At 71.3% G+C, this 55,451-nt stretch carries 54 protein-coding genes and 4 tRNA genes (2 of these 58 cut by a window edge); 39 read left to right on the top strand and 19 right to left on the bottom strand.

Features of this window, described 5'->3' with window-relative positions; all coding sequences use genetic code 11:
* Positions 1-719: the 3' portion of a zinc metalloprotease HtpX gene (htpX, locus tag EXU32_RS12470; RefSeq protein ID WP_130630195.1), read on the top strand. 133 nt of this gene lie to the left of the window's left edge; 719 of the gene's 852 nt are visible here — the last part of the coding sequence; its start codon lies beyond the left edge, outside the window; it ends in the stop codon at positions 717-719.
* Between the two features lie 72 nt (positions 720-791).
* On the opposite strand, the gene EXU32_RS12465 is transcribed toward htpX, so the two are convergent.
* The 3 genes from EXU32_RS12465 to EXU32_RS12455 form a co-directional block, all read right to left on the bottom strand.
* A complete protein-coding gene (locus EXU32_RS12465; protein ID WP_130630194.1) occupies positions 792-1,268 on the bottom strand; it encodes a (2Fe-2S)-binding protein in 477 nt (158 codons plus the stop codon).
* A gap of 10 nt (positions 1,269-1,278) precedes the next feature.
* A complete protein-coding gene (locus EXU32_RS12460) occupies positions 1,279-3,591 on the bottom strand; it encodes a molybdopterin cofactor-binding domain-containing protein (RefSeq protein ID WP_207233791.1) in 2,313 nt (770 codons plus the stop codon).
* 147 nt (positions 3,592-3,738) lie between these two features.
* Positions 3,739-4,983, bottom strand: coding sequence for a PucR family transcriptional regulator (locus EXU32_RS12455; protein ID WP_130630192.1), 1,245 nt, complete (start codon positions 4,981-4,983; stop codon positions 3,739-3,741).
* A 104-nt stretch (positions 4,984-5,087) separates the two neighbouring features.
* Between EXU32_RS12455 and pepN the strand changes: the two genes are divergently transcribed.
* Entirely contained in the window at positions 5,088-7,556 is a 2,469-nt protein-coding gene (gene pepN / locus EXU32_RS12450; protein WP_130630191.1) for an aminopeptidase N, read from the top strand.
* Between the two features lie 284 nt (positions 7,557-7,840).
* Here pepN and EXU32_RS12445 read toward each other — a convergent pair whose 3' ends face one another.
* Positions 7,841-8,836, bottom strand: a complete 996-nt coding sequence (locus EXU32_RS12445) for an NADPH:quinone oxidoreductase family protein (RefSeq protein ID WP_207233790.1) — start codon at positions 8,834-8,836, stop codon at positions 7,841-7,843.
* A gap of 65 nt (positions 8,837-8,901) precedes the next feature.
* On the opposite strand from EXU32_RS12445, the gene EXU32_RS12440 reads away from it, so the two are divergent.
* The 5 genes from EXU32_RS12440 (at position 8,902) to EXU32_RS12420 (ending at position 12,898) form a co-directional block, all read left to right on the top strand.
* A complete protein-coding gene (locus EXU32_RS12440) occupies positions 8,902-9,426 on the top strand; it encodes a methylated-DNA--[protein]-cysteine S-methyltransferase (RefSeq protein WP_207233789.1) in 525 nt (174 codons plus the stop codon).
* Positions 9,413-9,904: an RNA polymerase sigma factor gene (locus EXU32_RS12435; protein ID WP_242612781.1), complete on the top strand. Its 492-nt coding sequence runs from the start codon at positions 9,413-9,415 to the stop codon at positions 9,902-9,904. Before EXU32_RS12440 ends, EXU32_RS12435 begins: the two co-directional genes overlap by 14 nt.
* Complete coding sequence (locus tag EXU32_RS12430; protein WP_130630189.1) at positions 9,901-10,494, top strand: methylated-DNA--[protein]-cysteine S-methyltransferase; 594 nt, start codon at positions 9,901-9,903, stop codon at positions 10,492-10,494. Before EXU32_RS12435 ends, EXU32_RS12430 begins: the two co-directional genes overlap by 4 nt.
* Positions 10,491-11,873, top strand: a complete 1,383-nt coding sequence (locus EXU32_RS12425; RefSeq protein WP_130630188.1) for an MFS transporter — start codon at positions 10,491-10,493, stop codon at positions 11,871-11,873. The genes EXU32_RS12430 and EXU32_RS12425 overlap by 4 nt, the downstream gene beginning before the upstream one ends.
* Positions 11,874-11,935: 62 nt before the next feature.
* Positions 11,936-12,898 carry a phosphotriesterase family protein gene (locus EXU32_RS12420; protein ID WP_130630187.1) on the top strand — a complete coding sequence of 321 codons (963 nt, stop codon included), beginning with the start codon at positions 11,936-11,938 and terminating at the stop codon, positions 12,896-12,898.
* Between the two features lie 36 nt (positions 12,899-12,934).
* On the opposite strand, the gene EXU32_RS12415 is transcribed toward EXU32_RS12420, so the two are convergent.
* The 3 genes from EXU32_RS12415 to EXU32_RS12405 are packed head-to-tail and all read right to left on the bottom strand — an operon-like array spanning position 12,935 to position 15,656.
* A complete protein-coding gene (locus EXU32_RS12415; RefSeq protein ID WP_130630186.1) occupies positions 12,935-13,537 on the bottom strand; it encodes a dienelactone hydrolase family protein in 603 nt (200 codons plus the stop codon).
* Between the two features lie 32 nt (positions 13,538-13,569).
* Positions 13,570-14,379: an enoyl-CoA hydratase-related protein gene (locus tag EXU32_RS12410; RefSeq protein WP_130630185.1), complete on the bottom strand. Its 810-nt coding sequence runs from the start codon at positions 14,377-14,379 to the stop codon at positions 13,570-13,572.
* Complete coding sequence (locus EXU32_RS12405) at positions 14,376-15,656, bottom strand: MFS transporter (protein ID WP_242612780.1); 1,281 nt, start codon at positions 15,654-15,656, stop codon at positions 14,376-14,378. Before EXU32_RS12405 ends, EXU32_RS12410 begins: the two co-directional genes overlap by 4 nt.
* A 176-nt stretch (positions 15,657-15,832) precedes the next feature.
* On the opposite strand from EXU32_RS12405, the gene EXU32_RS12400 reads away from it, so the two are divergent.
* From EXU32_RS12400 to EXU32_RS12385, 4 genes are read left to right on the top strand one after another with little or no spacing between them, the layout of a single operon-like run.
* Positions 15,833-16,510: an HAD family hydrolase gene (locus tag EXU32_RS12400; RefSeq protein ID WP_130630183.1), complete on the top strand. Its 678-nt coding sequence runs from the start codon at positions 15,833-15,835 to the stop codon at positions 16,508-16,510.
* Positions 16,511-16,545: 35 nt separating this feature from the next.
* On the top strand, positions 16,546-17,766 hold the full coding sequence (locus EXU32_RS12395) for an acyl-CoA dehydrogenase family protein (RefSeq protein ID WP_130630182.1): 1,221 nt from the start codon (positions 16,546-16,548) through the stop codon (positions 17,764-17,766).
* A complete protein-coding gene (locus EXU32_RS12390) occupies positions 17,763-18,779 on the top strand; it encodes a phosphotransferase family protein (protein WP_130630181.1) in 1,017 nt (338 codons plus the stop codon). The genes EXU32_RS12395 and EXU32_RS12390 overlap by 4 nt, the downstream gene beginning before the upstream one ends.
* A gap of 10 nt (positions 18,780-18,789) precedes the next feature.
* A complete protein-coding gene (locus tag EXU32_RS12385) occupies positions 18,790-19,470 on the top strand; it encodes a TetR/AcrR family transcriptional regulator (protein WP_242612779.1) in 681 nt (226 codons plus the stop codon).
* Between the two features lie 27 nt (positions 19,471-19,497).
* On the opposite strand, the gene EXU32_RS12380 is transcribed toward EXU32_RS12385, so the two are convergent.
* Both EXU32_RS12380 and EXU32_RS12375 read right to left on the bottom strand, forming a co-directional pair.
* A complete protein-coding gene (locus tag EXU32_RS12380) occupies positions 19,498-20,202 on the bottom strand; it encodes a VOC family protein (RefSeq protein WP_130630179.1) in 705 nt (234 codons plus the stop codon).
* A 53-nt stretch (positions 20,203-20,255) separates the two neighbouring features.
* The gene (locus EXU32_RS12375) at positions 20,256-21,041 is read right to left on the bottom strand and encodes an SDR family oxidoreductase (RefSeq protein WP_130630178.1); all 786 of its coding nucleotides are present in this window, start codon (positions 21,039-21,041) and stop codon (positions 20,256-20,258) included.
* A gap of 132 nt (positions 21,042-21,173) precedes the next feature.
* Here EXU32_RS12375 and EXU32_RS12370 point away from each other — a divergent pair, with 132 nt between their 5' ends.
* The 3 genes from EXU32_RS12370 to EXU32_RS12360 are packed head-to-tail and all read left to right on the top strand — an operon-like array spanning position 21,174 to position 23,652.
* Positions 21,174-22,175, top strand: coding sequence for an NADP-dependent oxidoreductase (locus EXU32_RS12370; protein WP_130630177.1), 1,002 nt, complete (start codon positions 21,174-21,176; stop codon positions 22,173-22,175).
* A gap of 20 nt (positions 22,176-22,195) precedes the next feature.
* Complete coding sequence (locus EXU32_RS12365; protein WP_130630176.1) at positions 22,196-23,149, top strand: NADPH:quinone oxidoreductase family protein; 954 nt, start codon at positions 22,196-22,198, stop codon at positions 23,147-23,149.
* Positions 23,146-23,652: a thioesterase family protein gene (locus EXU32_RS12360; protein ID WP_130630175.1), complete on the top strand. Its 507-nt coding sequence runs from the start codon at positions 23,146-23,148 to the stop codon at positions 23,650-23,652. The genes EXU32_RS12365 and EXU32_RS12360 overlap by 4 nt, the downstream gene beginning before the upstream one ends.
* A 113-nt stretch (positions 23,653-23,765) precedes the next feature.
* Here the strand turns inward: EXU32_RS12360 and EXU32_RS12355 are convergent, their stop codons facing one another.
* The gene (locus EXU32_RS12355) at positions 23,766-24,236 is read right to left on the bottom strand and encodes a MaoC family dehydratase (protein WP_130630174.1); all 471 of its coding nucleotides are present in this window, start codon (positions 24,234-24,236) and stop codon (positions 23,766-23,768) included.
* Between the two features lie 108 nt (positions 24,237-24,344).
* Here EXU32_RS12355 and EXU32_RS12350 point away from each other — a divergent pair, with 108 nt between their 5' ends.
* From EXU32_RS12350 to EXU32_RS12310, 9 genes are read left to right on the top strand one after another with little or no spacing between them, the layout of a single operon-like run.
* Positions 24,345-25,106 (top strand): SDR family oxidoreductase, encoded by a 762-nt coding sequence (locus EXU32_RS12350; protein WP_130630173.1) that lies wholly within the window; start codon positions 24,345-24,347, stop codon positions 25,104-25,106.
* Positions 25,106-25,924: an SDR family oxidoreductase gene (locus EXU32_RS12345; protein WP_242612778.1), complete on the top strand. Its 819-nt coding sequence runs from the start codon at positions 25,106-25,108 to the stop codon at positions 25,922-25,924. Before EXU32_RS12350 ends, EXU32_RS12345 begins: the two co-directional genes overlap by 1 nt.
* Complete coding sequence (locus EXU32_RS12340; RefSeq protein ID WP_130630172.1) at positions 25,921-27,444, top strand: class I adenylate-forming enzyme family protein; 1,524 nt, start codon at positions 25,921-25,923, stop codon at positions 27,442-27,444. Before EXU32_RS12345 ends, EXU32_RS12340 begins: the two co-directional genes overlap by 4 nt.
* 15 nt (positions 27,445-27,459) lie before the next feature.
* Complete coding sequence (locus EXU32_RS12335; RefSeq protein WP_130630171.1) at positions 27,460-28,677, top strand: acyl-CoA dehydrogenase family protein; 1,218 nt, start codon at positions 27,460-27,462, stop codon at positions 28,675-28,677.
* Positions 28,670-29,839, top strand: a complete 1,170-nt coding sequence (locus EXU32_RS12330) for an acyl-CoA dehydrogenase family protein (protein WP_130630170.1) — start codon at positions 28,670-28,672, stop codon at positions 29,837-29,839. Before EXU32_RS12335 ends, EXU32_RS12330 begins: the two co-directional genes overlap by 8 nt.
* Positions 29,836-30,906, top strand: a complete 1,071-nt coding sequence (locus EXU32_RS12325) for an acyl-CoA dehydrogenase family protein (RefSeq protein ID WP_130630169.1) — start codon at positions 29,836-29,838, stop codon at positions 30,904-30,906. Before EXU32_RS12330 ends, EXU32_RS12325 begins: the two co-directional genes overlap by 4 nt.
* Positions 30,907-30,948: 42 nt before the next feature.
* On the top strand, positions 30,949-32,145 hold the full coding sequence (locus EXU32_RS12320) for an acetyl-CoA C-acyltransferase (protein WP_130630168.1): 1,197 nt from the start codon (positions 30,949-30,951) through the stop codon (positions 32,143-32,145).
* A 36-nt stretch (positions 32,146-32,181) separates the two neighbouring features.
* Positions 32,182-35,373, top strand: a complete 3,192-nt coding sequence (locus EXU32_RS12315; protein WP_130630167.1) for a carboxyl transferase domain-containing protein — start codon at positions 32,182-32,184, stop codon at positions 35,371-35,373.
* A 15-nt stretch (positions 35,374-35,388) separates the two neighbouring features.
* Positions 35,389-37,062, top strand: coding sequence for an AMP-binding protein (locus tag EXU32_RS12310; RefSeq protein WP_130630166.1), 1,674 nt, complete (start codon positions 35,389-35,391; stop codon positions 37,060-37,062).
* An 11-nt stretch (positions 37,063-37,073) separates the two neighbouring features.
* Here the strand turns inward: EXU32_RS12310 and EXU32_RS12305 are convergent, their stop codons facing one another.
* Entirely contained in the window at positions 37,074-37,670 is a 597-nt protein-coding gene (locus EXU32_RS12305) for a TetR/AcrR family transcriptional regulator (protein WP_130630165.1), read from the bottom strand.
* A gap of 10 nt (positions 37,671-37,680) precedes the next feature.
* Positions 37,681-39,351 (bottom strand): AMP-dependent synthetase/ligase, encoded by a 1,671-nt coding sequence (locus EXU32_RS12300; protein WP_130630164.1) that lies wholly within the window; start codon positions 39,349-39,351, stop codon positions 37,681-37,683.
* 103 nt (positions 39,352-39,454) lie between these two features.
* On the opposite strand from EXU32_RS12300, the gene EXU32_RS12295 reads away from it, so the two are divergent.
* A complete protein-coding gene (locus EXU32_RS12295; protein ID WP_130630163.1) occupies positions 39,455-40,801 on the top strand; it encodes an MFS transporter in 1,347 nt (448 codons plus the stop codon).
* A gap of 82 nt (positions 40,802-40,883) precedes the next feature.
* Here the strand turns inward: EXU32_RS12295 and EXU32_RS12290 are convergent, their stop codons facing one another.
* Positions 40,884-41,378, bottom strand: coding sequence for a YajQ family cyclic di-GMP-binding protein (locus tag EXU32_RS12290; RefSeq protein WP_130630162.1), 495 nt, complete (start codon positions 41,376-41,378; stop codon positions 40,884-40,886).
* Between the two features lie 80 nt (positions 41,379-41,458).
* Here EXU32_RS12290 and EXU32_RS12285 point away from each other — a divergent pair.
* Positions 41,459-41,541 (top strand) — tRNA-Tyr (locus EXU32_RS12285).
* Positions 41,542-41,627: 86 nt separating this feature from the next.
* Here the strand turns inward: EXU32_RS12285 and EXU32_RS12280 are convergent.
* Entirely contained in the window at positions 41,628-42,287 is a 660-nt protein-coding gene (locus EXU32_RS12280; protein WP_130630161.1) for a hypothetical protein, read from the bottom strand.
* Positions 42,288-42,403: 116 nt separating this feature from the next.
* Positions 42,404-43,156 carry a ParA family protein gene (locus tag EXU32_RS12275; protein WP_207233788.1) on the bottom strand — a complete coding sequence of 251 codons (753 nt, stop codon included), beginning with the start codon at positions 43,154-43,156 and terminating at the stop codon, positions 42,404-42,406.
* A gap of 39 nt (positions 43,157-43,195) precedes the next feature.
* On the opposite strand from EXU32_RS12275, the gene EXU32_RS12270 reads away from it, so the two are divergent.
* The 9 genes from EXU32_RS12270 (at position 43,196) to EXU32_RS12230 (ending at position 48,589) form a co-directional block, all read left to right on the top strand.
* Positions 43,196-43,831, top strand: a complete 636-nt coding sequence (locus tag EXU32_RS12270) for a DNA-3-methyladenine glycosylase I (RefSeq protein ID WP_130630160.1) — start codon at positions 43,196-43,198, stop codon at positions 43,829-43,831.
* Positions 43,824-44,258 carry an acyl-CoA thioesterase gene (locus EXU32_RS12265; protein ID WP_207233787.1) on the top strand — a complete coding sequence of 145 codons (435 nt, stop codon included), beginning with the start codon at positions 43,824-43,826 and terminating at the stop codon, positions 44,256-44,258. The genes EXU32_RS12270 and EXU32_RS12265 overlap by 8 nt, the downstream gene beginning before the upstream one ends.
* A gap of 57 nt (positions 44,259-44,315) precedes the next feature.
* Positions 44,316-45,893, top strand: coding sequence for a choice-of-anchor I family protein (locus tag EXU32_RS12260; protein WP_130630158.1), 1,578 nt, complete (start codon positions 44,316-44,318; stop codon positions 45,891-45,893).
* 130 nt (positions 45,894-46,023) lie between these two features.
* A tRNA-Thr gene (locus EXU32_RS12255) sits at positions 46,024-46,096 on the top strand.
* Positions 46,097-46,133: 37 nt separating this feature from the next.
* Positions 46,134-46,207, top strand: a tRNA-Met gene (locus tag EXU32_RS12250).
* A gap of 166 nt (positions 46,208-46,373) precedes the next feature.
* A complete protein-coding gene (gene rpmG / locus EXU32_RS12245) occupies positions 46,374-46,544 on the top strand; it encodes a 50S ribosomal protein L33 (RefSeq protein WP_130630157.1) in 171 nt (56 codons plus the stop codon).
* An 88-nt stretch (positions 46,545-46,632) separates the two neighbouring features.
* Entirely contained in the window at positions 46,633-47,079 is a 447-nt protein-coding gene (locus tag EXU32_RS12240; RefSeq protein ID WP_130630156.1) for an FAS1-like dehydratase domain-containing protein, read from the top strand.
* A gap of 2 nt (positions 47,080-47,081) precedes the next feature.
* A complete protein-coding gene (locus tag EXU32_RS12235) occupies positions 47,082-47,516 on the top strand; it encodes a MaoC/PaaZ C-terminal domain-containing protein (RefSeq protein WP_130630155.1) in 435 nt (144 codons plus the stop codon).
* Positions 47,516-48,589, top strand: a complete 1,074-nt coding sequence (locus EXU32_RS12230; protein WP_130630154.1) for a UDP-N-acetylmuramate dehydrogenase — start codon at positions 47,516-47,518, stop codon at positions 48,587-48,589. The genes EXU32_RS12235 and EXU32_RS12230 overlap by 1 nt, the downstream gene beginning before the upstream one ends.
* 73 nt (positions 48,590-48,662) lie before the next feature.
* Here EXU32_RS12230 and EXU32_RS12225 read toward each other — a convergent pair whose 3' ends face one another.
* The 4 genes from EXU32_RS12225 to EXU32_RS12210 form a co-directional block, all read right to left on the bottom strand.
* A complete protein-coding gene (locus EXU32_RS12225) occupies positions 48,663-50,156 on the bottom strand; it encodes a S8 family peptidase (RefSeq protein WP_242612777.1) in 1,494 nt (497 codons plus the stop codon).
* 144 nt (positions 50,157-50,300) lie between these two features.
* Entirely contained in the window at positions 50,301-51,329 is a 1,029-nt protein-coding gene (locus EXU32_RS12220) for an adenosine deaminase (protein ID WP_130630153.1), read from the bottom strand.
* A 17-nt stretch (positions 51,330-51,346) separates the two neighbouring features.
* Positions 51,347-51,868, bottom strand: a complete 522-nt coding sequence (locus EXU32_RS12215; RefSeq protein ID WP_130630152.1) for a DUF5709 domain-containing protein — start codon at positions 51,866-51,868, stop codon at positions 51,347-51,349.
* Between the two features lie 2 nt (positions 51,869-51,870).
* Entirely contained in the window at positions 51,871-53,175 is a 1,305-nt protein-coding gene (locus EXU32_RS12210; RefSeq protein ID WP_165399665.1) for an aminotransferase class I/II-fold pyridoxal phosphate-dependent enzyme, read from the bottom strand.
* Between the two features lie 156 nt (positions 53,176-53,331).
* On the opposite strand from EXU32_RS12210, the gene EXU32_RS12205 reads away from it, so the two are divergent.
* The 5 genes from EXU32_RS12205 to rplA all read left to right on the top strand — a co-directional run.
* Positions 53,332-53,404, top strand: a tRNA-Trp gene (locus EXU32_RS12205).
* 38 nt (positions 53,405-53,442) lie between these two features.
* Complete coding sequence (gene secE / locus EXU32_RS12200) at positions 53,443-53,715, top strand: preprotein translocase subunit SecE (protein WP_165399664.1); 273 nt, start codon at positions 53,443-53,445, stop codon at positions 53,713-53,715.
* 70 nt (positions 53,716-53,785) lie between these two features.
* Positions 53,786-54,676, top strand: a complete 891-nt coding sequence (nusG, locus tag EXU32_RS12195) for a transcription termination/antitermination protein NusG (protein ID WP_130630149.1) — start codon at positions 53,786-53,788, stop codon at positions 54,674-54,676.
* 170 nt (positions 54,677-54,846) lie between these two features.
* Positions 54,847-55,284, top strand: coding sequence for a 50S ribosomal protein L11 (gene rplK / locus EXU32_RS12190; RefSeq protein WP_130630148.1), 438 nt, complete (start codon positions 54,847-54,849; stop codon positions 55,282-55,284).
* Between the two features lie 71 nt (positions 55,285-55,355).
* Positions 55,356-55,451, top strand: the 5' end (the start) of a protein-coding gene (rplA, locus tag EXU32_RS12185; protein WP_130630147.1) for a 50S ribosomal protein L1. It continues 645 nt past the right edge of the window; only the first 96 of its 741 coding nucleotides appear in the window; the start codon lies at positions 55,356-55,358; the stop codon falls past the right edge of the window.

Here is a 55,451-nt window from a genome sequence, read left to right as displayed (position 1 = left end):
CGGCCTACGGCTACTGGAACTCCGACAAGCTGGCCATCAAGGCGATGCGCGCCGTGCCGGCCGACCCGCAGCAGTTCCCGCAGATGTACCGGATCGTGCAGGAGCTGAGCCAGAAGGCGGGCCAGCCGATGCCCGCGCTCTTCGTCTCGCCGACCGCAGCACCCAATGCCTTCGCCACGGGCCGCAACCCCGAGCACGCGGCCGTCTGCTGCACCGAGGGCATCCTGCAGCTCCTCGACGAGCGCGAGCTGCGCGGCGTGCTCGGCCACGAGCTCATGCACGTCTACAACCGGGACATCCTCACCGGGTCCGTCGCCGGCGCCATCGCCGGGATCATCTCGTCGGTCGCCTCGATCGCGCTGTGGTTCGGCGGACGGGACCGCAACCCGATCGCGGGCATCGCGGTGGCGCTCCTGGCCCCCTTCGCCGCGATGGTCATCCAGATGGCGATCTCGCGCACCCGCGAGTACGACGCCGACGAGGACGGGGCGTCGCTCACCGGTGACCCGCTGGCGCTCGCCTCGGCGCTGCGCAAGCTCGAGACGGGTGTGCAGAACGCCCCGCTCGAGCCCACGCCGGAGCTGCAGAACGCCAGCCACATGATGATCGCCAACCCCTTCAGGGCGCGCGACGTCTCCAAGCTCTTCTCCACCCACCCGCCGATGGCCGAGCGCATCGCGCGTCTCGAGGGGATGGCCGGGGGACCGCGCCTGTACTGAGGCCACCTCGCGACACACGAAGGGCCCGACACCGCTGGGGTGTCGGGCCCTTCGCTCGTGCTCGGGCGCGGGTCACATGCGCTGCTCGCCCGTACGGATCGCCTGCCGGATACGCGGGTAGGTCCCGCACCGGCACAGGTTCCTGATGCCGTCGAGGTCGGACTCGGCGATGGCGCGACCCTCCGCCTTGACCTTGTTGACCAGGGCCACGGCGGCCATGATCTGACCGGGCTGGCAGTAGCCGCACTGCGCGACATCGTGCTCGATCCAGGCGTCCTGCATCGGGTGCAGATCGGTGTCCACGGTGTCGGCGAGGCCTTCGATCGTGGTGATCTCGTCGTCGGCGGACAGCTCGCTCACCGGTACGGAGCACGGGTTGAAGGCCTTGCCGTTGATGTGCGACGTGCAGGCCTTGCAGACGTTGATCCCGCACCCATACTTGGGGCCGGTGACGCCGAGGACGTCACGCAGCACCCACAGGATGCGCACGCCGGGCTCGACGTCGACGGTGACCTTCTCGCCATTGAGGACAAAGGTGTGACTGGACATGGCGTGCTCCTCAGTAGGTGTGGTCTAGGCCGTCAGTCGGCGACTGGACCACCGAAGGGGTGAAGGGCTTGGGCTCGAAGGCGAGCTCGTCGGCATGGTTGATCGGGAACTCCGTGGGCATCTTCCCGGTGGCCCGTGCATAGGCGCAGGCGATGGCGGCGAAGCTCGCGGCGACCCCTGCCTCACCGGCGCCACCGGGCTGACCGGCGTCCGAGGGCATGATCTCGACGGTGATCTCCGGAGGGACATTCCACTGGCGGGTGTAGAAGTAGTTGTCCCAGCTCGCCTCGAGGAAGTGTCCGTCCTCGAAGTGGCAGCTCGAGGTCAGCGCGAGCGCGATGCCGTCCATGACCCCGCCGAGCATCTGTGCCTCCAACCCCGTGGGGTTGATGACCAGACCGGCGTCGACGGCGAAGAAGGCCTTGGTCACGCGCGGCCCGGTGACGGCGTTGCGCACGTCGCGCTCCACCGTCTGGGGGCGGGTGTCGAGCTCGACGAGGCAGGCGGTGACGCCCTTGTACTCCTTGTGGATCGCCACCCCCTGCACGACCCCGTCGGGGAGCCTGCGTCCCCACTCGCCCAGCTCGGCGACCTTGTCGAGGGCGGCCTTGGCCGCGCTGCTGCGCAGGAACTTGCGGCGGAAGGCCACCGGGTCCTTGCGCATCTTGCGGGCGAGCTCGTCGACGACCAGCTCATTGGCCGTGCGCACGTCGGGGGAGTAGATGTTGCGCATGCTGCCGGTGTTGAAGCGGTCATCGGTCTCGCTGAGCAGCTGGGTGACGGCGCCGAAGTTGTACGGCACCTCTTGGGTCAGCGTGAAGATCGTCTGCGCGAAGGAGAGGTTTCCTGCCACGGGCAGCTTCGCCGCGTGGTTGGTGATGATGTCGCCCAGGCCGTGGCCGAAGTCGGTCTGGACGCTGGTGTGCCGTTGCTCGAAGGAGAGCACCTCGCCCAGCAGGTGGGTGGCCCGCACCCGTGAGGTGGCCAAGGGGTGCAGGCGCCCCTGACGGGGCTCGTCGACCCGGTGCCACATGAGGCGCACCGGCTTGCCCATGGCCTTGGAGATCCGGGCGGCCTCCAGCGCGGCGTCGTGGAAGAGCTTGCGGCCGAAGGACCCGCCGCCCTGGGCCACGTTGACGGTGACCTTGGAGACCGGCAGCCCGAGCTCGCCGGCGATCTCCTCCTGGGCCACGACCGGAGACTTCAGGGAGGCCCAGATCTCGGCGGAGCCGGCACGCACGTCGGCGATGGCGCAGTTGGGCTCGAGGGAGGAGTTGCTGCGGAAGCGGAAGGTGAACTCGGCGTCCACCCGCTGGGTCAGCACCGGCACCTTGGGCACGACCATGGGCAGCTGGGCCTTCTTGACCTTGGCCAGGATGCTCGCGTCCGACTCGCCGGCGAGCTTGCCCCCCTCCCACTCGATGTCCATCTCCCTGATGGCGTCGATGCACTGACCGAAGGTCTTGGCCCGCACCGCGATGCCGGTCGGGACCTGGGCGACGTCGGTGACACCGGGCAGATCGAGCACCGCGGCCTCGTTCTTCAGCCGGACCGGCGTGCCGTTGTGGGTCGGCGGGCGGGCGACCATCGTCGGCAGGGCGTCGGCCACGTCGAGGTCCATGGCGAACTTCTTCTTGCCCGTGACGGCGTCGCGTGCGTCGGTGCGGCCCTGCGGGGTGCCGATGACGGTGTGCTGCGCGCGGGTCTTGAGGGTGACCTGTGCGCGCACGGTGTCGGTCACGGAGGCCCTGACGGCGAGATCGCCGTAGCTGATCTGACCGGACGGACCGGTGATGACGCCGCTCTTGGCGACGAGCGCGTCCACGGTGTCGCCAAGCACGACGGCAGCTGCCCTCAGGAGCTGCTGCTTGGCGAGCGCGGCCGCGACCCGGATCGGGGTGTAGGTCGAGATCGTGGTGTTGGAGCCGCCGGTCAGCTGGTTGAACATCAGCTCGGGGCGGGCCTTGGCCAGGGTCACGTCGATCTTGTCCAGCGGCAGGTCGAGCTCTTCGGCGATCATCATCGTCGACGAGGTGATGATGCCCTGCCCCACCTCGGCGCGGGGGAGGGCGAAGGAGGCGCGGCCGTCGGTGCCGATCTTCACGGTGATCAGGTTGGCGGTGGGCGCGGCGGCCAGGGTGAGCAGGTCGTTGAGGTCGAGGATCTCTGCCGGACCCGGCACCGTCGGGATGACCGCCTCGGCAGGCTCGCTGCCGAGGGTCATCTCCGCACCGGTCGCGAGGGTGGCGCCGGCGATGACGTAGCCCATGAAGCTCCGTCGACTCGGGCCAGAGCGGGAGTCGAGGTGCTCTGTGGGGGGCATATCGGTCATCGTCAGCTCCGGGGTCGACGGCGTTGTCAGGACACGTACATTGGACCTTCCAGCCGACCTCCCGCGCAATGCGAGCCTGCCCACGCTCCGGTACGCGCGGTTGTGCAGCACGCACAGGAGGTGTGTCGGTCGGGTGGATCAGCGCAGGCCGGCCGCGTACGCCTGCAGCGCAAGTGCCAGACCTGTCGGCGGTGGCCCGTCCAGCAGGTGCTGCTGGGTGATCGTCGAGACCCGGACCAGTCGGTTGAGGACCGTGTTGCGGTGGCACGGGATCACCGTGGCGGCACGGCTGGTCGAGCCGCCGGCGGCCACCCATGCGAAGAGCGTGTCGAGCAGCTCCGCGGACTCGGCCTCGGGCAGGGCGAGGAGGGGGCCGAGCCAGTGGTCGACAAGCTGTCGGGAGATCTGGGGAGAGCTGAGGAGCAGGGCCGGGACGAGCCGGTCGTCGTGCGAGCGCAGGCCCGCGCCGTCGAGACCGGCCGCCGCCATCCGTGCCTGTTCGAAGGCCTCGTCCACCTCGGCGAGCCCACCGCAGCGCCCCGAGACGCCGCCACGCAGTCCGGTGCTCTCTGCCGCGTCGACGAGCGCGGCGACCACCCGATGGTGGCCAGCTTCGTCGGGAAGGGCGAGGACGCCGACGACGTCACCGTCGGCACGGGTTTGCCATGCGGTGAGGAGGTGGTGCTCCTCGACGACGTCGGCCAGGGCATCAGCAGCGTCCTCGGGAGTCGTGCAGCGCAGCAGCACGAGCAGCAGTGGTGCGTGGGCCGGCAGGTCCATCGACCGGGAGGCCTCTTGGGCGAAGGCCTCCTCTCGTGCTCGACCGCCGAGCAGGCCCTCCCACAGCGCCGCCATCCGCTGGGTGTCGGCGCGCAGGAGTCGTTGCTCGGTGCGCCGATAGGCGCGGGCGACCTCGGCGGAGGACGTGTCGACGCTGGACCACAGCCAGACGCCGAGGTTGAGGAAGCTCTCCGGGTCGAGCGGTGGATCTGATCGGGTGACGAGGTCCTCCCAGATGAGCCGGCCACCGATGCGGTACGAACGCAGGACGTCGTCGAGGGGCAGGCCCTGCTCGGCGCGACGTCCGCCGGTCGCGCGGGCCGCGTCGAGAAGCTGGTCGAGGTCGTCGACCGGGGAGAGGCTGCCGTCAGGCTGAACGGACAGGACGAGCATCTCGAGCACGCGCTCGACGTTGTCGTGGCAGGAACGCCACAGGTCGTCGCCGGGCACGACGCCCGTGGCGTCGTAGGCATTGTTCTCCCGCGAGATGGAGGCGACGAGTCGTCGCGTGATCGGCTCCACCCGCTGGGCGCGGGCGCGAACCAGCAGCAGGGCCAACAGCCCGGGTTCGCGAGTGGGCAGGTCGCCCGCTCCTCGGCTCATCCCGCTCCGTCCTTCACGTCGTCTTCGTCGCAGCCAATCAGTCTAGGACCCCGAGGCGACCCGTCCCGTCGCGGCTCACGGACTGACGGTGACAGGATGCGGGGGTGCCTTCCCTGACCCGTGACGAAGCCGTTGCCCGCGCCGACCTGCTGTCCGTGACCCGGATGGACGTCGCGCTCGATCTCGATCGTGGGCCGCAGACCTTCCACTCCCTGACCCGCATCCACCTGACCGCGACCGGCGACGGCGACACCTTCGTCGACGTCAAGCCGCGCGAGCTGCACCGGGCGAGCCTCGACGGGGTGGACCTGGACGTAGGCCTGCTGGCCGAAGGGAGGTTGCCGCTGGCGGTGACCGCCGGCGAGCACGTCGTGGAGGTCGAGGCGACGATGGCCTACAGCCACGACGGCGAGGGGCTGCACCGTGCGACCGACCCCGCCGACGGCGAGGACTACGTCTTCAGCCACCTCTTCCTCGACGCCGCACCGGCGGTCTTCGCGTGCATCGACCAGCCGGACGTCAAGGCGCCGTACGCCGTCAGCGTCAAGGCGCCCGCCGACTGGCACGTCATCGGCAACGGCTCGGGCGAGATCGGTGACGGGGGCGTGTGGCAGCTCGCCGAGACCAAGCCGCTGTCGACCTACTTCGTCGCGCTGTGCGCCGGGCCCTACGTCTCGGTGACCGACGAGCACGACGGCATCGCGCTGGGCATGTGGGCCCGCCGCTCGCTCGCCGATCAGCTGCAGGAGCACGCCCCCGAGATGCTCGAGGTGACCAGGCGCAGCTTCGACTACTTCCACTCGATCTTCGGGATCCGCTACCCCTTCGACGACTACGACCAGGTCTTCGTGCCCGAGTTCAACGCCGGTGCGATGGAGAACCCCGGGTGCGTCGTCATCCGTGACTCCTACCTCTTCCGCGGGGCGGTGGGCCGCGACGAGCTGCTCACCCGGGCCAACACGATCAGCCACGAGATGGCGCACATGTGGTTCGGCGACCTGGTCAGCCCGCAGTGGTGGGACGACCTGTGGCTCAACGAGTCCTTCGCGGAGTACATGGCCCACCGCTGCCTCGTCGAGGCCACGGAGTACACCGAGGCCTGGGTCGACTCGACGATGTCGCGCAAGTCGTGGGGCTACGGCGCCGAGCGGGCGCCCTCGACCCACCCTGTTGCCGGCTCGCCCGCGCCGGACGCCAAGTCGGCGCTGGCCAACTTCGACGGGATCTCCTACGCCAAGGGTGCCGCGGTCATTCGCCAGCTCATCGAGTTCATCGGTGACGAGGCCTTCCTCGAGGGCATCCGCCAGTACCTGGGCGACCACTCCTTCGGCAACGGCACGCTGGCCGACTTCCTCGGTGCGATGGAGCGCTCGAGCGGCACGCAGCTGTCCGAGTGGAGCCGGGGCTGGCTCCTGACCGCCGGGGTCGACACGATCGCCGTCGACCGGGCCGGCAGCGTCACGCGAGAGGCGCCGGCGGACCACCCCGCAGACCGCCCCCATGCCTTCGACATCGCGACCTACACCGAGGGGGCGCAGACCTCCCGGCAGGCCCTGACCCTCGACGCGGACTCGGCACCGCTCACCGGCCTGGACCTCGACGCGGCGCTCGTGCTGCCCAACGCCGGTGACCTGACCTGGGCCACGCCGCTGCTCGACGAGGCATCGCTGGCAGCGCTGCCCACCGAGCTGCCGCTCATCACCGACGCGCAGGCGCGCGCGGTCGTCTGGGTCGGCCTGCGCGACGCCGTGGCGCTGGCCCGGGTCGACCCCCGCCTGCTCGTCGACCTCGGCGAGGCGGCCCTGCCGACCGAGACCAACGACTCGATCTTCTCCCGTGCCGGCATGCACCTGACCGGCCGCGTCGTCCGCGTGCTGCTGCCAGAGGATGAGCAGGACGCCGCTCGTGCCCGTCTGACCCGCGTCGGCGAGCAGGTCCTCGCGAGCGCAGAGCCCGGGTCCTCGATGGCCCTGCACGCCGCTCGCCTGGTGGCCCGCACGACCGACGACGTCGAGGGCCGGCTCGTGCCCTGGTCGCAGGGGCGTGACCTGCCGTCCGGCCTCGATGGTGACGCCGACTTCCGCTGGATCCTGCTGGGTCAGCTGACCCGTCGCGGGGTGATCGGTGCCGCCGAGATCGACGAGGCGCTCGCCCGGGACCAGACCATGAGCGGTCAGCTGGGCGCACTCACCGCGAGGGCGGCCATCCCGACGGAGCAGGCCAAGGCTGATGCGTGGGCAGACCTCACGACCAACCGCGAGCGGAGCAACTACGAGCTCATCGCGATCGCGGCCGGCTTCTGGGGGCCACAGGACCTCACGCTCGTCGAGCCCTATGTCGCGAGGTACTTCGGCGACGTGCCCCCGATGACGGCCTGGCTCGGTGAGGACGCCCTGTCACGGGTGGCGTCGATGGCCTACCCCTCGCGCTTCGTCAGCGCCGAGACGCTCGAGCTCTCCCGCGCAGCGCTGGCCGGCGACCTCCAGCAGGGGGTGCGCCGCTCGATCGTCGACCAGCAGTCCGAGCTCGAGGAGGCGCTGGCCTCGCGGCGGGCCTTCCCGCAGGCCGGCTGACCCCCCTTCGCCCGCACGACCTCAAGGAAATGCGCACCCGGACCGCATCTCCTTAAGGTCGTGCGCACCTGGGGCGCATCTCCTTAAGGTCGTGCGCACCTGGGGCGCATCTCCTTAAGGTCGTGCGCACCGAGGGCGCATCTCCTTAAGGTCGTGCGCACCGAGGGCGCATCTCCTTAAGGTCGTGCCCGCCCAGGGCGCATCTCCTTAAGGTCGTGCGCGCCCAGGGCGCATCTCCTTAAGGTCGTGCGCACCTAGGGTGCATCTCCTTGAGGTGGTGCGGTCTAGGCAGAGGCGGTGACGACGATGCGTCCGGTGCTCGAGCCACCGGCGATGCGGGTCAGCGCGGCCGGGACCTCGTCGAAGTCGAACCGCTCCGCCACGAGCGGCTCGATCTGCCCCGCGTCGGCGAGGCGGACGAGGTCGGCATGGCAGGCGCGCATCGACTCCGGCTCATGCTGCTCGTAGAGCCACAGGTGCAGCCCGAGGATCGAGTAGTTCTTCACCATCGCGTGGTTGAGCCGCGGCTCGGGGATGCGCCCACTGGCGAAGCCGACGACGACGATCCGCCCCTCGAAGGCGATGCACTTCGTGCTCGCGGTGTACGACGGCCCGCCGACCGGGTCGTAGACGACATCGGCGCCACGCCCGTCGGTGACCTCCTTCACGCGCGTGATGATGTCCTCGACCTTGCGGTCGATGACGACGTCGCAGCCGAGCCGCTCGGCGATCTCGACCTTGTCGGCGCCGCCGACGACGCCGATGACGCGCGCACCGGCGGCCTTGCCGAGCTGGACGGCAGCCGACCCGACGCCACCGGAGGCGGCGTGGACGAGGAGGGTCTCCCCTTCGCGCAGTGCGGCTCGTCGGTGCAGGCCGAACCACCCGGTCTGGTAGCTGATCATCAGCGCGGCGCTCGCCGCGTCGTCGAGCCCCGTGGGTGCCGGGAAGGTCCTCGCGCCCTCCATGAGGCACTCGCTCGAGTACCCGCCGTGCGGCAGCGCGGTGCCGCCGAGCACCCGGTCGCCGACCGCGACGTGGGTGACGTCCGCACCGACCTCGAGCACGTCACCGCAGACCTCCATGCCGGGGACGAAGGGAGGCTCCGGCCGGACCTGGTACTCGCCCTTGCACAGGAGCGTGTCGGCGAAGTTCACCGCGCTCGCCCGCACGCGCACCCGCACCTGCCCCGGGCCGGGCGTCGGCTCGGGTGCGTCGACGAGGGTGAGGACGTCGGCGGCCTCGCCGAGCTGCTGGACCTGCCATGCGCGGATGCTCATGGAGCAGGACAGTACCGATCTCACACATCCGGGTCCGGACGCGTCTATGAGACATGATCGACATCATGACGACCCGGCACGCGCGGCTCCCGACCCGCCTCGGTGAGCTCACCGCCGTGCTCGACGAGGCATGCACGGGCGAGGGGCCGGTCCTCATCGGTCTCTACTTCCCCGGCCACTGGACGCTGCCGGAGGGCGCCGACCACGGACCCGAGGTCGCCCCGACCGCCGAGCCGGTGCTGGGCAAGCTCGCCGCCCAGCTCGAGGAGTACCTCGCGGGGGAGCGGCGCGACTTCGACATCCCGATCGAGCTGCGCGGCGGCGAGCACCACCAGCACGTCTGGGCGCTGCTCGAGCAGATCCCCCACGGCGAGACGGTCAGCTACGGCGACCTGGCCCGCGAGACCGGGAGCGCCGCCCAGGCCGTGGGCCGCGCGGTCGGTGCAAACCCGATCTCGATCCTCGTGCCCTGCCATCGGGTCATCGGGGCGGACGGCTCGATCACCGGCTACGCCGGCGGGCTCGACCGCAAGCGCGCGCTGCTCGCCCTCGAGGAACCACCCGCAGAGGACCGCGGTGCCCTCTTCTGAGCGGCCCCGGGTGGGCCTGCCTCCCTTCGAGCAGGTGGTGCAGGAGCACGGCCCGCGGGTGCTGGCCCTGTGCCGGGCCCGGGTCGACCCGGCAGATGTCGACGACGCGTGGAGCGAGACCTTCCTCGCCGCGCTGTCGGCCTGGCCGGACCTGTCGACGGACCTCGACGTGACGGCCTGGCTGACCACCGTGGCCCGCCGCAAGTGCATCGACATCCATCGGTCGCGGGCCCGCCGGCGCACCGACCCGGTCGCCGAGGTGCCCGAGGTCGTCGCGGCGGACGCCGAGACCGACGACGAAGGGGTGTGGCGTCACGTCGCCGGCCTGCCCGACAAGCAACGGCAGGTCATCACCTACCGCTACCTCGGGGGGCTGTCCTATGCCCGGATCGTCGGCCTCGTCGGTGGCACCGAGGCGGCCGCCAGGCGCGCTGCCAGCGATGGGCTGAAGTCCCTGCGAGAGAAGGAGATCCGATGACCACAGAGACCGCTGACCTCACCCGACTGCGCGCCGGGCTGGCTGCCCGCGCCGACGACGCCGGGCTGCTGGACATCGCCTACCGGGTCGTCGACTCGCCGCTGGGTGCGCTGCTGCTGGCCGCGACCGAGCAGGGCGTCCTGCGGGTCGCCTTCGCCAGCGAGGGGCACGACGCGGTCCTGACCGACCTCGCCGACCGGGTCAGCCCCCGGGTCCTGGCGGCGCCGCGCCGGCTCGACGAGGCCGCCCGTGAGCTCGACGAGTACTTCGCCGGGCGCCTGCGGGAGATCACGGTCCCGATCGACCTGCGTCTGCTCACCGGATACCGGCGGGAGGTCGTCACCGCCCTGCCTCGGGTCGCCTACGGGCACACCGCGTCCTATGCCCAGCTGGCGGCCCTCACCGGCCGGCCCCGGGCGGTACGGGCCGTCGGCAGCGCCTGCGCCCACAACCCCGTGCCCCTGCTGCTGCCCTGCCACCGGATCGTCCGCAGCGACGGTGGAGCGGGGGACTACCTCGGCGGGCCCGACGCCAAGCGGGCCCTGCTGCGGCTCGAGGGCGCCGGGGCGGGACGTACGGTCGGCCCATGACCAGCAGCCCCTCACGCTCGGACCGCCTCGGCGCGCTGCCCTACACCCGCAGGCACACCAGGCTCCTCGTCGGGTCGGGCGCCGGGTGGGCGCTCGACGCCATGGACGTCGGGCTCATCTCCTTCGTCATCGTCGTCCTGGCGCAGCAGTGGGGGCTGACCACGAGCGAGCGGTCGTGGATCGTCACCATCGGCTTCATCGGCATGGCCGTCGGCGCGACGCTCGGTGGCCGGCTGGCCGACCGCTTCGGTCGCCGGACGGTCTTCGCGGCGACCTTGGTCGTCTACGGTCTCGCCACCGGTGCATCGGCCCTCGTGGGCGGGCTGGCGCTCTTCCTCGTCCTGCGCTTCTTCGTGGGGCTGGGGCTCGGTGCCGAGCTGCCGGTTGCCTCGACGCTCGTCAGCGAGCTGTCCCCGACGCGCATCCGCGGTCGCCTGGTCGTCGTGCTCGAGTCCTTCTGGGCACTGGGCTGGATCCTCGCCGCCGTCATCGGCTTCTACGTCGTCCCGCGTGGCGAGGACGGCTGGCGCTGGGGTCTGGCCCTCGGGCTCGTGCCGGCGGTCTACGCGATCGTCGTCCGGCTCGGTCTGCCCGAGTCCGCGGTCTGGCTCGAGCGGCGTGGGCGGTACGACGAGGCGGAGCAGGTGGTGCGCGGCTTCGAGGAGTCGGCCGGCCGGGCGCCCGCTTCCCCGATGGCGAAGGGGGAGCCCGCTGCGGTCGCAGGGACGCGCGCGATGGTCACGGCCCCGGGCGCGACGGCCACGGCCCCGGGCCCGACGGCCAGGCCGGGACTGTGGTCCGCGGCCCTTCGCCGGCGCACCCTGGGCATCTGGCTGGTGTGGTTCGGGGTCAACTTCGCCTACTACGGCGCCTTCTTGTGGATCCCGTCGCTGCTGGTGGCCCGCGGCCACGACGTCACCACGTCCTTCGGCTACACGCTGATCATCACGCTGGCGCAGCTGCCCGGGTACGCACTGGCCGCAGTCCTCGTCGAGGTGTGGGGCCGACGCTCCACGCTCGCGGTCTTCCTCATCGGCTCGGCGATCGCGGCGTGGTTCTTCGGGCAGTCGGACTCACCGACGTCGATCATCGTCGCGGGCAGCGCGCTGTCCTTCTGCAACCTCGGCGCCTGGGGTGCGCTCTACGCGATCACGCCGGAGATCTACCCGACGACCGTGCGCGGGTCCGGGGCCGGTGCGGCCGCAGGCTTCGGCCGGCTGGCCTCGATCGCCGCGCCGCTCACCGTCCCCGTGCTGCTCGAGCGAGGCGGCGCCGACGGCGATGTCGTCGTCTTCTCCCTCTTCGCCGTGGCCTTCGTCGTGGCTGCGGCGGCCGCCTTCCTCCTGCCCGAGACACGGGGTCGCGAGCTGCCCGACTGACACTTGAGTCTGGGTTCAGGTAGGACTAGGGTCGCAGGCACCGACTCGAAGGAGAGTGCGCCGTGGTGGCTGTACCGACCGTGACCGGGAGTGTCGACTCCGCCGACCTGGGGCGCGTGCTCGCCCACGAGCACATCTTCGTCCTGGGGGAGGAGTACCGGCAGAACTTCCAGGCCGACTGGGACGAGGACGCCAAGGTCGCCGAGGCGGTCGCCGAGCTCGCGGCCCTGCCGGGCCTGGGCATCGACACGATCCTCGACCCGACGGTCCTCGGCCTGGGTCGATACCTCCCGCGGGTGCAGCGCGTCGCCGCGCAGGTCGACCTCAACATCGTCGTCGCGACCGGGGTGTACACGTACAACGAGATCCCCTTCCAGTTCCACTACACCGGCCCCGGCCTGCTCTTCGACGTGCCCGAGCCGCTCACCGAGCTCTTCCTCAAGGACCTCACCGAGGGCATCGCCGACACCGGCGTCCGCGCGGGCTTCCTCAAGTGCGCCATCGAGGAGCAGGGCCTGACCCCCGGGGTCGAGCGGGTGATGCGCGCCGTCGGTGCGGCCAGCGCGCAGAGCGGTGCGCCGATCACGGTGCACACCAACCCGCACACCGGCTCCGGGCTGGTCGCGCAGAAGGTCCTCGCCGAGGAGGGCGCCGACCTGACCAAGGTCGTCATCGGGCACTCCGGCGACACGACCGACGTCGACTACCTGTGCGCGGTCGCCGACGCCGGGTCCCTGCTCGGCATGGACCGATTCGGCCTCGACGTGCTCCTGCCCTTCGAGGACCGGGTCGCGACCGTCCTGGAGCTGCTGCGTCGCGGGTACGCGGAGCGCATGGTGCTCGCCCACGACGCCTCGTGCTTCATCGACTGGTTCGACCCCGAGGCCAAGCGGCAGGTCGTGCCGCGGTGGAACTACCGGCACATCAGCGAGGACGTCCTGCCCGCGCTGCTCGAGGGCGGCGCCACGCAGGACGACATCGACACCATGCTGGTGCACAACCCGCGCACCTATTTCGAGCGGTAGCCAGCCCTCGAGCGCTGCCGACCTCCGAGCGGTGGGTCAGCCCACTGCTGCGACGAACTCGAGCATGCGCCGGGTGAAGATCTGCGCCTCTGCGGGCTGGTACTCGGCCCGCAGGCTCGGGTCGGTGAAGCTGTGCCCGCTGCCCTGGTACTCGACGAAGGTGTACTCGCCGCCGGCCTGCTCGACGTCGTCCTGGAGGTACTCGTCGACCATCGGGTCGAACTGCTTGTCCTCCTCGTGGAAGGGGTCCTCGGAGGTGACATGGACCTGCCCGGGCACGCCGGACGGCCAGGTCGCCTCGATGAAGCGCATCGGGATGCCGCCACCGACCATGACGACCCCACGCGCGGCCTCGGGCAGCTGTGCGGCGACCCACTCGGCCGTGGCCGCACCGACGGAGAAGCCGATGGCGACGAAGGGGGCGTCGACCCCCTGCGCCGCGGCCAGCGCCCGGGCCTGCAGCGCCTCGTCGCCGATCGCCTTGGTGGCGGCCATGCCGCTCGGGTAGTCGTCGAAGGTCTCGCCGTCGAAGGGGTCGAGCGTGGTGACGTCGTGGCCGGCGTCGGTCAGGGCGTCGGCGAGGTCGGTGATGCCCTGACGGACACCGAGGACGGAGGGGAAGAGCAGTACGTGAGCCATGTCACCAACCTACGACCGCACCCCGACAGCCGTCAGCGGGCGAAGACCGGCGGCCGCTTCTCGACGAAGGCGCGCGCGGCCTCGACGTGGTCTGCCGTGAGGCCGCACGCCTTGTGCCGGGGCACCTCGGCGGCCATCGACTCGGACAGCGTCTGGTGGGGCGCCTCGCGCAGGTTGTGCTTGATGCTCGCCAGGGCGAGGGCGGGACCCGCGGCGAGCTGGGCCGCCACCGCGCGGGTGCCGTCCACGAGCTCGTCCTCGGGCACGAGGCGGCTGAGCAGACCGAGGTCGAGGCAGGCCTGCCCGTCGAGGCGGGGGCCCAGCAGCATCAGCTCACGGGCGCGCGCCGGCCCGACGAGCCGGTCGAGCAGCCACGCCACCCCGAAGTCCCCGGACAGGGCGACTGCGGCGAAGGCCGTGGCGACGACGGTGCGCGGCGTGCCGATGCGCAGGTCGGTCGCGAGGGCGAGGCCCAGACCGGCGCCGGCGGCGGCGCCGGGGAGCGCCGCGATCGTCGGCTTGGTGAAGGCGTGCAGGCGGCCCACCGTCAGCTCCTGGTGACGCAGCTGGTCGGCGACGCCAGCGGGGTCGACCTCGGTGGCACCACCCCCTTCGCCGCCGTCGGCGTCGAACTGCTGGACGTCGCCGCCGGAGCAGAAGGCGCGCCCGGCGCCGGTGAGGACGAGGACCCGCACGTCGGGGTCCTCGTCGGTCTGGGCGAGCAGCTCGCCGAGCCGCTCGATCATCGGGACCGACATCGCGTTGCGCCGGTCGGGCCGGTTGAGGGTGATGGTCGCGATGCCGTCGCTGAGGTCGTAGAGGACGTGGTCGGTGTCGGTCACGGGATCTCCTGGGGTTGGGGATGGGGAGCGGGAAGGGGGCGGAGGAAGGCGAGCGCGGCGGTCGCCGGGAGGACCGCGACGACGAGGAGGGCCCGCGGCAGGCCGATGACCTCGCCGAGCCCGCCGACCGCTGCTGCTCCCATGCTGCCGCCGAGGAGGAAGACGAGGGTGAGCAGGCCGAGGGCGCCGCCGCGGGTGTGCGCCGGGACGGAGTCGGCGACGAGCGCCGTCATGGCCGGCTGGCCGAGGCCGAAGGACATCATGAGGATCAGACTCGCCACGACGAGCATGGCCGCGTCGACCCGGGCCGCGCCGAGCGCCGCGAGCGCGACCGCGGCTGCCGTGCCGGTCGTCGCGATGAGCTGGCTGCGGGCAGCGCCGAGGGCGATGAGGGCGGGCCCGGTGACGCGGGGGGCGATGACCCCGAGCGCCGCGCAGGGCAGGAGGAGCATCCCGACCCCGGTGCCGGACCAGCCGCTCTCGGTGAGGACGACCGGGACGGCGACGAGGATCCCGAACCAGGCCGACGGCAGGCTCGCGGCGGTGAGCAGGCTGCGACGGGCGGCCTTGTCCCGCACGAGTGACGCGGGGACGACGCCGTGCGGTCGCCGGCGCGACCGCAGGACCGCCGCCGGGGCGGTCACCACGAGCAGGACGAGCCCGGCGATGGCGGTGGCCCCGCCCAGCGTGGCGGCCTGCAACGAGAGGACGGCACCGATCGCCGCTCCGCCCACGAGCAGGGCGCCGACGGGGTCGAGGGTCGCGCCGGTCTGGCGTCGGGTCGGCAGGTCGCGCCAGACGAGCGGGATCGCCGCCAGCGTGGCCAGCGGGATCGCCACCACCGGACGCCAGCCGAAGGGGTCGACGAGCAGGGCTCCGACGACGGGACCCAGCGCGTTGACCGTCGCGCCCACCCCCGAGTACGTGGCCATGGCCCGCGCGCGGCCGTCCCCGGCGAAGAGGGCCTGGATCGCGGCGAGGGTGAGGGCCGGCACGGCCGCGGCCCCGAGACCCTGCAGCGTGCGCGTGGCGATGAGGGCGGGAAGGGAGTCGACGAGGGCTCCTGCGCAGGCGGCGGTCACCATGACCGAGATCCCGATGAGCAGCGGCAGCCGGATGCCGAAGAGGTCACCCAGCCGCCCGAAGACCGCGCTGCCCACGGCGAGTGCGAGGGAGTAGCAGCTGACGACCAGGGCCGCGCGACCGGTGGTCAGGTCGAGGTCGTCCGCGAGGGCGGGGAGGGCGACGGCGACGGCCGCGCTCCCGAGCCCGGTCACCCCGAAGAGGATCGCGAAGGCGGTCGCGAGCGCCCCGCGGTGCGGTGCCGGTGACAGGGTGGCACTGGAGATGGTGGCTCCTGGGACGTCGTCGTCGCGGATGAGGCACTAGGACTTGAATATGAATCTGAGTTCAAGTATACCTATGGCGAGGCAGAAGACCACAAGGAGTGCCCATGACGACGACGTCACCCGACTCGCCCCAGGCCGACGCCGGCCCCGCGTCGGCCCTGCTGATCGACTTCGGGGGAGTGCTCACGGCCCCGATCAGCGCCGCCTTCGGGGCGCTCGGCGCCGACGCCGGCCTCGCTCCTGACGAGGCCCTGCGGGTCCTCGCCACCCACGAGGGGGCCCGCGCGGCGCTGTCCGAGCACGAGACCGGACGGCTCGACGACGAGGGCTTCGAGGATGCCTTCGCCGCCGCCCTCGTCGAGGCGGGCGGCATCGTCGAGCCCCGTGGCCTGCTCGCTGCCCTGGCCACCCACATGGACCTGGACGAGCCGATGATCGAGCTGGTCCGTCAGGCCCGGGCCGCCGGTGTCCCCGTCGCGCTCGTCTCCAACTCGCTGGGCCGCGACTGCTACGCCCGCGTCGACCTCGACGAGCTCTTCGACGTCACGGTCATCTCCGCGCAGGTCGGCGTGCGCAAGCCCTCCCGCGAGATCTACCGGATCGCCTGCGAGCGACTGGGCGTCGACCCGACCGAGTGCGTGCTCGTCGACGACCTCGAGCACAACCTCGTCGGCGCCGCGCGCCTCGGCATCCGCGGCGTGCTGCACCGCACCGCCGACGAGACCGTGCCCCGCATCCGCGAGGTGCTCTCCCTTCCTGCCCCGACGCCGACCGCGCGTTGACCCCCCTTCCCACCCCACGACCCAAGGACGACACGATGTTCGAACTCAGTGAACGCGGCCAGGACTACCGCGACCGCCTGCTCACCTTCATGGACGAGCACGTCTACCCCGCGGAGAGCGTCTACCGCGAGCAGATGCGTGCCTCCGGCAACCCCAACCACCACCCGCAGGTCCTCGAGGACCTCAAGGCCGAGGCGCGCAGTCAGGGCCTGTGGAACCTCTTCCACCCGCACCCCGAGTGGGGGCCGGGGCTGACCAACCTCGAGTACGCCCACCTCGCGGAGATCACCGGGCGGAGCATCGAGATCGCCCCCGAGGCGATCAACTGCAATGCCCCGGACACCGGCAACATGGAGGTGCTCACCCTCTTCGGCACCGACGAGCACAAGGAGAAGTACCTGAAGCCGCTGCTCGCGGGCGAGATGGCCTCGGCCTTCGCCATGACCGAGCCGGCGGTCGCCAGCTCCGACGCGACCAATGTCGAGACGCGCATGGAGCGTGACGGCGACGAGTACGTCATCAACGGCCGCAAGTGGTGGACCTCCAACGCGCTGCACCAGAACTGCAAGGTCCTCATCGTCATGGGCAAGACCGACCCCGACGCCCCGACCCATCGCCAGCAGTCGATGATGGTCGTGCCGATCGACGCCCCGGGCGTCACGGTCGAGCGCGGCCTGCCGGTCTTCGGCTACATGGACCGCGAGGGCCACGCCGAGGTCAGCTTCACCGACGTGCGGGTGCCCGTCGACGCGCTCCTGGCCGGGGAGGGTGACGGCTTCATGATCAGCCAGGCCCGCCTCGGGCCGGGCCGCATCCACCACTGCATGCGCGCCATCGGTGTCGCCGAGCGTGCGCTCGACCTGATGATCGACCGGGCGCAGTCCCGGGTGACCTTCGGCGAGCCGGTGGCCAACCGGTCCAACATCATGGACTGGGTCGCCGAGGCCCGCATCGAGATCGAGATGGTGCGCCTGCTGACCCTCAAGACCGCGCACATGATGGACACCGTGGGCAACAAGGTCGCGCGCACCGAGATCGCGGCGATCAAGGTCGCCGCCCCGCAGATGGCGCTGAAGATCATCGACCGGGCCATCCAGGTGCACGGCGGCGGTGGCGTGAGCGACGACTTCCCGCTGGCCATGTGGTACGCCCACATGCGCACCCTCCGTCTGGCCGACGGCCCCGACGAGGTGCACAAGATGACGATCGCGCGGCGGGAGTACCGCCGTCGCAGCCCGGAGTGGGGCAAGAAGTGATCGAGGGCGTCGACACGGCCGCGATGACGGCGTGGGTCAGCCCGCGGGTCGACGTCGAGCTACCGCTGGCCTACGAGCGGGTGGGGTTGGGCCAGTCCAACCTCACCTACCTCGTCACCGACGCGAAGGGGGCCCGCCTGGTCCTGCGGCGCCCCCCGATGGGCGAGCTGCTCGCCTCGGCCCACGACGTGGCCCGGGAGCACCGGATACTCTCCGCGCTGCAGGGGAGCGACGTCCCCCTTCCCGTCGTGCACGGGCTGTGCGAGGACCCGGCGGTCGCCGACCGGCCAGTGCTCGTCGTCTCCTTCGTCGACGGGCTCGTCCTCGACGAGCGCGGCGACGCGGAGGGCCTGCCGCCGGCCGCCCGGCATGCGGTCGGCCTCTCCCTCGTCGACACCCTCGCCCGGATCCACGCGGTCGAGCTGGACCGGGTGGGGCTCGACGACCTCGCGAGCCACAAGCCCTACGCCGCCCGGCAGCTCAAGCGGTGGGCGGGGCAGTGGGAGCTGTCGCGCACGCGCGACCTCGGCGAGCTCGACCGGCTCACCGGGCGGCTGCACGAGCGCGAGCCCGGGGCGGGCGAGGTCACCCTCGTCCACGGGGACTGCCACCTGCGCAATGTCATCATCGACCCCGACGACGCGCAGGTGCGGGCGATCCTCGACTGGGAGCTGGCCACGCTCGGCGACCCGCTCGCCGACCTCGGGACCGCGCTCGCCTACTGGCCCCAGGCCGGGGACCCGCCGACGATGCGCTTCGACGCCTCCACGGTGGCGGGCTTCGCCACCCGGACCGAGCTGGTCGAGCACTACGCCGAGGTGTCCGGCAGGGACGTCTCCGCCGTCCCCTTCTGGCACGGGCTGGGGCTGTGGAAGCTCGCGATCATCCTCGAGGGCGTCCGCCGCCGTCAGCTCGACGACCCGCGCAACCTCACCGCCATGGGGTCGATCCCGCCCGACGCGGTCGACCAGCTCGTGGCCGCGGCGCACGTGGTGCTGGACGAAGCGGTTTAGCATGGCGGCCATGCCCAGCGACAGCGAGACCACGAGCGAGGTGCCCGACCTCGTCGACGCCGCCAAGCTCGGCACCCAGCCGCAGACCGCGCGTGGCCAGCGCACCCGTGACGCGCTCATCGCCGCGGCCCGCACCGTCTTCGAGCGGGACGGCTACGTCGACTCCCGCCTCGTCGACATCGCGGCCGAGGCCAAGTGCTCGATCGGCAGCTTCTACACGTGGTTCGACAGCAAGGACGAGGTCTTCGCCGCCGTCCTCCACGAGGCGCAGAGCGACATGCTGCACCCGGGCACCACCTCGATGGAGCGCACCGACGACCCCATCGAGATCATCGCGGCGAGCAACCGGGCCTACTTCGAGGCCTACCGGCGCAATGCCCGGCTCAACCAGCTGCTCCTCCAGGTCGCGGCGGTCGATCCTCGCTTCCGGGAGCTGCGGCAGGCCCGGGCCAATGCCTTCGTCGTCCGCAACGGCCGGGCCATCGCCGACCTGCAGTCCCGCGGCCTCGCCGACCGCGGCATCGACGCGATGACCGCGGCCATGGCGCTCTCGGGCATGGTCTCGCGACTGGCCCAGGACGCCTTCGTCAACGACTTCCTCCTCGTCCCCGTCGACGAGCTCGTCGACGGCGCCACCCGGCTGTGGACCAATGCGCTCGGGCTCACCACGCCTGAGCTGCGGGCGGACTGAGCCGCCTCCCCGGACCGGCGCGGTCGGTCACCCCACCACGCAGAACTCGTTGCCGCCGGGGTCGGCCAGGCCCTCAGCGTCTGCGCAACCGGCCGCGACACGCGAGGCCCCGAGTGCCAGCAGGCGCTCGACCTCGTCGTGGCTGCTCGACCCGTCGCAGGGCGTGAGGTCGAGGTGGAGCCGGTTGCGCCCACCCTTGCGGTGCACGGGTTCGCCGCCCCAGGTGAGCTTGGGACCGCCGGCGGGTGACTGGATGGCGGTCTCGCCGTCCTGGTCCCAGACCACGTCCCAGGCGAGGGCGTCGCGCCAGAAGTGGCCGACCTGCGCGAGACCGTCGCCGGACAACGAGCTGAAGAACGGGCAGCCGGCGAGGAAGCTGCCGCCGGGCTCGAGCACGCACAGCTCGTTGCCGTCGGGATCGGCGAGGACGACGTGGTCGGCGTCCCCCTGGCCGACGTCGAGGTGGCGGGCCCCGAGCCGGAGGGCTCGCTCCACCGCGGACGCCTGCTCGTCGAGCGAGGTCGGCAACAGGTCGGGGTGCATCTGGTTCGGTCCCCACCTCTCGTCAGCCATCGGCACGAACCTGAGGCTGAACCCCACCTCAGGATGCGGCGTCAGCGCTGGTGCGGCGCGCTCGGTCGTGACGGACTGGCCGAGCAACTCACCCCAGAAGAGCGCGGGACGCCGAGGGTCGGGGGTGCCGAAGGTGAGGGCGGTCAACTCGGAAGCCATGACGGCAATCCTCCACCCGCGCGCGCCCCTGTCCAACCGATTTCGCGGCGACGTCAGCGGGCGATGGTGACCCCGCCGTCGACGGTGAGGGTGCTGCCGACGACGTAGTCGCCGGCGTCGGAGGCGAGGTAGACGGCTGCGGCGGCCATGTCCTCGGGGCGGCCGATCCGGCCGGAGGGGATCGCGGCGGAGATCTCGTCGCCGTGGTCGCGCGCCTCCTTGTTCATGTTCGAGGCGAAGGCGCCGGGGGCGATCGCGCTGACGACGATGCCCTCGGGGGCGAGCGTCACCGCCATCCGCTTGGTCAGGTGCACGACGCCCGCCTTGCTCGCGTGGTACGAGTACGTCTCCATCGGGTTGAGCGAGAGCCCGTCGATGGAGGCGATGTTGATGACCTTGGCGAGGTGGCCACCGCGCTCACGGCCGGCGAGCAGCAGGCCCTTGGCGGCCTGGGTGAGGAAGAACGGCGCCTTGACGTTGAGGTCCATGACCTTGTCCCACCCGCTCTCGGGGAAGGTGTCGAAGGGCTCGCCCCAGGCCGCCCCCGCGTTGTTGACGAGGATGTCGAGGTGGCTCTCGTGCTGGCCGAGGTCCTCGAGCAGCGCGGCGATGCCGGCGGTCGTCGAGACGTCGCCGGGCAGCGCGACACAACGCCCTTCGCCGAACTGCTCGGACAGCTCGGCGGCCGTCGCGCGGCAGGCCTCCTCCTTGCGGGCGGTGATGTAGACCGTCGCGCCCTGGTTGAGCAGGCCCTCGGTGATCATCCGGCCGATGCCGCGGGAGCCGCCGGTCACGAGGGCGACGCGTGCGTCCAGGGAGAAGAGGGCAGGGATGTCCATGGTGGTCCTTCGCTCGGTGGGTGTTCCCCTGACGGTAGCCGCACTTGAATCAGGGTTCAAGAGTAGTTGAACCCTGATTCACGTTGTGGGATGGTGGCCACGTCAGCGCCGACCCGAGTACAGGAGCACCCCATGACCCGGACCTCGCAGGAGATCCGCCTCGCCGCCCGCCCGCAGGGCCGCCCCGACGCCAGCACCTGGGAGCTCGCGACGACGGAGGTGCCCGACCCCGCTCCGGGGGAGTTCCTCGTCGAGATGCAGCAGGTCTCCCTCGACCCGGCCATGCGTGGCTGGCTCAACGACGTGCGCTCCTACCTCCCGCCGGTCAAGATCGGCGCCGTCATGCGTGCCTTCGGTGCCGGGACCGTCATCGCCTCGCAGCACGACGACTTCGCCGTCGGTGACGTCGTGAGCGGGACCTTCGGCGTGCGTGAGTACGCCATCTCCAGCGGGAAGGGGGTGGAGCGCCTCGACCTCGACGTCGCCCCGATGAGCACCTGGCTCGGTGCCCTGGGCATGCCGGGCATGACCGCATGGTTCGGCCTCGAGGACGTGGGTCGGGCCAAGGCGGGGGACACCGTGCTCGTCTCGGCCGCTGCCGGCGCCGTCGGCAGCACCGTCGCCCAGCTGGCCAAGGCCAAGGGCTGCCGGGTCATCGGCGTCGCCGGAGGCCCGGACAAGGTCGCCTGGCTGCGCGAGCTCGGCCTCGACGAGGTCATCGACCGTCGCGAGGGCGACCTGCTGCGGCAGGTGCGCAAGGCCGCGCCCGACGGGGTCGACGTGTACTTCGACAATGTCGGCGGCGAGCTGCTCGACGCCGCCCTGGCCAACCTCGCCCACGGCGCCCGGGTCGTCGTCTGCGGCGCCATCTCGACCTACAACGACGAGACGCTCGCCGAGGGCCCGCGTCGGTACATGGCCCTGCTCGTCTTCCGCGCCAGCATGCAAGGCTTCGTCGTCATGGACTACGCCGACCGGTACCCCGAGGCGATCGCCGGTATCTCCGAGCTGATCGGGGACGGCCGCCTCGAGGCCACCGAGACCATCCTCGAGGGCGGCATCGCCGCCTTCCCCGACGCCCTGCTCGGCCTCTTCGACGGGGTCAACACCGGCAAGCTCCTCCTCCAGCTGTGACCCACACGAAGGGAACCACCATGCGCGCCATCCACATCTCCTCCCTCGACGGCCCCGAGGCGGTCGAGGTCGTCGAGATCGCCGACCCCTCCGACGACCGGATGGTGACGATCGACGTCAAGGCCGCCGGGGTCGCCTTCCCCGAGCTGCTGCAGACCCGGGGGCTCTACCAGCTGAAGCCGGACCTCCCCTTCGTCCCGGGGGCCGAGGTCGCCGGTGTCGTCTCCGCCGCCCCCGAGGGCAGCGGTCTGTCCGTCGGTGACCGGGTCGCCGCGCTGAGCCTCCTCGGTGGCTTCGCCGAGAAGGCGCTCGCCCGACCCGACCTGACCTTCGCGCTGCCCGACGAGGTCTCCTTCGAGGAGGCTGCGTCCTTCACCTTCAACTACGCGACCGTCTACTTCGCGCTCGTCGAGCGGGGTGGCCTGGTCGAGGGGGAGACCGTCCTCGTCCACGGCGCTGCCGGTGGCATCGGGACCGCGGCCATCCAGATGGCCAAGGCCTTCGGGGCGAGCAAGGTCATCGGGGTCGTCTCCACCGAGGCGAAGGGGGAGATCGCCCGGGCCGCAGGTGCGGACGAGGTCGTCATGGCCGACGGCTTCCTCGAGGCGGTCGGCAAGGCCAGCGTCGACATCGTCGTCGACCCGGTCGGCGGCGACCGCTTCACCGACTCGCTGCGGACCCTGCGCGAGCACGGCCGGCTGCTCGTCATCGGCTTCACCGCCGGGTCGATCCCGGAGGTCAAGGTCAACCGGCTGCTGCTCAACAACATCTCGGTCGTCGGCGTCGGGTGGGGAGCCTTCGCGATGTCCCGTCCCGGCCACGTGGGCAAGGAGTGGGCGGCCATGCTGCCGCACCTGCGCAGCGGAGCGCTGCGGCCGATCGTCGGCGCCACCCACCGACTCGAGGACGCCGCCACGGCGATCGCCTCGCTCGAGGGGCGCACCGTCACCGGCAAGGTCGTGCTGGTGCCATGAGCGTCGAGCAGCTCCCCGGCGTCGAGGAGATCGCGCAGGTCCCCGCGGCGCTCCAGGTCGTCGCCGGCCCCGAGTGGGAGGACGGCAACGGCCACGTCAACGTCGCCCACTTCTACGGTCTGCACCTGCGCGCGGCCGAGGCGGCGCTGCAGCGGATCGGGGTGGACGACGACTACCGCACGAGCCGTCGCCTGGGTGTCTTCAGCATGGAGCAGCACCTGCGCTTCCTCCACGAGGTGCACATCGGCGAGGAGCTCTCGGCGCACGTGCGGTGGCTGGACCGTGGGGACAAGGTCTTCCACGGCATCTCCGTCGTCGTCAACCGCACGACCGGGCAGATCGCCAACACCCTCGAGGTGCTCGAGGGACACGTCGACCTCGTCGCGCGGCGCGCCACCCCCTTCCCCGCGGACATCGCCGATCGCATCGACGAGGCGGTCGCCGCCCACCGCGGCCTGTCCTGGCAACTGCCGCTGAGCGGCGCGATCGGCGTACGCCGCTGACGCACTGCCCCCCTTCGCGCAGCCGGGGGCATCCCCCGGGACCGGACCCACAAGCATCTGCCCAGGCACCCTCGCTGCGACGCGAGAGTGCCTGGGCAGATCGGTGCCAGGGGTCAGACGCTGAATCGGCCGATCGAGTTGGCCACCACGATCGGCTTGTCGATGCCGTCGGCCTCGACGGTCAGCTTGGTCACGACGTTGACCTGGCCGGGGGAGGTCTCCTCGACCTGCGTGACCTCGGCGCGCATGCGGATCCGTGAGTCGACCGGCAGCGGGTGGATGAAGCGGATGCGGTCGTAGCCGTAGTTGAGCGAGTGGGTGAAGCCGTCGAAGGCCATCAGCTCCTCGAAGAAGGCGGGCGTGCGCGAGAGGCTGTAGAGCCCGTGCGCGATCGTCGAGCCGAAGGGGGAGTCCGCCGCCTTGGCGGGGTCGACGTGGATCCACTGGTGGTCGCCCGTGATGTCGGCGAACCCGTCGATCGCGGCCTGGTCGACGACATGCCACTGCGTGGGTCCGAGCTCGACGCCGACGAGGTCCTTGAGGTCCTGGACGGAGGTGGGGCGGTGCTGTGCGGTCTGGGTCACGATGAGCTCCTTCGGTCATGTGCGGATTGCCTCGAACCTAGTTGAACTTGAAGCCGGGTTCAAGTATGTTCGAAGCGTTCCGGCAGTCGAGATCACAGGAGCTCTCACATGACCACTGACCAGCAGCGCGTCGCCGTCGTCACCGGCGCGGCCCGAGGCATCGGCGCGGGTGTCGCCCGCCGTCTCGCCGCCGACGGGATGGCCGTCGCCGTCCTCGACCTCGACGAGTCGGCCTGTGCGCCGGTCGTCGAGGAGATCACCGCGGCCGGGGGCCGGGCCCTCGCGGTCGGCGCCGACGTGTCCGACGCCGAGCAGGTCGAGGCGGCCGTCCGGCGGATCGCCGACGAGCTCGGCGCGCCGACCGTGCTGGTCAACAACGCCGGCATCATCCGCGACAACCTCATCTTCAAGATGAGCGTCGAGGACTGGGACGCCGTCATGGCGGTGCACCTGCGCGGCGCCTTCCTCATGACCAAGGCCTGCCAGGCATTCATGACCCAGGAGCGGTACGGCCGCATCGTCAACCTGTCGTCGACGTCGGCGCAGGGCAACCGCGGCCAGACCAACTACTCGGCCGCCAAGGCCGGCATGCAGGGCTTCACCAAGACCCTGGCCATCGAGCTCGGCAAGTTCGGCGTGACGGCCAATGCCATCGCCCCCGGGTTCATCGAGACCGAGATGACCGCCGAGACCGCGGCCCGCATCGGCATCAGCTTCGAGGAGCTGAAGTCGGCTGCCTCCGCGCAGGCAGCCGTGGCCCGCACCGGGCGCCCCGAGGACATCGCCCACGCCGTGTCCTTCTTCGTCAGCGAGGGCGCCGGCTTCACGACCGGTCAGGTGCTCTACGTCGCCGGCGGGCCCTGCGACTGATGGCCACCGCGATGCAGGTCAAGGACAAGGTCGCCGTCGTCACCGGCGCTGCCGGCGGCATCGGCGCGGCGCTCGCGGAGGCCCTGCTCGAGGCGGGGGCCCGGGTCGTCGTCTCCGACATCGACGAGCAGCGCCTGACGGCCACCGCCGATCGGATCGGCGCCGTCGCCGTGGCGGGGGATGCCTCGAGCGAGGAGTGCATCGCCGCGATGATCGCGGCCGCCGAGGAGCACTTCGGCCCGGTCGACATCTTCTTCGCCAACGCCGGCGTCGGCGACGGCGCCGGCCTCGCGGCCACCGACGACCAGTGGCAGCTCGCCCTGGACGTCAACCTGCTCGCCCACGTGCGCGCGGCCCGCCAGCTCGTCCCGGGCTGGGTCCAGCGGGGGAGTGGCTACTTCGTCTCCACCGCCTCTGCCGCAGGCCTGCTGACCCAGATCGGCTCGGCCACCTACTCGGTGACCAAGCACGGCGCGGTCGGCTTCGCCGAGTGGCTCGCGGTCACCTACGGCGACGACGGGATCGGGGTCAGCTGCCTGTGCCCGATGGGCGTCGACACCGACATGCTGCGCTCGGGCATGACCTCCGGGGGTGGCGAAGGGGGCAAGGTGGCCGCCGCAGCCGTCACCCAGGCAGGCGAGGTGCTCGCCCCGCGCGATGTCGCCGACCAGGTGCTCGCCGCCGTCGCCGAGGGGACCTTCCTCGTCACGCCGCACACCCACGTGCGCGAGTTCCTGCGCCGCAAGGTCGACGACCAGGACCGCTGGATCCACGGCATGCAGCGCTACCAGCGCCAGCTGAAGGGGGACGTGCGATGACCAACGGCACCAGCCTGATCTGGCGCTGGGCCGACGAGACGCCCGACGCGCTCGCCCTGCGCGAGGGGGAGCGCTCGTGGACCTTCGCGCAGCTGCGCGACGACATCCGCGCCGCTGCCGCGCAGCTGGCGGGCCGCGGCGTGCGTGCGGGCGAGCGCGTCCTCGTCGTCGTGCCGACGAGCGCCGAGTTCGTCCTGACCTACCACGCGGTCCTTGCGCTCGGTGCGACCGCGGTGACGGTCAACCCGCTGTGCACCCGACGCGAGCTCGAGCACTTCGTCCGTGACGCAGGCTGCTCCTTCGCGCTCGGCTGGCACGAGGGCTCCGAGGCCGTCACGGCCACGGCCGCGGCGGAGGGCTTCGACGTGTGGCTCCTCGAGCCCGGCTGCGTCGCGCCCGGTGACGGACCCGAGCCGGTCGCCGTCGACACCGACGATGCGGCCGTGCTGCTCTACACCTCCGGCACCACCGGCGCACCCAAGGGCGCGGTCCTCACCCACGGCAACCTGCTCTCCTGCGGTGAGGCCCTGGCCGAGGCGCTCGACCTGACGCCGCAGGACCGGATGGGCACCGCCCTTCCCCTCTTCCACGTCTTCGGTCAGTCGGCCGTGATGTTCACGGCCTACAGCGCCGGCGGCTCGCTGTCCCTGCTGCGTCCCTTCGACCCGGACGCGCTGCTGCGGATGGCCGCCGAGCAGCAGCTCACCGGGCTCGCGGGCGTGCCGACGATGTGGAACGCCATGCTGCACGCCGACACGGACGTCACCGCGGAGGACCTCTCGCACCTGCGCCTGGCCTGCTCGGGCGGCGCCGCCCTTCCCCTGCAGATCGCCAAGGCCTTCCGCGAGCGCTTCGGCGCCCTCGTCCTCGACGGCTACGGCCTGAGCGAGACGGCGGGCGCGTCGACCTTCAACCGGGCGATCTTCCCCCGCAAGGAGATGAGCGTCGGGCGGGCCCTGCCCGGCAGCAAGCTGGCGATCCTCGACGAGGACCGCGCCCAGCTGCCACCCGGTGAGGTCGGCGAGGTGGCGATCAGCGGCCCCTTCGTCATGCGTGAGTACTGGAGGCGGCCCGAGGCCACCGAGGCCGTGCGCCACGGCGAGTGGTTCCTCACCGGCGACATCGGCCGGATGGACGAGGACGGCGACCTGTGGATCGTCGACCGGATGAAGGACCTCGTCATCCGCGGCGGCTACAACGTCTACCCGCGTGAGATCGAGGAGGTCCTCTACAGCCACCCCGACGTCCGCGAGGTCGCCGTCATCGGCGTCCCCGACGAGCGGCTCGGCGAGGAGATCGCTGCCGTCATCACGCCGCAGCCCGGCACGACCGTCGAGCCGACGGTGCTGCGTGCCTGGCTCGAGGAGCGGCTGGCGGCCTACAAGGTCCCGCGGATCTACCGGCTCATGGAGGAGCTGCCCAAGGGACCGACCGGCAAGATCCTCAAGCGCGGGATCGACCGGAGCGACATCGCGAGCACCGGTGAGCGGCCCACCCGGGCCGCCACCCCCACCACCTGAGCGAAGGGAGCAACCGTGGACTTCACGACGGACGCCAGGACCGCGCAGCTGCAGGAGCAGCTCACCGCCTTCATGGCCGAGCACGTCTACCCCATCGAGGAGCAGTACTGGGCCGAGGTCGAGGCGGCTCCCGACCGCTGGTCCCCGCCGCCGGTCATCGAGCAGGTCAAGGAGGCCGCCCGCAGCCAGGGGCTGTGGAACCTCTTCCTCCCCGGCGAGGACGGCGCCGGCCTGACCAACCTCCAGTACGCCCCGCTCTGCGAGATCCTCGGGCGCAGCCTGCACATCGCGCCGGTCGCGACCAACTGCGCCGCGCCCGACACGGGCAACATGGAGGTGCTGCACATGTTCGGCACCGTCGAGCAGAAGCAGCGGTGGCTCGAGCCCCTGCTCGACGGACGGATCCGCTCGGCCTTCGCCATGACCGAGCCGCGCGTTGCCAGCTCCGACGCGACCAACATCGAGACCTCGATCGTGCGCGACGGTGACGAGTACGTCATCAACGGCCGCAAGTGGTACATCTCGGGCGCGATGAGCCCGCAGGCCGAGGTCCTCATCGTCATGGGCAAGACCGACCCCTCGGCCGATCGCCACAAGCAGCAGTCGATGATCCTCGTGCCGCGGGACACCCCGGGTGTCGACGTGCGTCGGGGGATGAAGGTCCTCGGCTACGACGACCGCGACCACGGTGGCCACGCCGAGATCGACTTCGTCGACGTGCGCGTCCCGGCGAGCAACCTCATCGGCGAGGAGGGTGCCGGCTTCGCCATCGCCCAGGCCCGCCTCGGCCCGGGCCGGATCCACCACTGCATGCGACTCATCGGCATCGCCGAGCGCTCCCTCGAGCTGATGGTCGCGCGCGCGGCCAGCCGGGTGGCCTTCGGCAAGCCGCTGTCGGAGCAGGGCGTCATCCGCGACTGGATCGCCGAGTCCCGGGTGCGGATCGAGCAGCTGCGGCTGCTGACCCTCAAGGCCGCGTGGCTCATGGACACCGTGGGCAACAAGGGCGCGCACACCGAGATCCAGGCGATCAAGATCGCCGCCCCGGCGACTGTGGAGTGGATCGTCGACAAGGCGGTCCAGGTGCACGGCGCCGGCGGCCTGAGCCAGGACTTCCCCGTCGCGGAGTGGTACGCGCAGGTGCGCACGCTGCGCTTCGCCGACGGCCCCGACGAGGTGCACAAGAACGCCCTCGCCCGTCACGAGATCCGGAGGATGACCCAGCATGCCTGAGCTCCAGCAGCGGGTGGAGGAGCTCCTCGCGAGCCACGACCCCGGCACGACGTCCCCGGCGGACTTCCTCGGCGCCCAGTTCGACGCGGGCCTGGCCTGGGTCCACTTCCCGGAGGGGAAGGGGGGACTGGGCATCGCGCGCGGCCGCCAGCTCGAGGTCGACGCGCTGCTCGACGTCGCGGGCGCGCCGCGCCCCGATGTCGGCCGCAACAGCATCGGCCTGGGCATGGCCGCCCCGACGATCCTCGCCTTCGGCAGCGCGGAGATGCAGCAGCGCTACCTGCGGCCGCTCTTCGCGTGCACCGAGATCTGGTGCCAGCTCTTCAGCGAGCCGGGCGCCGGGTCGGACCTCGCGGGTGTCGCCACCCGTGCGGTGCCGGACGGTGACGAGTGGGTCGTCGACGGGCAGAAGGTGTGGACCTCCGGCGCGCACAACGCCGACTTCGCGATCCTCCTGGCCCGCACGGACACCTCGGTGCCCAAGCACGCGGGCATGACCTACTTCGTCGTCGACATGACCGACCCCGGGGTCGAGGTGCGCCCCCTTCGCCAGATCACCGGTGAGGCGGAGTTCAACGAGGTCTTCCTCAGCGGGGTGCGGGTCCACGACCGCAACCGCGTCGGTGCGGTCGGCGAGGGCTGGAAGGTCGCGACGACGACGCTCAACAACGAGCGGGTCGCCATCGGCGCGGGCAACGACCGCGAGGCCGGCCAGATCGGTCTCGTGACCGAGCGGTGGCGCACGGACCCCTCCGTGCGCACCCCCGGGACGCACACCGAGCTGATGCGCTGGTGGGTGGAGACCGAGGTGACCCGGCTCGCCGGCGAGCGCCTGCGCCAAGGGCTCGAGGCCGGCCAGCCCGGCCCCGAGAGCTCGGCGATGAAGCTCGCCTTCGCCCAGCAGGCGCAGCAGGTGAGCGGCTTCGCGCTCGAGCTCGCGCCCGAGGAGGGCCTGACCTACCACGACTGGACGATGGTCCGCCCCGAGGGCGGCTCCTTCCTCGGCCACGGCCCCGGCTACCGCTACCTGCGGGCCAAGGGCAACTCGATCGAGGGGGGCACGAGCGAGATCATGCGCAATGTCATCGCCGAGCGGGTGCTCGGCCTGCCCCCGGACCACCGCCCCGACAAGGGGATCGCCTTCAAGGACGTGCCGCGATGACCGACCTGCTCTACACCGATGTCGAGGAGTCGCTGCGCTCCAGCGTCCGCTCGACACTGCAGCGTGCCCTCGACGACGGGCTCCCCGCCCGCCTCGCCGACGAGCCCGACGCCGACGTCAGCGCCCTGTGGCGCGCGCTCGCCGAGCAGCTCGGCCTGGCCGGGCTGCTCGTCCCCGAGTCCCTCGGCGGCGTCGGCGCGAGCGCCCGGGAGGCGGCCGTGGTCCTCGAGGAGCTCGGCCGTACGGTCGCCCCGACGCCCTTCCTCACGAGCGCCGTCATCGCGACGACCGCACTACTGGCCACTGGCGACGAGCAGCACCTGCCGGCGCTGGCCTCGGGCGAGCGCACGGCCACGCTCGTCCTGCCCTGGACCGCCCGACGCGGCGCCTGGTCGCCGGTGGACGGCAGCGCGGAGCCGGTCGCCGGCGCGTTGGGCGCGGACCTCTTCCTCGTGCCGACCCGGGGCGAAGGGGGAGGGACCTCCCTTCGCGCGTACGGCCGCGACGAGGTCGACCTCGAGCCGATCGTCTCCCTCGACATGACCCGGCCGCTCGCCCGCGTGACCCTGACGGGCGCCGGGAGCGAGATCGCCTCCGGCGCAGCGGCGGACGAGGCCGTCGACGCGGCGCTCGCGTCGGGCGCCGCGCTGCTCGCCTCCGAGCAGCTGGGCCTGGCCCAGTGGTGCCTCGAGACGACGGTGGAGTACGCCAAGACGCGGGTGCAGTTCGCCCGGCCGATCGGCTCCTTCCAGGCGATCAAGCACCGGCTGGCGGACCTCTACCTGCTCCTCGTCAACGCCCAGGCGGCGGCCCGTCACGCGGCCGGCACGCTGGCCGACGGCGACGACGACCAGCTCGTGTCCCAGGCCACCGCCCAGGCCTTCTGCTCCGACGCCGCGGTCCACGCCGCCGAGGAGGCCCTGCAGCTGCACGGCGGCATCGGGATGACCTGGGAGGCACCGGTGCACACCCGCCTCAAGCGGGCCAAGGCCGACCAGCTCGCCCTCGGCACACCCGACCGGCACCGCAGCGACCTCGCGGTCCTCGTGGACCTGCCCGCCAGCTGACCGACAGACTCGACCCACCCCCTTCGACCACCAGGAGTGACCATGCGCGAAGCAGTCATCGTCTCCACCGCCCGCACCCCGATCGGCCGCGCGTACCGCGGCGCCTTCAACGACACCCAGGCCCAGGAGCTCATCGGCCACGCCGTGCGGCACGCCGTCGAGCGTGCCGGCGTCGAGGGCGAGCGCATCGAGGACGTCGTCATCGGCGCCGCCATGCAGCAGGGCTCGACCGCGATGAACATCGGACGCCAGGCCGCGCTGCGCGCCGGCCTGCCGGTGTCGGTCGCCGGCATGTCCGTCGACCGCCAGTGCGCGAGCGGTCTCATGGCCATCGCGACCGCGTCCAAGCAGGTCATCTTCGACGGCATGGACGTCGCCGTCGGCGGTGGCGTCGAGTCGATTTCGTTGGTGCAGAACGAGCACATGAACACCTACCGGGCGCAGGACCCGTGGCTCGTCGAGCACGTGCCGGCGACCTACATGTCGATGCTCGAGACGGCCGAGGTCGTCGCGCAGCGCTACGGCATCTCCCGGGAGCGGCAGGACGAGTACGCCCTCGAGTCGCAGCGCCGCACCGCGGCCGCGCAGGAGGCCGGAGCGCTCGACGACGAGATCGTGCCGCTGACCACGACGATGCTCACCAAGGACAAGGCCACCGGCGAGGTGGGCTCGCAGGAGGTCACCCTCACCAAGGACGAGGGCAACCGTCCGAGCACGACGCTGGAGAGCCTCTCGGGGCTGAACCCCGTGCTCGCCAAGGACGGTACCGAGGGCTTCTCGATCACCGCCGGCAATGCCTCGCAGCTGTCCGACGGCGCCTCGGCCGCGGTCGTCATGGAGGCGTCCGAGGCCTCCCGCCGGGGCCTGACCCCGCTGGGCGCCTTCCGCGGCATGGCCGTCGCCGGCTGCGAGCCGGACGAGATGGGCATCGGCCCGGTCTTCGCCGTGCCGAAGCTGCTGAAGCAGCACGGCCTGAGCGTCGACGACATCGGCCTGTGGGAGCTCAACGAGGCCTTCGCGGTCCAGGCGCTCTACTGCCGCGACACGCTCGGCATCGACCCGGAGCTCTACAACGTCAACGGCGGCGCGATCTCGATCGGGCACCCCTACGGCATGAGCGGTGCGCGGATGGCCGGGCACGTCCTCATCGAGGGCAAGAAGCGCGGCGCGAAGTACGGCGTCGTCACCATGTGCATCGGCGGTGGCCAGGGAGCCGCTGGCCTCTTCGAGATCTTCTGACCCGCCACCCCCGAGCACCAACCACGAGGAGCACCCGTGCCCGAGTCCGTCTTCGTCGCCAACCGTGGTGAGATCGCCGTCCGCATCGTGCGGGCCGCCCGGGAGGCCGGCCTCGACGTCGTCGTCGCCGTGACCCGGGCGGAGGCCGACTCGTCGGCGGCGCGCCTGGCGACCGGCGTCCACGTGCTCCCCGGCGAGGGGGCGGCGGCCTACCTGGACGCCGCCTCCCTCGTCGCGGGGGCGACGGAGCACGGGTGCGGGCTGCTCCACCCGGGCTACGGCTTCCTCAGCGAGAGCCCGGTCCTCGCCCGGGCCTGCGTCGATGCGGGCGTGGTCTTCGTCGGCCCCGACGCCGACCTCCTCGAGCTCTTCGGCGACAAGGGCAGCGCCCGCGCGGCGGCCGAGCGGGCGGGCGTGCCCGTCCTGCCTGCCACGTCCGTCGGCGTCACCGAGGAGGAGGCTGCCGCGTTTGCGAGGGAGCAGCTCCCGGCCGGCGTGATGGTCAAGGCGGCAGCCGGCGGTGGCGGCCGGGGCATGCGCGCGGTGCCGGCCGGCGCCTCGCTCACCGAGCCGTGGGAGCGCGCCCGCTCCGAGGCGGAGCGCAGCTTCGGCTCCGGTGATCTCTTCGCCGAGCTGTACGTCGAGCGGGCCCGGCACGTCGAGGTCCAGGTCGCGGCCGACGCCAGCGGGGCGGTCACCCACCTCGGCGAGCGCGACTGCACCGTCCAGCGGCGCTTCCAGAAGGTCCTCGAGATCGCCCCCGCGCCCGACCTGCCGGAGGCCGTGCGCGCGGACCTGCACACCGCAGCCGTCCGTCTCGTCGCCGGCAGCGGCTATCGCGGGCTCGCCACCGTCGAGTTCCTCCTCGACGCCGACGACCCGACCCGCTGGTGGTTCATCGAGGTCAACCCGCGCCTGCAGGTCGAGCACCCGGTCACCGAGATGGTCACCGGCGTCGACCTCGTCCTCACCCAGCTGCGGATCGCGCAGGGTCACCAGCTCGCGGACCTCGGCCTGGGCACGCCGCCGGCCGTCACCGGCTGCGCCGTCGAGCTGCGCATCGCGGCCGAGCGCCAGGGCAGCAGTGGCGAGGCCCTGCCGGCCCACGGTGTCGTCGCCGGGCTGGCCCTGCCGACCGGCCCCGGGGTCCGCGTCGACACCCATCTCGTCGAGGGCACCCGCGTCGACGGGTCCTTCGACTCGCTCGTCGCCAAGGTGATCACCCACAGCCACGGCGGGCTCACGGCTGCCCTCGACAAGGCTCGCCTCGCCGCCGCCGAGTGCAGCATCGGCGGGGTCGAGACCAACCTGCCCGTGCTGCGGGCAATCCTCGAGCACGAGGACCTCGCGGGCTGGCAGCTCACGACCCGGTGGTTCGACGACGCCGGCCTCACGCAGGCCACGACGCCGACCGACGACCAGGGCGGTGAGGTCCGCGCCGAGATGGCCGGCAGCGTCGTCGCCGTGCTCGTCGAGGAGGGCCAGCAGGTCACCGCCGGCACCCCGCTCGTCGTCGTCGAGGCGATGAAGATGGAGCACCTCGTCCCGGCCCCCGTCTCCGGCACCGTCACGTCCGTGCGGACCCGACCCGGGGCAAGCACCGCGCCGGACGACCTGCTGGTGCGGCTGCTCCCTTCGTCGGAGCAGGAGTGCGCCGGTGCGGTCGACGACGGCCCCGACCTCGACGCGGAGCGCCCCGACCTCACCCGCCTGCTCGAGCGTCGCGATCGCCGGCTCGACGAGGCGCGCCCCGAGGCGGTGGCCAAGCGCCATGACCGCGGGCACCGGACGGCACGGGAAAACATCGCCGACCTCGTCGACGAGGGCAGCTTCGTCGAGTACGGAGGCCTCGCGGTCGCCGCGCAGCGGGCCCGCCGCAGCGAGGAGGAGCTCATCGCCACCACCCCGGCCGACGGCATCGTCACCGGCATCGGGCGGATCACCTCGGTGCCGGCGGAGGACACCCGGTGTGCGGTCCTGGCCTACGACTACACGGTCCTGGCGGGCACGCAGGGCTACCTCAACCACAAGAAGACCGACCGCCTGCTCGAGATCGCCGAGCAGCAGCGCCTGCCCGTGGTCCTCTTCGCCGAAGGGGGTGGAGGTCGCCCCGGCGACACCGACACGACGGTGGCCAGCGGGCTCGACGTGCCGACCTTCGCGACGATGGGCCGGCTCAGCGGGCTGGTGCCGACCGTGGGCATCGCCGCGGGGCGCTGCTTCGCGGGCAACGCGGCGCTGCTCGGCTGCTGCGACGTCATCATCGCCACGCGTGACTCGACGATCGGCATGGGCGGGCCCGCGATGATCGAGGGGGGCGGCCTCGGCGTCTTCGCCCCCGAGGAGGTCGGCCCGATCGACGTCCAAGGGAGCAACGGCGTCGTTGACGTCGTCGTCGACGACGAGGCCGAGGCGGTCGCCGTGGCCAGGCGATACCTCGGCTACTTCCAGGGCGTCCACGACGAGTGGACCGCGGCCGACCAGCGGGCACTGCGCCACGTCGTGCCGGAGAGCAGGGTGCGCGCCTACGACATCCACGCGGCGATCGACACGCTCGCCGACGAGGGCTCGGTGCTCGAGCTGCGCGCGGGCTTCGCGCCCGGCGTCGTCACCGCGCTCGTGCGGGTCGAGGGCCGCCCGATGGGCCTGGTCGCCAACAACCCGCGCCACCTCGGTGGCGCGATCGACGCCCCGGCGGCCGACAAGCTCGCCCGCTTCCTCCAGCTGTGCGACGCCCACGGGCTGCCCGTGGTGTCGCTGTGCGACACCCCGGGGTTCATGGTCGGTCCCGACCACGAGCGCACCGCGACGGTGCGCCACTTCGCCCGGCTCTTCGTCATCGGCGCGCACCTGCAGGTGCCGATCGTCACCGTCGTCCTGCGCAAGGCCTACGGCCTGGGTGCGCAGGCCATGGCGGCGGGCAGCTTCCACCGGCCCGCTGCGACGCTGGCCTGGCCGACCGGTGAGGTGGGCGGCATGGGTCTCGAGGGTGCGGTCCGGCTCGGCTTCCGCCGGGAGCTCGAGGCGGTGGCCGACCCGACGGAGCGTCGTGCGCTCGAGCAGCGGCTGCTCGACGACCTCTACGAGCGGGGCCGCGCGGTCAACGCCGCCGCGGTCGTCGAGCTCGACGACGTCATCGACCCGGTGGACACCCGCCGGTGGATCCTCACGGCCACGGCGGGCACGGCCTCGACCGGGCGACCGGCCCGCTACATCGACACCTGGTGACGCAAGGGAGCGCACATGGACCTGACCCAGCACCTCGACGAGATCCGGCGACGGCAGGAGCGGGTGCGTCCCGCGGGCCTGCCGCGTGACGTCGTCCACCCCCTCGGGGAGCGCGCCGTCCCGGAGTACGTCGACGAGTGGGCGCGGCGGCAGCCCGAGCGTGCGGCCGTGGTCCACGACGACGTCGTCATCGACTACCGCGAGCTCGCCGACCGCCACGCGCGGTGGGCCGGCTGGCTGAGGGCGAAGGGGGTGGCCCCCGGCGAGCGCGTCGGCATCCACCTGGGCAACGTCCCCGAGTTCGTCATCGCCTTCCTCGGCACCCTGCGGGCCGGGTGCGTCCATGTCCCGGTCAACCCGATGTTCCAGCACGCCGAGCTCGTGCACGAGCTCGGCGACAGCGACGCGAGCGTCGTCGTCACGAGCGCCCCTCTGGCGCAACGACTCTGCGATGCGGCGGTGCAGACGCGGGTGCGCACGGTCGTCGTCCTGGGAGGCGAGGGGGACCCCCTTCCCTCCGTCGAGGGGATCGAGGTGGTGCGCTGGTCCGACACGGTGACGGCGCACCCACTCGCCGAGCCGGCCCGTGACCTCGAGGCGCTCGCCGCGCTCAACTACACCGGCGGCACCACCGGTCTGCCCAAGGGCTGCGAGCACACGCAGCGGCACATGGTCTACACGGCGGTCAGCGCCGCGGGGGCCAACGGGCTCGTCGGCGCCGAGATCGTCTCGCTGTGCTTCATCCCGGTCTTCTGGATCGCGGGGGAGGACCTGGGCATCCTGATCCCGCTCGTCATGGGTGGCACGACCGTGCTCCTCGAGCGCTGGGAGGCGGCGACCGTCGTCGACCTCGTCGAGCGCCACCGGGTGACGATGACCGCGGCCACGGTCGAGAGCTACCTCGACATCCTCGCGCTGCCGGGGATCGCCGAGCGCGACCTCTCCTCCTTCACCGCGCCCATGGCGATGTCCTTCGTCCGCAAGCTCACCCCCGACGTGCGGCGTCGCTGGTCGCAGGCCGTCGGTCCGGGGTCGGTCCTGCGTGAGGGCTCCTACGGCATGACCGAGAGCCACACCGTCGACGTCGTGCCGTACGGCTTCCACGACGGCGACCACGACCTGCTCAGCGAGCCCGTCTTCTGCGGCCTGCCGGTGCCCGGCACCGACGTGGTCGTCGTCGACCCGGTGACCGCCGAGCCGATGGGCTTCGGCGAGTCCGGCGAGATCCTCCTGCGCAGCCCGTCGATCATGACGCGTTACTGGCGCAACCCGGCCGCCACCGCCGAGCAGCTGCGCGACGGCTGGCTGCACACCGGTGACACCGGCTACCTCGACGACGACGGGTGCCTGCACTACCTGGCGCGCAGCAAGGACCTGATCAAGGTCAAGGGGATGAGCGTCTTCCCGGCCGAGGTCGAGATGATCCTCGCCGGCCACCCCGACATCGCGTCCGTCGCGGTGGTGCCCGCCGAGGACGAGGACAGCGGGCAGCGACCCGTCGCCTTCGTCAGCCTGGCCGAAGGGGGCGCCACCCCCGCCGACCTCGAGGCCTGGGCCCGCGGGCAGATGGCGGGGTACAAGGTGCCGCTCGTCGAGGTGGTCGAGGACTTCCCGATGACCGACACGGGCAAGATCCGCAAGGCGGAGCTCCTCGGTCGTGCCGGCGAGGTCGTCGCGGCGCGACGCTGACGCGGGCCCGGTCAGACGAGCGAGGCGATGAGCAGGTCGCCGTAGGCGCTCGCGACCTCGTCCGGGGTGCGGGGGCCGTCGTGGGTGAACCACACGGGCAGGTACCCGATGGCGCCCATGAAGTTGAACATCACGAGGTCCACCGACAGGTCCTCGCGCAGCTCGCCGGCGGCGATGCCCTCCCGGACGACGTCCTCGAAGGTGCGCCGGAAGGTGCGTCGCTGCTCGCGGATCGTCGTGCGCGAGGGGGCCCTGAGCAGGTGCATCGAGTTGTGGAAGGCCGTGGCCCGCTCGAGCTCGGCCACGGTGGTGAGCACGAGGTCCTCGGCGATCAGCCGCAGGCGCTCGACGACGGGCAGGTCGCGTCCCGAGATCTCGACGACGTGCTCCAGCTGCCGGTCGAGCAGCTGGCCGTAGCTGGCCGTGAGCAGCTCGTCCTTGGACGAGAAGTAGTGGTACATCGCGCCCTTGGTCACGCCCGCGGCGTCGACGATCTGCTGCACGGAGGTGGCCTCGAAGCCCTGCTCGGCGAAGAGCCGCGTGGCGGCGGCGAGCACGAGGTCCGGGACGGTCGCACCCGAGATGCGGGTCCTCGGCTGCGTGGGCATGGGGTGGAGTCTACGAATCGGTCGTCGCGTAGAGGGCATCGAGGACGTGCGCGTAGCGGGACTCGACGACCGACCGACGCAGCTTGAGGGTCACGGTGAGCTCGCCGGTCTCGGGGGAGAAGTCCGTGGGCAGGACCGCGAAGCGCTTGACCTGCTCGACGCGGGCCAGGTGCGCGTTGGCCGCGTCGACGTCCGCCCGGATGCGCTCCAGCAACCTCGGGTGCTCGCTGAGCGCGGCCGGGTCGTCGGGCAGGCCCTCCTCGCGCGCCCACGGACCCACCTGGTCCTGGTCGAGGGTGATCAGGGCGACGGGGTAGGGGCGCCGGTCGCCGTGCATGACGACGTGCGACACGAAGGGGGACTGCCGCAGCTCGTTCTCGAAGACGGCGGGCGCGATGTTCTTGCCACCCGAGGTGATGATGATGTCCTTGATCCGACCGGTGATCCGCACGTAGCCGTCTGCGTCGATCTCACCGATGTCGCCGGTGCGCAGCCAGCCGTCGTCGGTGAAGGAGGCGGCCGTCGCCTCGGGGTTGCGCCAGTACCCGGCGAAGACGTGCGGCCCGCGCAGCTGCAGCTCGCCGTCGTCGGCGACCCGCACCTCGCCGAAGGGCATGGGACGGCCGATCGTCCCGAGGCGGGTGGCATCCGGCAGGTTCACCGTGCCGAAGGCGGTGGACTCGCTCAGGCCGTAGCCCTCGTACACGGGTACCCCGGCCGCGTGGAAGAACTCGAGGACCTCGCCGGCGATGGGGGCCGCACCCGAGATCGCCACCCGGATCCGGCCGCCGAAGGCGCCGCGCACGCGGGCGAGGACCTCGTCGGTGCGCGGTGCCCCGGCGAAGGCGGCGTGGACCTTCTCGTAGATCCGCGGGACGGAGGGGAAGCAGGTGGGCCGCACCTCGGCGAGGTCCTGCATGACCTGCGCGGGACCGGCGGAGGCGTAGGAGACGCAGCTGCCCAGGGCGTGCGCGGTGACGTTCTGCGTCTGCGCGTAGACGTGCGCCAGCGGCAGGAAGAGATAGGTGGAGTCCTCGCTCGTCACGATGCCGAGCTCCACGCTCTGCCGGGCGCAGGACATGAGGTTGTCGTGGGTGAGCACGCACCCCTTGGGACGGCCCGTCGTGCCCGACGTGTAGATGATGACGGCGACGTCGTCCGGGCTCACGGCATCCGTCCTGGCCTCGCGCTCGGTCGCGGGCACCTCCTGCCCTCGGGCCCGCAGGCCCGCGAGGTCGATCTCGCCGGGGACCGGCTCGATGGTCAGGAGGTGGGTGAGCGCGTCGAGGTCGTGGGCCACTCCCCGCACCTTGGCGATCTGGGCGGCGTCCTCGCAGACGGCGATCCGCACTCCTGCGTCCTCGAGGACCCAGTGGCACTCCTCGGGGCTGTTGGTCGCGTAGATCGGCACGATGATCCCGCCACCGGCGGCGATCGCGTAGGCGACCTGCATCCACTCCGGTCGGGTGTCGGCGAGCACGGCGACCCGGTCGCCGGGGGCCATGCCCAGCCCGACGAGCCCACGGGCCAGCTCGTCGACGACGGTGCCCATCTCGCGGAACGAGACGGTCGGCCAGGTGCCGTCCGCTCGGCGGGAGGCCTGGGCGGGCGCCTCACCGAAGGCGGCGGAGCAGGCGAAGGGCAGTGCGGACAGGGTCCTCGGGGTGGTCGCGTCGGCCATTGGTGCAGGCTACCGACCAACCGGTCGGAATGTGGCCCTTGACACGTATATGAATCCAAGTTCAAATATGACCTGAATCGTCATTCAAATATGGGAGACCCAGATGACCTCACCGACAACGGCGTCGGACCGCCTGCACGCCCGGGCGACGAAGAAGGCCTTCGTGCGCCTCGTGCCACTGCTCATGGCGGCCTACTTCATGGCCTTCGTCGACCGGACCAATGTCGGTCTGGCCAAGACCTCGCTCGAGCTGGATGCCGGCATCGACGCGGCCGCCTACGGGCTCGGGGCAGGTCTGTTCTTCATCACCTACGCCGCGCTGGAGGTGCCGAGCAACCTGGTGCTGCACAAGGTCGGGGCGAAGGTGTGGATCAGCCGCATCGCCGTCACCTGGGGCCTGATCACGATGGCGATGATGTTCGTCTCCAGCCCGACGGTCTTCTACGTCCTGCGCCTGCTCCTCGGCGCGGCCGAGGCAGGCCTCTACCCGGGGATCATGTACCTCATCACGACGTGGTTCGCCCAGAAGGACCGCGCGACGGTCGTCGGCCTCATCCTCACCGCGTCGTCGGTGGCCTTCATCGTCGCCAACCCCATCGGTGGCGCGCTGATGAAGCTGGACGGCATCGGCGGGCTCCACGGCTGGCAGTGGCTCTTCGTCCTCGAGGGCATCCCGACAGTCCTGCTCGGTGTCCTCATCTTCTTCGTGCTGCCCAACTCGCCGGCCAAGGCGACCTGGCTCGACGCCGACGAGGCCGCCGAGCTCACCCGCCGCGCCGTGGGCGAGGAGCCCGAGGAGTCGCGCCCCGGCGCGATCATCCGCAATGCGATGTCCAAGCCCTTCTTGCTGACCATCGCCGCGATCTACTTCATGAACCAGATCGCCACCTACGGCGTCATCTTCTTCGTCCCCTCGATCGTCGAGGCGATGGACGTGACCGACAGCTTCATGATCGGGCTCATCTCGGGCGTCGTCGGCATCGGTGCCGTCGTCGGTGTCCTCGTCGTGCCGCGGATCCTGCGGCGCAGGCCGGGGAGCGAGGTGCCGCTCATCGGCATCACGACGGCAGCGGCCATCGTCTTCGCGCTCGTCTTCATCGCGGTCGACAACCCGGTGGCCAAGATGGTCATCCTCAGCGTGACGATGCTCTTCATCGTCGGGGTGCAGCCGCTCTACTGGTCCGTGCTCATGGCACGCCTCGGTGGTGTGGCGGCCGCGGCCGGGCTGGCCTTCGTCAACACCATCGGGCTGACCGGTGGCTTCGTCGGGCCCTACGCCTTCGGCCTGACGGAGGAGGCGACCGGATCACCCTCGTCCGGGCTGTGGGTCCTCGTGGCCGCCACGACCCTGGGCCTGGTCCTCGTGCCGCTGCTGAGCAAGATGCTCGTCCGGCACGACCGCACGCGCGATGCGGCGGAGCCGGAGGTCGAGGCGGTCTTCGCCGTGTGACGACGGCCTGCTGGCGCGGGGTAGCCGGAACGACGAACCGGCCGTGGTGACCACGAGGTCGCCACGGCCGGTTCGTCGTCGGTCAGCGGTAGTTGACGAACTGCAGCGCCACGTCGAGGTCCTTGCCCTTGAGCAGCGAGATGACCTCCTGGAGCTCGTCGCGCGACTTGCCCGTCACGCGCAGCTCGTCGCCCTGGATCTGGGGCTTGATCCCCTTGGGGCCCTCGTCGCGGATGATCTTGGAGATCTTCTTGGCGTTGTCCTGGTCGATGCCCTCCTTGGTGGGGCCAGAGAGGACGTACTCCTTGCCGGAGACCTGCGGCTCCTTCTCCCCGAAGTCGATGTTCTTCAGCGAGACACCGCGACGGATGAGCTTGGACTCGAAGACGTCGAGCACGGCCAGGACCCGGTCGGCGCTGTTGGCCTTGATGACGACGTTGTCGCCGCTCCACTCGATGGACGCACCGACACCCTTGAAGTCGTAGCGCTGGGTGACCTCCTTGGCGGCCTGGTTGAGCGCGTTGTCGACCTCCTGGCGGTCGACCTTGCTGACGATGTCGAAGCTGCTGCTGGCCATGTGCTGGTGGCTCCTTCGGGGAAGTTGGTGCCGGAATTGCGTTGGAGGGGGATCGGCTTGCTATCCTTCCAGACGCACACGGCAGGTTGTCCGAGCGGCCAATGGAAACGGACTGTAAATCCGTCGGGTTATCCCTACGAAGGTTCGAATCCTTCACCTGCCACCCACGTGCACGAAGGCCCCCGGGTTCACTCCCGGGGGCCTTCGTCATGCGATCTCCGACCGTGGTCGCCGGGGAACGAGGGTGCCTCAGTTGGCGACACCACCGCACAGCACGGGCATGGTCGCCTCGAAGGGGACGCCCGACCCGGGCACGAGGGGAGCCTCGCCCGCACCGGCGAGGTCGTAGGTCCCGCTGCCGTTGACGTCGATGCCGTGGACGACGACCTGCACCGTGTCGGCGTTGGCCAGCGCGGACTCGTTGGTGAAGGTGCGGCTGTACTTCAGGTGGCCGTCGGCGTCAGCGGTTGCGAAGTGGGCCAGGTCCAGGGCGTGGCCGGCATCGGTCGGACCGCTCGTGGTCAGGGAGGCGAGGATGCCGCCGTAGAAGGGCGCCCCCTCGGACACGGAGACGTACCCGTCCCCGTCGGCGTCAGCCGCCGGGCCGGGGCAGGCCATGTCCTTGGCGGGACCGTCGACGCCGTGCAGGTGCATGGCGTGGGGCAGGCCCGGGGCCAGGCCCCAGGCCTCGACCTGGACACGGACCTTGCCGTTGGGCAGGGACGTGATCCGGGTGCTGCCCTCGGCCGCGGAGCCGGGCACGCTGGCGGCCTGGACGGCGGTCAGGCCGTAGGAGTACGAGGCGACCTTCGCGGACGGGTTGGTGTCGTGCGCGGCGACGGCCGCACCCGAGGCGGCGAAGGTCGAGGCGGTGACGATGGCGGCCAGGCCGAGCAGACGGAACTTCATGGCGGACTCCCTTGTCGCTGATCCGTGTGCCGGACCGATGACTGTGGTTCGTCGCCGACGGCGAGGACGGATTGGTCAGGTCACACCCGGGCCGGCTCCGCGGTCATGGCCGAGGGTCACTTCAGGCGCTTGCGCGCCTCGCGCCACAGGTCCTGGTAGGCGATCGCCGCAGCCGAGCGCGGCTGCCACTGGACGATCGGAGCACGGTGCACGCCCATCTGCTCCACCGCGCTCGCCGCCGGGATGAAGGTCTTGGCGACATCAGGGCGTGAGCCGGGGAGCTCGTCGACGAGGTCCTTGTGCAGACGCCGGCGGCGGTCGACCATCGACAGGAAGGCGAGCAGCTTCGGCGACTTGCCCTTGGTGTCGCCGATGAACTCGCGCAGCTGGTCCAGGGTGCGCATCGACAGCGGCGAGGGCATGACCGGGGCGAGGACGAGGTCGGCCGCGCGGACGATGCTCTCCGACACGAGGGAGACGCTCGGGGCGCAGTCGAGGATCACGATGTCGTACTTCTTGGACAGGCCGTCGAGGAGCTGGCCCAGCGTGCGGGTCGGCTTCTTCTCGGCATCGAGCAGCAGGTCGAGGTTGCGGTAGGAGAAGTCGGAGGGCAGCACGTCGAGGTTGTCGAAGTCGCTCGACCTGATCGCGTCGGCCATGTCGAGCTTGCCGGCCACGAGCGCCTCGCCGCCCCCCTTCACCTTGGCCTTGACCTTGAAGAGCCAGGTGGCGCCGCCCTGCGGGTCCAGGTCCCACAGCAGGACGCGTCGTCCGTCCGCGGCAGCGAGCCAGGCGAGGTTGGCCGCGGCGGTGGTCTTACCGACCCCACCCTTGATGCTGTACGAGGCGATGATCTTCATGACCGTCATGCTGTCACCCGAGCCGTCGCAGTGCGGCACGATGCAGGCATGGATGTGGTCATCGGTGAGGACGGGCTGGCCCGGCCGGCATGGGCTGACGGGCGCGGTACCCATGGCGACCTGATGCGCGAGTACTACGACACCGAGTGGGGCATGCCGGTGCGCGACGAGCGAGGTCTCTTCGAGCGGCTGAGCCTCGAGGCCTTCCAGTCCGGGCTGTCGTGGGCGACGATCCTGGCCAAGCGGGAGAACTTCCGGGCGGCCTTCGACGGCTTCGACCCCGACCGGGTCGCTGCCTACGGAGCGCGCGACGTCGAGCGGCTCATGGCCGACGCAGGGATCGTGCGCAACCGGGCCAAGGTCGAGGCGACGATCCGCAATGCGGGCGCGACCATCTCCCTTCGTGACGGTGGTGGGCTGGCGGACCTCGTCTGGTCCTTCCGTCCCGAGCGCACGCCCATGCCACGGGCCGTCGCCGAGGTGCCCACGACCTCGGACGAGTCGAAGGCATTGGCCCGCGAGCTCAAGCGGCGCGGGTTCGCCTTCGTCGGACCGACGACCGCCTTCGCGCTCATGGAGGCGGTCGGCATCGTCGACGCCCACCTGCTCGACAGCCACCGCCGCGGCTCGTCGGGTCTGTGGCGGGCGGACGGGACCCCGGTGGAGGATGGCCCACGTGAGTGAGACCTTCGACCGCGCCCGCTACCCGCACTGGGTGACCGTCCCGACGCGCTGGAGCGACAACGACCAGTTCGGCCACGTCAACAACGCCGTGCACTACTCGGTGATGGACACGACGATCAACAACTGGCTCAAGGCGCACGACTTCGACGTCGCGCAGGGTGGTGACACGATCAACCTCATCCCGGAGACCGGCTGCCGCTACCTCGCCGAGATCAGTTACCCGGACGCCTTCGAGGTCGGCCTGCGGGCCCTGTCGGTCGGCCGGTCGAGCGTGCGCTGGGAGTGCGCGCTCGTGCGGCAGGGCGACGGAGCGCTCGTCGCGCTCGCGACCTCGGCACACGTCTTCGTCGATGCCGTCACCCGGCGCCCCACTGCGGTGCCGGACGCCCTCAGACCATCTCTGGAGGAACTCGTCGCCGACGATTAAGGCGTCGTTCATCCGGACGTCGCCGGGGTGGGCGGGCGCGCTGCCTAGGTTCCGGGCATGCACACCCCTGTCACGCGCCCCCGCCGCGCTGCCCTCACCCTCGCCCTGTCCGCCGCCCTCGTCGCCCCGCTCGGTGCCGGGCTGGCCGCCGCCGCTCCCACGGGCGACGTCACGCTGAGCCCGCTCGGCACCTACGCCGCCGGCGCCTTCGACGAGGGCGCCGCCGAGATCGTCGCCCACGACCCGGGCACCCAGCGCGCCTTCGTCGTCAACGCCCTCGCCGGGACCGTCGACGTGCTCGACATCTCCGACCCGAGCGCGCCGACCAAGGTCGACACCCTCGAGACCCCCGGCGCCAACAGCGTCGCCGTGGCCAAGGGCGTCGTCGCCGTCGCGCAGCAGGCCGACGACAAGCAGCAGCCGGGCTCCGTCTCCTTCTTCGACGCCCGCACCCTCGAGGCGACCCGCACGGTCACCGCGGGTGCGCTGCCCGACATGGTCGCCCTGAGCGACAACGGCCGGTACGCCGTCGTGGCCAACGAGGGGGAGCCGGAGGGCTACGAGGAGGGCCAGGTCGACCCCGAGGGCAGCGTCTCGGTCATCGACGTGAAGAAGGGCACCGTGCGCACCGCGGACTTCACCGCGTGGAACGGCAAGGCCGACGAGCTGCGCGCCGACGGCGTGCGGATCTTCGGCCCCGGTGCCACCGTCGCGCAGGACCTCGAGCCCGAGTACGTGACGATCAGCGGCAACGGCCGCACCGCCTGGGTCACCCTGCAGGAGAACAACGCGATCGCCACCGTCGACCTGGCCAGCGCCACGGTCACCGACATCGACGCCCTGGGCACCAAGGACCACTCCGTGGCGGGCTTCGGGCTGGACGCGTCCAACAAGGACGACGCCGTCAACATCGCCACCTGGCCGGTCAAGGGCGTGTACATGCCCGACGGTGTCCAGTCGTTCCGCGCCGGCGGCAGCGAGTACCTCATCACGGCCAACGAAGGTGACGCCCGTGAGTACGACGGCTTCGAGGAGGAGCTCGAGGTCGGCGACGTCGAGCTCGACCCCGAGGTCTTCCCCAACGCCCAGGAACTGCAGGAGAACGAGAACCTCGGCAAGCTGAAGATCACCTCCACCTCGCCCAAGGGCGAGAACGGCTACACCGAGCTGCACTCCTTCGGCGGGCGCTCGGTCACCATCCGGGACGCCGCCACGGGTGAGCTCGTGTGGGACTCCGGCGACTCCTTCGAGCAGATCGTCGCCGAGCAGGCGCCCGAGCTGTTCAACGCCGACAACGCCGAGAACGGCGCCGACGACCGCAGCGACAACAAGGGCCCGGAGCCCGAGGGGGTCGAGATCGGTCGGGTCGACGGACGCACTCTCGCCTTCGTCGGCCTCGAGCGCACGAGCGGCATCATCACGATCGACGTGACCGACCCGCACGCGCCCACGATCGTCGACTACACCCACAACCGGGTCGTCGACGGTGACCCGGAGGCCGGCACGGCCGGCGACCTGGGTCCGGAGGGCCTGCACTTCGTGTCCAAGGGTGACTCGCCGACCGGCTCCCCGCTGCTCATCGTGGGCAACGAGGTCTCCGGCACGGCGACGATCTGGCAGGTCGGCACGCACTGAGTGACCCGCACCGACGGGTGATCGGGGGCCGGGCCGCGGGCGGTTCGGCCCCCGATTTCATGTCCACGGCATCTGCCGTGTAATCTCTCCCGAGGTTGTCCACCGGATCGCTTCGGTCCGGAGGGTTCCCGCCCCCTTAGCTCAGTCGGCAGAGCGTTTCCATGGTAAGGAAGAGGTCGTCGGTTCGATTCCGACAGGGGGCTCTCGTTCGACCGACGCCTGGCGTGGGTCGTCCGTCACGGCGGGGTAGCTCAGCTGGTTAGAGCGCACGACTCATAATCGTGAGGTCGCGGGATCGAGTCCCGCTCCCGCTACGCAGTCCCGCGGAGTGCCGCCGATTTCCGGTCGAGGCATCCCGTGGACTATTCTTGTGCGTCGCTGTGTTGTGCCCACTGGGCTGCAGCACCACACGCACCTCCCGCCCAGCGCAGACCGGCGCAGGCGAGTACCACCCGAAGTGTCTGAGAGCAGGTTCTTACCGTGGCATCCAAGAGCGCCGACGTCCGCCCCAAGATCACCCTGGCGTGCACGGAGTGCAAGGAGCGGAACTACATCACCAAGAAGAACCGCCGCAACACCCCGGACCGCATCGAGCTGTCGAAGTTCTGCAACCGGTGCCGTGCGCACACCCCGCACCGCGAGACCCGCTGAGTCTCCAGTACCCCAGCACCGCCACGACGCGGCCGCCGAGCATCTGCTCGGCGGCCGCGTCGTCGTCGCGCCTGCCTACACTGGCCCCATGGCCGTGAACGAGGACTTCCAGGGGCGCAGCTACGACCCCACCCCTCCCTTCGACGTCGGGCGTGAGCACATCCGCGACTTCGCCGCCGCGGTGGGTGCCACCGACCCGATCCACCACGACGTCGAGGCCGCCCGTGCGGCCGGCTACGCCGACCTGGTGGCCCCGCCCACCTTTGCGGTGATCCCCGGCCAGCGCACCGACGCCCAGTTCGTCGCGGACCCGCAGGCCGGTGTCGACTACACGCGCGTCGTCCACGGCGAGCAGCGCTTCGTCCACCACCGCCCGATCGTGGCCGGCGACGAGCTGCGTGGCGTGCTGCACATCGATGCGATCCGTGCGGCCGGCGGCCACCAGATGGTGACCATGCGCAGCGAGATCATCGACGCCCAGGACCAGCCGGTCGCGACGAGTCTGTCGACGATCGTCGTGCGAGGAGGGGAGTGAGCATGAGCGAGCAGACCGTGCGTCAGTTTTCACAGGTGAGCGAAGGGGAGACCCTCCCCGAGCGCTCCATCCCCGTCACCCGGGCCCACCTCGTGCACTACGCGGGCGCCTCCGGCGACCGCAACGTCATCCACTGGGACGAGCGCACCGCGCAGGCCGTCGGGCTGCCCGATGTCATCGCCCACGGCATGCTGACCATGGGCGCCGCGGTCCAGGTCGTCACCGACTGGGTCGGCGACGCCGGCCGGGTGATCGACTACGGCACCCGCTTCACCAAGCCGGTCGTCGTCCCGCACGACGGGGGCGCGGTGCTCGATGTCGCGGGCAAGGTCACCACGATCGACCCCGAGAGCAAGCAGGCGACCGTCGAGCTGACCGTGACCTGCGGTGGCGACAAGGTCCTCGGGCGCTGCCGCGCCGTCGTCCAGCTCGATTGATGGCGGCGGTCTCCCACGGTGCCCCGCTGGCACCGCTCACCACCATGCGCGTCGGCGGTCCTGCCGACACCCTCGTGACCGCCGTGACCGCCGACGAGGTCGTGGACGCCGTGCGTGCCGCGGACTCGGCGGGGACCCCCCTTCTCGTCCTGTCGGGCGGCTCCAACCTCGTCATCGCGGACGAGGGCTTCCGCGGGACCGTCGTGCGGATCGCGACGAAGGGGGTGCGCGTCGAGTCCCAGGACGACGAGCGCGTCGTCGTCACGGTCGCGGCCGGCGAGGTGTGGGACGAGGTCGTCGCGCGCGCCGTCGCCAGCGGGTGGTCGGGCATCGAGGCCCTGTCCGGGATCCCCGGGCTCACCGGGGCGACCCCGGTGCAAAATGTCGGCGCCTACGGGCAGGAGGTCGCGCAGACCATCACCCGGGTGCTCGCCTGGGACCGTCAGGAGCACCGGCAGGTCACCTTCGACAACGCGCAGTGCGAGTTCACCTATCGGCACTCGCTCTTCAAGCAGTCAGGGCGCCACGTCGTCCTCGAGGTGACCTTCGAGTTGGGGCGTGGTGGGCTCTCCGCGCCCGTGGCCTACGCGGACCTGGCCCGCCAGCTGGGCGTCGAGCAGGGGGAGCGGGTCCCTCTCGCCGCGGCCCGTGAGGCCGTGCTCGTCCAGCGCGGCAACCGCGGCATGGTCCTCGACGAGGGCGACCACGACACGTGGAGCTGTGGCTCCTTCTTCACCAACCCGATCCTCCCGACCACACAGATGGATGCCCTCGTGGAGCGCGCCGCCCAGCGGCTGGGGCCCGACGGGCCGGTCCCGCCGATCTTCCCCGCGGGCGATGGCAGGTCCAAGACGAGTGCCGCCTGGCTCATCGACAAAGCGGGCTTCGGCAAGGGGCACCGGATGCCCGGGCCGGCTGCGTTGTCGACCAAGCACACGCTCGCGGTGACCAACCGTGGCAGCGCCACGGCCGCCGACGTCGCCGCGCTCGCCCGCGAGGTGCGCGACGGGGTGCGTGAGGCCTTTGGCGTCGCGCTCGTCAACGAGCCCGTCTTCGTCGGTCACGAGCTCTAGCGGTCGGGCGACACGACGACGAGGGCCCACGATCGGCATGATCGTGGGCCCTCGTCGTGCGTGGTGCAGTCGGTCAGCGGACCGCCGCGTAGGCGTCGACGATGCCGTCCCCGTAGTAGGAGTTCTCCTGCGGGGTGCCGACGCACTCGGCGCCGCGGGTGGTCGTCGAGCACGGGGTGTCCGTGGCCTGCGCGCGCAGCTCGCTGATCATCCTGTCCGGGCTCCACGTCGGGTGGGCGGACTTCATCAGTGCCAGCACACCGGCGACGTGCGGCGACGCCATCGAGGTGCCGCTCTTGGTCCCGTAGCCGTTGTCGCGGACGATGGTCGACAGGATCGAGCTGCCGGGTGCCGCCACGTCGATCGAGCCGAGGCCGCGGTTGGAGAAGGACGACAGCTTGCCCGCACGGTCGATCGACGAGACGGTCACGACGCCGTCCAGCTCGGTCGGGATGTCCTTGCACGAGCTGTTGATGACCCGGTCGGTGGGCACCTCCGCGTCGTTGGGGCTCGAGGCGTTGGTCGTCTTGTCCGACAGGTCGTAGGCACTGTTGCCCGCGGCCGCCGCGTGGACGGTGCCCTGGGCAGTCGACCACTCGACGGCGCGACGCACGGCCTCCAGGGCGGGAGCCTGCTCCGGCTGGTCACCGCACCAGAACTCGAAGGGGTCGACGTAGTAGCTGTTGTTGGTGACGTCCATGCCCTTGAGGCCGGCCTCCATGAATCCGCAGACCGCGTACTCGGGGTAGATGAACCCGTCGTCGTTGACCACCTTGACCGAGGCCATCTTGGCCCCGGGTGCGATCCCGACGATGCCGACGCCGTTGCGCTCGGCCCCGATCGTGCCAGCGACGTGGGTGCCGTGGTCACTCGTCGTCGGGGCCCACGCGTCCTGGCCGGTGACCGGTCGACCGGCGTCGGTGCAGCCGACCGACTTGGCCCGGTCGATCTGGTTGACCAGGTCCGGGTGGTCGGGGTCGATGCCGGAGTCGAGGACGCCGACGGTGACGTCGGGGGAGCCGGTCGTGATCGTGTGCGCCTGCGGCACGTTGATCATCTGCATGTCCCACTGGTCGCCCTCGCGCGGGTCGGTCGTGGTGGCGGCCGTGCCCTCGGAGATGTCGCGCTTCTTGGTGGCCGGCCGCAGCTGGCCCTTGCCCGGGCCCCACGGGGCCTGCACGCCGTCGGGGGTGCCCTCGCTGACCGCGACGGAGCGGGTCGGTCCGACGGACTCGATGGCGTTGTTGGCCTTGGCGGCCACGGCGGTGCGGAAGTCGGCCATCGTCGAGTGGGCGACGACGACGCCGATCTGCGGCCAGGACTGCACCACGACGCCGCCGGTGGCGGTCACCGCCTGCTCGGCCTTGCGGACCTGACCGGGGTTGGCGGTCTTGGTGTTGATGACATAGCTCGACACCTGGCCGTCCGGGGTCGAGATGGGGACGGGCGTCGAGGTCGGCTCGTCCTGGGTGGCGCCGGTGGCGGACTGGGCGCCGATCACGCCGAGCCCGAGGATCGCGGCGGTGGCTGCGAGACGGACCGTGCGTGGGCCCATGCGGGTGGTCATGTGCACTCCTTTGTGCCTGGGTGAGGGTGACGCGGCGGCAGGTGATCCGCGCGCGTTGGCCCGATGCTGGCAGAAGGATCGCCGACGTGCAGGGTGAACGCCCGACGATCTGCGGTCTTGCCGCTGATGTGCCGGACGGGGCGGTCAGGCAGGTGCCGAGAGCCAGGCGTCGATGTCCGCGAGAGCCGTGTCGACCACCTCTCGTGGCGCCCGGCTGGCCCGGAAGGAGCCGCGGGCGAGCTCGGCGATCTCGGCGTCGTCGAGCCCGTGGACCGTGCGCGCCGTCTCGTACTGGTCGAGCAGCCGCGAGGCGAAGAGAAGCGGGTCGTCCGCGCCGAGGGCGATGGTCGCGCCCGCCTCGACGAGGGTGCGCAGGGGGACGTCGGGGTCCTCGCGGTAGACGCCGAGGGAGACATTGGACCCAGGGCATACCTCGAGGGCCACGCCGGCCTCGACGATCGCGCCCAGGACGCGCGGGTCCTCGACGCTGCGGACACCGTGGCCGAGCCGGTCGGGCCGCAGTGCCTCGAGGGTCTCGGCGACCGAGTCGGGGCCGAGGAGCTCACCGGAGTGGGGGACGAGCGCGAGTCCCGCCCGCTCGGCGATGCGGAAGGCCGGCGCGAAGTCCGGGGTGTCCCCCCTTCGCTCGTCGTTGGACAGCCCGAAGCCCACGACGCCCTCCGGGCCGCGGCCCGCGTACCGCGCGGCGAGCCGGGCGAGCGTTCGGGCCTCGAGCGGGTGGCGGATGCGGCTGGCGGCCATGAGGACCCCGACCCGCGCGGAGCCGGTCTCGTCGGCCGTCGCGTTCACCGAGCGCGCCTCGTCCAGCACGATCTCCATCGCGGGGGTGATCCCTCCGACGAAGGGGGCGTACGACGTCGGGTCGACCTGGATCTCCAGCCACCGTGACCCCTCGGCGCCGTCGTCGAGCGCTGCCTCGCGCACGATGCGCCGCATGTCCGCCTCGCCGCGCACGCAGTGCCGAGCCGCGTCGTAGAGGCGCTGGAAGCGGAACCAGCCGCGCTCGTCGGCGGCCGACAGCCGTGGGGGGTAGCTGCCGCGAAGGGAGTCCGGCAGGCGCATCCCGTGGCCGAGCGCCATGTCCCGCACGGTCTCGACCCGCATCGAGCCGGTGAAGTGCAGGTGCAGGTGGGCCTTGGGCAGCGCCCTCAGGTCACGGCCCGAGGTGCTCAGGCGTCGTCCTCGACATCGGCGCCGCCGTTGCCGTCGTTGCTGATGACGTGAACGGCGGCCTCCTCGGCAGACGCGGCGCCACCGTCGACGCCGACGTCACGGCCCCAGGCCTGGTCGTCGCGGTCCTCGTGACTGCCCTCGTCGGGGCTCACGAGCCGGCCCGCCCGGGCGTCGCCGACCTCGCTGTCGCCGATCCAGTCGTCCTCGGCAGCGATGGAGTCGGGGTCGTCGCCGCCGACCCGGTCGGAGCCACGGCGGCCCGGGTCCTCGTCGGCGGCCGCGAGGTCCGGCTGCTCCTGCTTGAGGCGCTCGTCGATCGTCTCGTTGACCCGCTGCTCCTGCGCGGTCACGCCGTGCGCGTAGGAGCCACGGGCGGAGTCCGGCGGCGAGTACCCCGCGTCGAGCGCGTCCTCGCCGCCCGTGCCGTCGCCCATGAGGCTGTCTTCGGGCTGCAGCTGGTCCTCGTCGTCGAGGCTGTAGCTGGTCAGGTCGGTGTCGAGGTTCTCCGGCTCGGACATGGTCACTCCTTGGTGGGGGTTCCGCCCAGCTTCTCGGCCGCGGCGATCAGGACGCACGTGGCGACCGTCTCCATGGCCTCGGTGAGCTCGGACATCGGCGGCATGGTCGGCGCCAGTCGGATGTTGGTGTCCTGCGGGTCGTCGCCGTGCGGGAAGGAGGCGCCGGCCGGCGTCAGGGAGAGTCCGGCCTCCTTGGCCAGCGCGACGACGCGCGAGGCGGTGCCCGGCAGGACGTCGAGGTTGACGAAGTAGCCCCCGGTCGGTCGGTTCCACGTCGCAATGCCGAGGCCGCCCAGCTGCTCGGTGAGCACCCGGTCCACCTCGGCGAACTTGGGGGCGATGATCTCGGCGTGCCGGCGCATGTGGGCGCGCACACCCTCGGCATCGCCGAAGAACTCCACGTGGCGCAGCTGGTTGACCTTGTCCGGGCCGATCGAGCCCTTGCCGAGGTGCTGCAGGTACCAGGCGACCTGCTCGACGGAGGAGGCCAGGAAGGCGACGCCCGCGCCGGCCCAGGTGATCTTGGAGGTGGAGGCGAACATGATCGCGCGGTGCGGGTGCCCGGCACCGGAGGCGAGGCTGATGACGTCCGCGCTCTTGGCCTCGTCCTCGGTGAGGTGGTGGACCGCGTAGGCGTTGTCCCAGAAGATCTTGAAGTCGGGGGCCGCGGTCTCCATCGCGGCCAGCCGGCTGGCGATCTCCTGGGTGACGACGGAGCCGGTCGGGTTGGCGTAGGTCGGGACGATCCACATGCCCTTGATCGACGGGTCCGACGCGGCGAGACGGGCGACCTCGTCGGCATCGGGGCCCTCGTCGGTCATGGGGACGGTGACCATCTCGATGCCGAGGTCCTCGAGGAGCCCGAAGTGGCGGTCGTAGCCGGGTACCGGGCAGATGAAGGTGACCTTGTCCTCCTTCGCCCACGGGCGGGGGGAGTCGATCGCGCCGAAGAGGAGCAGGTCGACGAGGACGTCACGCATCATCGTCAGCGAGGAGTTGCCGCCCGCGACGATCTGCTCGGGCTCGACCCAGAGCAGCTCGGCGAAGATCTCGCGCAGCTCGGTCAGGCCGGACAGGCCGCCGTAGTTGCGCACGTCGGTGCCGGCCCGGTCCTTGGTCGCGGAGGGGAGGGAGAGCATCGCGTCGGCGAGGTCGAGCTGGGCAGCGCTGGGCTTGCCCCGCGTGACGTCGAGCTTGGTGCCCTTGGCGGCCTGGGCCGCGTGGGCCTCTCGTTGGGTGGACGCGAGGGCGTCGAGCTCCTCGGCGCTGAGGTCGGACAGGGGGCGAGCGGCGTTCGTCGAAGTCACGGGCACAGTCTTCCACCTTCGGCTGGTTCGCGGTGTGCGCCCTTCGTGACGTAGAGTGGCTCCTCGGTTGACTTCGACCAGACTCTCCGTCATGCCCGCATGTGGGAGACGAAGGGGGAAGACGACCCGGGAAGCCGCCCCAACAGGGCTTCCCGAAGGGCAGTGGCTCAATTGGTAGAGCACCGGTCTCCAAAACCGGCGGTTGGGGGTTCGAGTCCCTCCTGCCCTGCGTTGCACGACACCCGTTGCGCAGCCAGGTGATCCCGGATGAGAAGAGACGACGTGAGCCAGCTCGGAGCGCAGCCGACCAACGCGCGGCGCGGACCGAAGAGCGGCAACCCGATCTCTCGCTTCTTCGGGTCGATCGGCCTCTTCCTGGCCCAGGTGCTCGACGAGCTCCGCAAGGTCGTCCGACCGACGCGGTCCGAGCTGATCAACTACACGCTCGTCGTCATCGTCTTCGTGGCCGTGATGATGCTCATCGTCGCCGGCCTGGACGCCGTCTTCACCCGTGGCGTGCTCTGGGTGTTCGGCGGCTGACGCCGCCGTACCAACCGCAGTCCGGGCGCGCACCTGCGCCGCCGTAGTAGTCGAAGTGAGGAACCAGGTCATGTCCGAGCAGGCCCAGACCCCCGAGCCCCAGGAAAATGAGGGCACCTCGAGCGTCGTCGCCGCCGAGCAGGCCGAGCACGCCGCGCAGCCGCCGGCTGACCTCCCTTCTGCCCAGGAGGCCGACGACGCCCGCGCCGCCGACGAGGCACTCGCGGAGGCGGCCGCCGAGCAGGCCGCTGCCGAGGACGCCTCCGAGGTCGACGCTGACGCGCAGGCCGACACTGACGACACGGACGACACGGACGAGGACGGCGACGTCCTGCCCGAGGACTCCGAGGACCCGGTCAAGGCGTTCAAGGACGACCTGGCGAGCAAGTTCGGCGACTGGTACGTCATCCACACCTACGCGGGCTACGAGAACCGCGTGAAGCACAACCTCGAGACCCGTGTCGCCAACCTCGACATGGAGGAGTACATCTTCGAGGTGGCTGTCACCATCGACGAGGTCACCGAGATCAAGGCCGGCCAGAAGAAGGTGCGCAAGCAGCCGCGCATGCCCGGTTACGTCCTCGTGCGCATGGACCTGACCGACGAGTCCTGGGGCGCCGTGCGCCACACGCCCGGTGTTACCGGCTTCGTCGGCAACGCCCACGACCCGGTGCCGCTGAGCCTCGACGAGGTCTTCACGATGATCAAGCCGACCGACCTCGAGAAGCCCGCCGCTGCCGCCACCGGTGGTGGCGCGCCCGCGCAGGCTGGTTCGTCCAGTGCGATGGACGTCGACTTCGAGATCGGTGAGTCGGTCACGGTCATGGACGGCCCCTTCGAGACGATGCCCGCCTCGATCTCCGAGATCATCCCGGAGAGCCAGAAGCTGAAGGTCCTCGTCTCCATCTTCGGCCGGGAGACCCCGGTCGAGCTCGGCTTCCACCAGGTCGCCAAGATCTGATCCCTCGGGGCTCACGGTCGCTGCGCGACCTGCGCCCCGAGCCCCCCGAACTCCCCGCATGGTCGGGTTGGTCACAACTTAAGAGCACCAACCACGAAGGCTTCGCCTTCGTGATGCAACCGGGTCATCGCCCACGGCGTCGGCCCACCAACAGGAAGTAGGAACACCGCATGCCCCCCAAGAGCAAGAAGGTCTCCGGCTACATCAAGCTCCAGATCCAGGCAGGCGCCGCCACCCCGGCCCCGCCCGTCGGCCCGGCCCTCGGCCAGCACGGCGTCAACATCATGGAGTTCGTCAAGGCGTACAACGACGCCACGGCGGACATGCGCGGCAATGTCGTGCCGGTCGAGATCACGGTCTACGAGGACCGCTCGTTCACCTTCATCACCAAGACCCCGCCGGCCTCCGAGCTGATCAAGAAGGCCGCCGGAGTCAAGAAGGCATCGGGCGAGCCGCACAAGGTCAAGGTCGCCTCGCTGACCAAGGACCAGGTCCGCGAGATCGCCGAGACCAAGATGCCTGACCTCAACGCCCACGACATCGACGCCGCGATGAAGATCATCGCCGGCACCGCTCGTCAGATGGGCATCGAGACCCCGGGGATCTGACCCGAAGCACCACCCGTGGGAGGGCCAGCGCTGGTCCGCACCACGACTCCACCACCACCAAGGAGCAGCACATGAAGCGCAGCAAGAGCTACCGCGCCGCGGCAGAGAAGATCGACCAGGACCTGGCCTACGCCCCCCTCGAGGCCATCCGCCTCGCCAAGGACGGC

Origin of the sequence: Janibacter limosus, assembly GCF_004295485.1 — a bacterium.
GTDB lineage: Bacteria > Actinomycetota > Actinomycetes > Actinomycetales > Dermatophilaceae > Janibacter > Janibacter limosus_A.
This window is presented reverse-complemented; position numbering and strand designations above follow the sequence as displayed.

Bases quoted from the DNA above. Each gene is read 5' to 3' on its own strand.
- nusG (WP_130630149.1), top strand. From the start codon at position 53,786: ATGTCCGAGCAGGCCCAGACCCCCGAGCCCCAGGAAAATGAGGGCACC.
- EXU32_RS12260 (WP_130630158.1), top strand. From the start codon at position 44,316: ATGCACACCCCTGTCACGCGCCCCCGCCGCGCTGCCCTCACCCTCGCC.
- EXU32_RS12425 (WP_130630188.1), top strand. From the start codon at position 10,491: ATGACCAGCAGCCCCTCACGCTCGGACCGCCTCGGCGCGCTGCCCTAC.
- EXU32_RS12385 (WP_242612779.1), top strand. From the start codon at position 18,790: ATGCCCAGCGACAGCGAGACCACGAGCGAGGTGCCCGACCTCGTCGAC.
- EXU32_RS12325 (WP_130630169.1), top strand. From the start codon at position 29,836: ATGACCGACCTGCTCTACACCGATGTCGAGGAGTCGCTGCGCTCCAGC.
- EXU32_RS12300 (WP_130630164.1), bottom strand. From the start codon at position 39,351: ATGGCCGACGCGACCACCCCGAGGACCCTGTCCGCACTGCCCTTCGCC.
- EXU32_RS12375 (WP_130630178.1), bottom strand. From the start codon at position 21,041: ATGGACATCCCTGCCCTCTTCTCCCTGGACGCACGCGTCGCCCTCGTG.
- EXU32_RS12225 (WP_242612777.1), bottom strand. From the start codon at position 50,156: ATGACCACCCGCATGGGCCCACGCACGGTCCGTCTCGCAGCCACCGCC.
- EXU32_RS12350 (WP_130630173.1), top strand. From the start codon at position 24,345: ATGACCACTGACCAGCAGCGCGTCGCCGTCGTCACCGGCGCGGCCCGA.
- EXU32_RS12305 (WP_130630165.1), bottom strand. From the start codon at position 37,670: ATGCCCACGCAGCCGAGGACCCGCATCTCGGGTGCGACCGTCCCGGAC.
- EXU32_RS12330 (WP_130630170.1), top strand. From the start codon at position 28,670: ATGCCTGAGCTCCAGCAGCGGGTGGAGGAGCTCCTCGCGAGCCACGAC.
- EXU32_RS12465 (WP_130630194.1), bottom strand. From the start codon at position 1,268: ATGTCCAGTCACACCTTTGTCCTCAATGGCGAGAAGGTCACCGTCGAC.
- EXU32_RS12340 (WP_130630172.1), top strand. From the start codon at position 25,921: ATGACCAACGGCACCAGCCTGATCTGGCGCTGGGCCGACGAGACGCCC.
- EXU32_RS12460 (WP_207233791.1), bottom strand. From the start codon at position 3,591: ATGCCCCCCACAGAGCACCTCGACTCCCGCTCTGGCCCGAGTCGACGG.
- EXU32_RS12400 (WP_130630183.1), top strand. From the start codon at position 15,833: ATGACGACGACGTCACCCGACTCGCCCCAGGCCGACGCCGGCCCCGCG.
- EXU32_RS12380 (WP_130630179.1), bottom strand. From the start codon at position 20,202: ATGGCTTCCGAGTTGACCGCCCTCACCTTCGGCACCCCCGACCCTCGG.
- EXU32_RS12345 (WP_242612778.1), top strand. From the start codon at position 25,106: ATGGCCACCGCGATGCAGGTCAAGGACAAGGTCGCCGTCGTCACCGGC.
- secE (WP_165399664.1), top strand. From the start codon at position 53,443: ATGAGAAGAGACGACGTGAGCCAGCTCGGAGCGCAGCCGACCAACGCG.
- EXU32_RS12395 (WP_130630182.1), top strand. From the start codon at position 16,546: ATGTTCGAACTCAGTGAACGCGGCCAGGACTACCGCGACCGCCTGCTC.
- EXU32_RS12455 (WP_130630192.1), bottom strand. From the start codon at position 4,983: ATGAGCCGAGGAGCGGGCGACCTGCCCACTCGCGAACCCGGGCTGTTG.
- EXU32_RS12235 (WP_130630155.1), top strand. From the start codon at position 47,082: ATGAGCGAGCAGACCGTGCGTCAGTTTTCACAGGTGAGCGAAGGGGAG.
- EXU32_RS12360 (WP_130630175.1), top strand. From the start codon at position 23,146: ATGAGCGTCGAGCAGCTCCCCGGCGTCGAGGAGATCGCGCAGGTCCCC.
- EXU32_RS12275 (WP_207233788.1), bottom strand. From the start codon at position 43,156: ATGACGGTCATGAAGATCATCGCCTCGTACAGCATCAAGGGTGGGGTC.
- EXU32_RS12445 (WP_207233790.1), bottom strand. From the start codon at position 8,836: ATGAGCATCCGCGCATGGCAGGTCCAGCAGCTCGGCGAGGCCGCCGAC.
- EXU32_RS12270 (WP_130630160.1), top strand. From the start codon at position 43,196: ATGGATGTGGTCATCGGTGAGGACGGGCTGGCCCGGCCGGCATGGGCT.
- EXU32_RS12295 (WP_130630163.1), top strand. From the start codon at position 39,455: ATGACCTCACCGACAACGGCGTCGGACCGCCTGCACGCCCGGGCGACG.
- EXU32_RS12280 (WP_130630161.1), bottom strand. From the start codon at position 42,287: ATGAAGTTCCGTCTGCTCGGCCTGGCCGCCATCGTCACCGCCTCGACC.
- EXU32_RS12320 (WP_130630168.1), top strand. From the start codon at position 30,949: ATGCGCGAAGCAGTCATCGTCTCCACCGCCCGCACCCCGATCGGCCGC.
- EXU32_RS12310 (WP_130630166.1), top strand. From the start codon at position 35,389: ATGGACCTGACCCAGCACCTCGACGAGATCCGGCGACGGCAGGAGCGG.
- EXU32_RS12440 (WP_207233789.1), top strand. From the start codon at position 8,902: ATGACGACCCGGCACGCGCGGCTCCCGACCCGCCTCGGTGAGCTCACC.
- EXU32_RS12230 (WP_130630154.1), top strand. From the start codon at position 47,516: ATGGCGGCGGTCTCCCACGGTGCCCCGCTGGCACCGCTCACCACCATG.
- EXU32_RS12240 (WP_130630156.1), top strand. From the start codon at position 46,633: ATGGCCGTGAACGAGGACTTCCAGGGGCGCAGCTACGACCCCACCCCT.
- EXU32_RS12370 (WP_130630177.1), top strand. From the start codon at position 21,174: ATGACCCGGACCTCGCAGGAGATCCGCCTCGCCGCCCGCCCGCAGGGC.
- EXU32_RS12415 (WP_130630186.1), bottom strand. From the start codon at position 13,537: ATGGCTCACGTACTGCTCTTCCCCTCCGTCCTCGGTGTCCGTCAGGGC.
- EXU32_RS12430 (WP_130630189.1), top strand. From the start codon at position 9,901: ATGACCACAGAGACCGCTGACCTCACCCGACTGCGCGCCGGGCTGGCT.
- EXU32_RS12365 (WP_130630176.1), top strand. From the start codon at position 22,196: ATGCGCGCCATCCACATCTCCTCCCTCGACGGCCCCGAGGCGGTCGAG.
- EXU32_RS12215 (WP_130630152.1), bottom strand. From the start codon at position 51,868: ATGTCCGAGCCGGAGAACCTCGACACCGACCTGACCAGCTACAGCCTC.
- EXU32_RS12290 (WP_130630162.1), bottom strand. From the start codon at position 41,378: ATGGCCAGCAGCAGCTTCGACATCGTCAGCAAGGTCGACCGCCAGGAG.
- rplK (WP_130630148.1), top strand. From the start codon at position 54,847: ATGCCCCCCAAGAGCAAGAAGGTCTCCGGCTACATCAAGCTCCAGATC.